51 protein-coding genes, 1 pseudogene and 1 riboswitch (1 of these 53 only partly in view) are annotated in these 57,671 nt (G+C 42.2%); of the genes and pseudogenes, 18 read left to right on the top strand and 34 right to left on the bottom strand.

The genetic code is table 11. The annotated features are described in order from the left end of the window. Positions 1 to 123: 123 nt before the first annotated feature. The gene (pdhR, locus tag PROVALCAL_RS17995) at positions 124 to 900 is read right to left on the bottom strand and encodes a pyruvate dehydrogenase complex transcriptional repressor PdhR (protein WP_006660777.1); all 777 of its coding nucleotides are present in this window, start codon (positions 898 to 900) and stop codon (positions 124 to 126) included. A gap of 595 nt (positions 901 to 1,495) precedes the next feature. After that, complete coding sequence (gene nadC, locus PROVALCAL_RS17990) at positions 1,496 to 2,401, bottom strand: carboxylating nicotinate-nucleotide diphosphorylase (RefSeq protein ID WP_006660776.1); 906 nt, start codon at positions 2,399 to 2,401, stop codon at positions 1,496 to 1,498. 101 nt (positions 2,402 to 2,502) lie between these two features. Here nadC and ampD point away from each other — a divergent pair, with 101 nt between their 5' ends. The 7 genes from ampD to yacG all read left to right on the top strand — a co-directional run bounded on the left by ampD (position 2,503) and on the right by yacG (position 8,082). After that, positions 2,503 to 3,039, top strand: coding sequence for a 1,6-anhydro-N-acetylmuramyl-L-alanine amidase AmpD (ampD, locus tag PROVALCAL_RS17985; RefSeq protein ID WP_036964207.1), 537 nt, complete (start codon positions 2,503 to 2,505; stop codon positions 3,037 to 3,039). Between the two features lie 281 nt (positions 3,040 to 3,320). Beyond that, on the top strand, positions 3,321 to 3,746 hold the full coding sequence (gene ppdD / locus PROVALCAL_RS17980) for a prepilin peptidase-dependent pilin (RefSeq protein ID WP_039862388.1): 426 nt from the start codon (positions 3,321 to 3,323) through the stop codon (positions 3,744 to 3,746). Between the two features lie 12 nt (positions 3,747 to 3,758). Continuing rightward, positions 3,759 to 5,153, top strand: coding sequence for a GspE/PulE family protein (locus PROVALCAL_RS17975; RefSeq protein ID WP_006660773.1), 1,395 nt, complete (start codon positions 3,759 to 3,761; stop codon positions 5,151 to 5,153). Positions 5,154 to 5,158: 5 nt separating this feature from the next. Next, entirely contained in the window at positions 5,159 to 6,343 is a 1,185-nt protein-coding gene (locus tag PROVALCAL_RS17970; protein WP_006660772.1) for a type II secretion system F family protein, read from the top strand. Between the two features lie 153 nt (positions 6,344 to 6,496). Beyond that, a complete protein-coding gene (coaE, locus tag PROVALCAL_RS17965; RefSeq protein WP_006660771.1) occupies positions 6,497 to 7,102 on the top strand; it encodes a dephospho-CoA kinase in 606 nt (201 codons plus the stop codon). 8 nt (positions 7,103 to 7,110) lie between these two features. Beyond that, a complete protein-coding gene (gene zapD / locus PROVALCAL_RS17960; RefSeq protein WP_006661164.1) occupies positions 7,111 to 7,869 on the top strand; it encodes a cell division protein ZapD in 759 nt (252 codons plus the stop codon). A gap of 15 nt (positions 7,870 to 7,884) precedes the next feature. Further along, positions 7,885 to 8,082, top strand: coding sequence for a DNA gyrase inhibitor YacG (yacG, locus tag PROVALCAL_RS17955; protein ID WP_006660769.1), 198 nt, complete (start codon positions 7,885 to 7,887; stop codon positions 8,080 to 8,082). 96 nt (positions 8,083 to 8,178) lie between these two features. Here yacG and mutT read toward each other — a convergent pair whose 3' ends face one another. The 3 genes from mutT to secM form a co-directional block, all read right to left on the bottom strand. Then, on the bottom strand, positions 8,179 to 8,577 hold the full coding sequence (gene mutT, locus PROVALCAL_RS17950) for an 8-oxo-dGTP diphosphatase MutT (protein ID WP_006660768.1): 399 nt from the start codon (positions 8,575 to 8,577) through the stop codon (positions 8,179 to 8,181). Between the two features lie 60 nt (positions 8,578 to 8,637). After that, positions 8,638 to 11,349 (bottom strand): preprotein translocase subunit SecA, encoded by a 2,712-nt coding sequence (secA, locus tag PROVALCAL_RS17945; RefSeq protein WP_006660767.1) that lies wholly within the window; start codon positions 11,347 to 11,349, stop codon positions 8,638 to 8,640. 94 nt (positions 11,350 to 11,443) lie between these two features. Further along, positions 11,444 to 11,971: a secA translation cis-regulator SecM gene (secM, locus tag PROVALCAL_RS17940; protein WP_006660766.1), complete on the bottom strand. Its 528-nt coding sequence runs from the start codon at positions 11,969 to 11,971 to the stop codon at positions 11,444 to 11,446. Between the two features lie 86 nt (positions 11,972 to 12,057). On the opposite strand from secM, the gene PROVALCAL_RS17935 reads away from it, so the two are divergent. Beyond that, positions 12,058 to 12,579 carry a DUF721 domain-containing protein gene (locus PROVALCAL_RS17935; protein WP_006660765.1) on the top strand — a complete coding sequence of 174 codons (522 nt, stop codon included), beginning with the start codon at positions 12,058 to 12,060 and terminating at the stop codon, positions 12,577 to 12,579. A gap of 36 nt (positions 12,580 to 12,615) precedes the next feature. Here the strand turns inward: PROVALCAL_RS17935 and lpxC are convergent, their stop codons facing one another. The 21 genes and pseudogenes from lpxC to leuO all read right to left on the bottom strand — a co-directional run bounded on the left by lpxC (position 12,616) and on the right by leuO (position 37,814). Beyond that, entirely contained in the window at positions 12,616 to 13,533 is a 918-nt protein-coding gene (gene lpxC / locus PROVALCAL_RS17930; RefSeq protein WP_006660764.1) for a UDP-3-O-acyl-N-acetylglucosamine deacetylase, read from the bottom strand. A 99-nt stretch (positions 13,534 to 13,632) separates the two neighbouring features. Beyond that, positions 13,633 to 14,790, bottom strand: coding sequence for a cell division protein FtsZ (gene ftsZ / locus PROVALCAL_RS17925; protein ID WP_006660763.1), 1,158 nt, complete (start codon positions 14,788 to 14,790; stop codon positions 13,633 to 13,635). Positions 14,791 to 14,847: 57 nt separating this feature from the next. Then, positions 14,848 to 16,104 (bottom strand): cell division protein FtsA, encoded by a 1,257-nt coding sequence (gene ftsA / locus PROVALCAL_RS17920; protein ID WP_006660762.1) that lies wholly within the window; start codon positions 16,102 to 16,104, stop codon positions 14,848 to 14,850. Positions 16,105 to 16,148: 44 nt separating this feature from the next. Next, positions 16,149 to 16,964: a cell division protein FtsQ gene (ftsQ, locus tag PROVALCAL_RS17915; RefSeq protein ID WP_006660761.1), complete on the bottom strand. Its 816-nt coding sequence runs from the start codon at positions 16,962 to 16,964 to the stop codon at positions 16,149 to 16,151. Between the two features lies 1 nt (position 16,965). After that, positions 16,966 to 17,886 carry a D-alanine--D-alanine ligase gene (locus tag PROVALCAL_RS17910; protein ID WP_006660760.1) on the bottom strand — a complete coding sequence of 307 codons (921 nt, stop codon included), beginning with the start codon at positions 17,884 to 17,886 and terminating at the stop codon, positions 16,966 to 16,968. A gap of 2 nt (positions 17,887 to 17,888) precedes the next feature. Next, a complete protein-coding gene (murC, locus tag PROVALCAL_RS17905; RefSeq protein ID WP_006661159.1) occupies positions 17,889 to 19,352 on the bottom strand; it encodes a UDP-N-acetylmuramate--L-alanine ligase in 1,464 nt (487 codons plus the stop codon). A 73-nt stretch (positions 19,353 to 19,425) separates the two neighbouring features. Next, the gene (gene murG / locus PROVALCAL_RS17900; protein WP_006660758.1) at positions 19,426 to 20,502 is read right to left on the bottom strand and encodes an undecaprenyldiphospho-muramoylpentapeptide beta-N-acetylglucosaminyltransferase; all 1,077 of its coding nucleotides are present in this window, start codon (positions 20,500 to 20,502) and stop codon (positions 19,426 to 19,428) included. Continuing rightward, on the bottom strand, positions 20,499 to 21,692 hold the full coding sequence (ftsW, locus tag PROVALCAL_RS17895) for a cell division protein FtsW (protein WP_006660757.1): 1,194 nt from the start codon (positions 21,690 to 21,692) through the stop codon (positions 20,499 to 20,501). The genes murG and ftsW overlap by 4 nt, the downstream gene beginning before the upstream one ends. After that, positions 21,692 to 23,017 (bottom strand): UDP-N-acetylmuramoyl-L-alanine--D-glutamate ligase, encoded by a 1,326-nt coding sequence (murD, locus tag PROVALCAL_RS17890; protein ID WP_006660756.1) that lies wholly within the window; start codon positions 23,015 to 23,017, stop codon positions 21,692 to 21,694. Before murD ends, ftsW begins: the two co-directional genes overlap by 1 nt. 1 nt (position 23,018) lies before the next feature. Then, entirely contained in the window at positions 23,019 to 24,101 is a 1,083-nt protein-coding gene (gene mraY / locus PROVALCAL_RS17885; protein ID WP_006660755.1) for a phospho-N-acetylmuramoyl-pentapeptide-transferase, read from the bottom strand. Beyond that, positions 24,095 to 25,453 carry a UDP-N-acetylmuramoyl-tripeptide--D-alanyl-D-alanine ligase gene (gene murF, locus PROVALCAL_RS17880; RefSeq protein ID WP_006660754.1) on the bottom strand — a complete coding sequence of 453 codons (1,359 nt, stop codon included), beginning with the start codon at positions 25,451 to 25,453 and terminating at the stop codon, positions 24,095 to 24,097. Before murF ends, mraY begins: the two co-directional genes overlap by 7 nt. After that, on the bottom strand, positions 25,450 to 26,937 hold the full coding sequence (murE, locus tag PROVALCAL_RS17875; protein WP_006660753.1) for a UDP-N-acetylmuramoyl-L-alanyl-D-glutamate--2,6-diaminopimelate ligase: 1,488 nt from the start codon (positions 26,935 to 26,937) through the stop codon (positions 25,450 to 25,452). Before murE ends, murF begins: the two co-directional genes overlap by 4 nt. Beyond that, positions 26,924 to 28,690 (bottom strand): peptidoglycan glycosyltransferase FtsI, encoded by a 1,767-nt coding sequence (gene ftsI, locus PROVALCAL_RS17870; protein ID WP_006660752.1) that lies wholly within the window; start codon positions 28,688 to 28,690, stop codon positions 26,924 to 26,926. The genes murE and ftsI overlap by 14 nt, the downstream gene beginning before the upstream one ends. Positions 28,691 to 28,702: 12 nt before the next feature. Continuing rightward, positions 28,703 to 29,023 carry a cell division protein FtsL gene (ftsL, locus tag PROVALCAL_RS17865; protein ID WP_006660751.1) on the bottom strand — a complete coding sequence of 107 codons (321 nt, stop codon included), beginning with the start codon at positions 29,021 to 29,023 and terminating at the stop codon, positions 28,703 to 28,705. Then, positions 29,024 to 29,977, bottom strand: coding sequence for a 16S rRNA (cytosine(1402)-N(4))-methyltransferase RsmH (gene rsmH, locus PROVALCAL_RS17860; RefSeq protein ID WP_006660750.1), 954 nt, complete (start codon positions 29,975 to 29,977; stop codon positions 29,024 to 29,026). A gap of 2 nt (positions 29,978 to 29,979) precedes the next feature. Then, positions 29,980 to 30,438, bottom strand: coding sequence for a division/cell wall cluster transcriptional repressor MraZ (gene mraZ / locus PROVALCAL_RS17855; protein ID WP_006660749.1), 459 nt, complete (start codon positions 30,436 to 30,438; stop codon positions 29,980 to 29,982). 722 nt (positions 30,439 to 31,160) lie between these two features. Beyond that, the gene (gene cra / locus PROVALCAL_RS17850) at positions 31,161 to 32,171 is read right to left on the bottom strand and encodes a catabolite repressor/activator (protein WP_006661152.1); all 1,011 of its coding nucleotides are present in this window, start codon (positions 32,169 to 32,171) and stop codon (positions 31,161 to 31,163) included. Positions 32,172 to 32,255: 84 nt separating this feature from the next. After that, the gene (ilvN, locus tag PROVALCAL_RS17845; protein ID WP_006660747.1) at positions 32,256 to 32,747 is read right to left on the bottom strand and encodes an acetolactate synthase small subunit; all 492 of its coding nucleotides are present in this window, start codon (positions 32,745 to 32,747) and stop codon (positions 32,256 to 32,258) included. Between the two features lie 2 nt (positions 32,748 to 32,749). Continuing rightward, entirely contained in the window at positions 32,750 to 34,477 is a 1,728-nt protein-coding gene (gene ilvI / locus PROVALCAL_RS17840; RefSeq protein WP_006660746.1) for an acetolactate synthase 3 large subunit, read from the bottom strand. Positions 34,478 to 34,806: 329 nt separating this feature from the next. Beyond that, positions 34,807 to 36,564, bottom strand: coding sequence for an AMP-dependent synthetase/ligase (locus PROVALCAL_RS17835; RefSeq protein WP_006660745.1), 1,758 nt, complete (start codon positions 36,562 to 36,564; stop codon positions 34,807 to 34,809). 301 nt (positions 36,565 to 36,865) lie between these two features. Next, positions 36,866 to 37,814 (bottom strand): annotated as a pseudogene (leuO, locus tag PROVALCAL_RS17830) (transcriptional regulator LeuO). A 905-nt stretch (positions 37,815 to 38,719) separates the two neighbouring features. On the opposite strand from leuO, the gene leuA reads away from it, so the two are divergent. The 7 genes from leuA (at position 38,720) to PROVALCAL_RS17795 (ending at position 47,584) form a co-directional block, all read left to right on the top strand. Then, positions 38,720 to 40,300, top strand: coding sequence for a 2-isopropylmalate synthase (leuA, locus tag PROVALCAL_RS17825; RefSeq protein WP_006660743.1), 1,581 nt, complete (start codon positions 38,720 to 38,722; stop codon positions 40,298 to 40,300). A 2-nt stretch (positions 40,301 to 40,302) separates the two neighbouring features. Next, positions 40,303 to 41,394 carry a 3-isopropylmalate dehydrogenase gene (gene leuB / locus PROVALCAL_RS17820; protein WP_006660742.1) on the top strand — a complete coding sequence of 364 codons (1,092 nt, stop codon included), beginning with the start codon at positions 40,303 to 40,305 and terminating at the stop codon, positions 41,392 to 41,394. 1 nt (position 41,395) lies between these two features. Further along, positions 41,396 to 42,799 carry a 3-isopropylmalate dehydratase large subunit gene (leuC, locus tag PROVALCAL_RS17815; protein WP_006661148.1) on the top strand — a complete coding sequence of 468 codons (1,404 nt, stop codon included), beginning with the start codon at positions 41,396 to 41,398 and terminating at the stop codon, positions 42,797 to 42,799. An 11-nt stretch (positions 42,800 to 42,810) separates the two neighbouring features. Then, on the top strand, positions 42,811 to 43,413 hold the full coding sequence (gene leuD / locus PROVALCAL_RS17810) for a 3-isopropylmalate dehydratase small subunit (RefSeq protein WP_006660740.1): 603 nt from the start codon (positions 42,811 to 42,813) through the stop codon (positions 43,411 to 43,413). A gap of 451 nt (positions 43,414 to 43,864) precedes the next feature. Further along, positions 43,865 to 45,541, top strand: a complete 1,677-nt coding sequence (gene sgrR, locus PROVALCAL_RS17805; protein ID WP_006660738.1) for an HTH-type transcriptional regulator SgrR — start codon at positions 43,865 to 43,867, stop codon at positions 45,539 to 45,541. 568 nt (positions 45,542 to 46,109) lie between these two features. Next, entirely contained in the window at positions 46,110 to 46,793 is a 684-nt protein-coding gene (mutH, locus tag PROVALCAL_RS17800) for a DNA mismatch repair endonuclease MutH (RefSeq protein WP_006660737.1), read from the top strand. Between the two features lie 62 nt (positions 46,794 to 46,855). Then, positions 46,856 to 47,584 (top strand): TerC family protein, encoded by a 729-nt coding sequence (locus tag PROVALCAL_RS17795; RefSeq protein ID WP_006660736.1) that lies wholly within the window; start codon positions 46,856 to 46,858, stop codon positions 47,582 to 47,584. A gap of 8 nt (positions 47,585 to 47,592) precedes the next feature. Here PROVALCAL_RS17795 and PROVALCAL_RS17790 read toward each other — a convergent pair whose 3' ends face one another. Then, the gene (locus tag PROVALCAL_RS17790) at positions 47,593 to 47,832 is read right to left on the bottom strand and encodes a hypothetical protein (RefSeq protein WP_006660735.1); all 240 of its coding nucleotides are present in this window, start codon (positions 47,830 to 47,832) and stop codon (positions 47,593 to 47,595) included. Between the two features lie 218 nt (positions 47,833 to 48,050). On the opposite strand from PROVALCAL_RS17790, the gene PROVALCAL_RS17785 reads away from it, so the two are divergent. Continuing rightward, positions 48,051 to 48,926 (top strand): alpha/beta hydrolase, encoded by an 876-nt coding sequence (locus tag PROVALCAL_RS17785; protein ID WP_036961757.1) that lies wholly within the window; start codon positions 48,051 to 48,053, stop codon positions 48,924 to 48,926. Positions 48,927 to 48,984: 58 nt separating this feature from the next. Here PROVALCAL_RS17785 and speB read toward each other — a convergent pair whose 3' ends face one another. Further along, positions 48,985 to 49,905, bottom strand: a complete 921-nt coding sequence (speB, locus tag PROVALCAL_RS17780) for an agmatinase (protein ID WP_006660733.1) — start codon at positions 49,903 to 49,905, stop codon at positions 48,985 to 48,987. A 13-nt stretch (positions 49,906 to 49,918) separates the two neighbouring features. Beyond that, positions 49,919 to 51,823, bottom strand: coding sequence for a biosynthetic arginine decarboxylase (speA, locus tag PROVALCAL_RS17775; protein WP_006660732.1), 1,905 nt, complete (start codon positions 51,821 to 51,823; stop codon positions 49,919 to 49,921). Positions 51,824 to 52,498: 675 nt separating this feature from the next. Between speA and metK the strand changes: the two genes are divergently transcribed. Then, positions 52,499 to 53,650, top strand: a complete 1,152-nt coding sequence (gene metK, locus PROVALCAL_RS17770) for a methionine adenosyltransferase (protein ID WP_006660731.1) — start codon at positions 52,499 to 52,501, stop codon at positions 53,648 to 53,650. Between the two features lie 155 nt (positions 53,651 to 53,805). Here the strand turns inward: metK and PROVALCAL_RS17765 are convergent, their stop codons facing one another. The 3 genes from PROVALCAL_RS17765 to PROVALCAL_RS17755 are packed head-to-tail and all read right to left on the bottom strand — an operon-like array spanning position 53,806 to position 55,001. Further along, complete coding sequence (locus PROVALCAL_RS17765; protein WP_006660730.1) at positions 53,806 to 54,222, bottom strand: DUF6691 family protein; 417 nt, start codon at positions 54,220 to 54,222, stop codon at positions 53,806 to 53,808. Positions 54,223 to 54,226: 4 nt separating this feature from the next. Beyond that, on the bottom strand, positions 54,227 to 54,664 hold the full coding sequence (locus tag PROVALCAL_RS17760; RefSeq protein WP_006660729.1) for a YeeE/YedE family protein: 438 nt from the start codon (positions 54,662 to 54,664) through the stop codon (positions 54,227 to 54,229). 1 nt (position 54,665) lies between these two features. Next, on the bottom strand, positions 54,666 to 55,001 hold the full coding sequence (locus tag PROVALCAL_RS17755) for an ArsR/SmtB family transcription factor (RefSeq protein ID WP_006660728.1): 336 nt from the start codon (positions 54,999 to 55,001) through the stop codon (positions 54,666 to 54,668). Positions 55,002 to 55,121: 120 nt separating this feature from the next. Between PROVALCAL_RS17755 and PROVALCAL_RS17750 the strand changes: the two genes are divergently transcribed. Continuing rightward, a complete protein-coding gene (locus PROVALCAL_RS17750; protein WP_138223803.1) occupies positions 55,122 to 55,649 on the top strand; it encodes a SprT family zinc-dependent metalloprotease in 528 nt (175 codons plus the stop codon). A 31-nt stretch (positions 55,650 to 55,680) separates the two neighbouring features. On the opposite strand, the gene PROVALCAL_RS17745 is transcribed toward PROVALCAL_RS17750, so the two are convergent. Then, positions 55,681 to 56,751, bottom strand: a complete 1,071-nt coding sequence (locus PROVALCAL_RS17745; RefSeq protein ID WP_006660726.1) for a magnesium transporter — start codon at positions 56,749 to 56,751, stop codon at positions 55,681 to 55,683. A 73-nt stretch (positions 56,752 to 56,824) separates the two neighbouring features. Then, a riboswitch (M-box (ykoK) riboswitch) is annotated at positions 56,825 to 56,997 on the bottom strand. 327 nt (positions 56,998 to 57,324) lie between these two features. Further along, positions 57,325 to 57,671, bottom strand: the 3' portion of a protein-coding gene (gene hcr / locus PROVALCAL_RS17740; protein WP_039862374.1) for an NADH oxidoreductase. It continues 658 nt past the right edge of the window; 347 of the gene's 1,005 nt are visible here — the last part of the coding sequence; its start codon lies beyond the right edge, outside the window — the gene reads right to left on this strand; the stop codon is at positions 57,325 to 57,327.

Genomic DNA, 57,671 nt, shown 5'->3' with positions numbered 1-57,671 from the left:
CGATTGTCTTCATGACAGTGAAAACAACAGGAAGATAGGCCCTAATGTAGTTGCCGCTTTACTTCTAATTAAGAGTGCTCACAGTAATGCAGACGCAGCAGTCAGGATCCGCATTACTAATTTTTAAATCTGATCTAAGCCAGGATGTTGCTGTAATCGGCGTAGCGAACGTTCTCTGCGAGTTTGTTCACGACCAATATCCAGCAGCAAGTCCTCAATGAAAGCGAGGTGCCGATGTGATGCCTCTCGCGCTTTTTCTGGTTCTCTTGCAACAATAGCGGAGAAAATCTGTTCTCTATGTTCACTTACCGCGTTATACATCTCTTTGCGGGTATACAAGAACTCAAAATTCTGTCGAATATTTTGCTCTAGCATTGGGATCATGCAGCGTAGTAAATGAAGGAGCACTACATTATGCGCTGCTTCCGTTACAATCAGTTGATACTGTAATACCGCATCTGATTCTGCATTAAGATCACCACTTTCTTGAGCCGATTTAATCAATTCATAGCTTTGACGGATACGCTCAAGATCTTCATCTGTACCACGTAATGCAGCGTAATAGGCAGCAATGCCTTCTAATGCATGACGAGTTTCTAAAAGATCTAATTGAGATTCTGGGTTACCAGCGAGTAATTCGGTCAATGGGTCACTAAAACTTTGCCACATCTGCTTTTGTACAAATGTGCCACCACCTTGACGACGAGATAGAAGACCTTTTGCTTCTAAGGTTTGAATAGCTTCACGCACTGATGGTCTTGAGACATCAAATTGCTTCGCAAGTTCACGTTCAGGAGGCAGCTTTTCGCCGGGGCGTAAAGTCCCCTCGAATATAAGATGCTCAAGCCGCTGCTCGATTACATCAGATAACTTTGGTTGGCGAATTTTACCGTAAGTCATAATCTGCCATTTTCATAGTGAGTAATTATTGATTATCTAGTACCCAGTGTTAATTGGTCATACCAATTATTTTATGGCTTAATAAAGTAACAAAGTATTCACTATCTGTCCATAAAGACCTTGAGCTAAATCATAAAATCCTGCAAGTTTTAACGATTTTTTTTAAAAAAAGCATTAATTAATAACCAACCCTTGACTAAACAACACACAATATTAACAAAAATAATGATTTTTTATGCCGTAAAAACCAAAACTGAAGCGTTACAGCTTACCAATTAGTGAATACTTATATGTATATAGTGAATTTTAAATCAAATTGTGAGTTATATGTTTATTCCTACTTATAAGTACAATTTTATTAGTTAAAAATTTGTTAAATCAATAGCGATTAAGAATGATATTAAATCATTCATTACATAATAACTTACCATCAATGGTAAACATTTATGTCCTAAATATGCGTTGCAATTCGATAAACACAAAATATATCTAAAAGAATAATTACTATGAGCATAACGATTAATCTAGGGCAAATCATTCAAACAATCGACTGCCCTTATCTCATTCAATACAGTCTATGCCCTTAGCTTTGTGCTTATTCACTTTTAACATTCGTAAAGCGCATTGAAAGATCTAACGCTTGAATGTGTTTCGTTAATGCGCCGACTGAAATAAAATCAATGCCCGTTTCTGCAAATTCTCTGATCGTTTTATCTGTGACATTCCCTGACACTTCTAAGGCAGCTTTGCCATTCGTAATAACCACTGCATCTTTCATCATGTCAGTCGTAAAATTATCAAGCATGATAATGTCTGCGCGAGCTTTGATTGCCTGTAACAGCTCTTCTAAATTTTCAACTTCAACTTCAATAGGAACATCTGGGTGAGCTTGACGAGCAAGAGAAACCGCTTGAGAAACTGATCCCGCAGAAATAATATGGTTTTCTTTGATGAGATAGGCATCTGACAAACCTAGTCGATGGTTATAACCGCCCCCCATGAGTACTGCATATTTTAATGCACTACGTAGACCGGGAATTGTTTTACGGGTATCTAATAATTTAGCCCGTGTACCTTCAAGAAAAGCCACATACTTTGCAGTTACTGTGGATACAGACGATAACGTTTGAATGAAATTCAATGCAGTTCTTTCGCCCGTAAGCAAGATTTGAGAAGGTCCCTGCATTTTGCATAGCACTTGATTAGGCGAAACTTTATCGCCATCTTGTACTTTCCAATCTACTTTAACTTTGTTACCTAGCTGGTAAAAAACCTCTTCTAGCCATTTTTGCCCACAAAAAACACCTTCTTCACGAGTAATAATCTGAGCATGTGCTTGTGTTTCTTTACTTAATAACTGCCCAGTGATATCCCTTTTATAATCAATAATCTGACCAAGATCTTCTTTTAAAGCCACGCTGACCATGAAAGGAATATCAGCGACTAATCTTGCCATGAGCATTTTGCGTCTTTCTTGTTCATCATAACGTCGTGTAGTCATCGTTCACTCCAAAATATGCACCCGCAGAGATCTCAATTATGCTAATCTTTTCTAATTACGGGCACTTACAAAAAAGAAAAGAGCATACTATGGATACTGATATGAAAATACATGATGGATGGCTAAATAATGTGACTCATATCCCTTCTCCACATCAGGATGACCGCCCAGAAGGAGAAACCCCTTCACTTTTGGTTATTCATAATATCAGCTTGCCTCCGGGGCAATTTGGTGGTCCTTATATTAACCAGCTATTTACTGGCACTTTAAACCCTGAAGAACATCCTTTTTTTGAGGAAATTAAACATCTGCGTGTTTCGGCTCACTGCCTTATTCGCCGTGATGGTGAAATTATTCAATATGTCCCCTTTAATAAACGAGCATGGCATGCTGGTCAATCCAACTACCAAGGAAGAGAAAAGTGTAATGACTTTTCTATTGGCATTGAGTTAGAAGGTACTGACTATGAAGCATTCACTGAAGCTCAATACTTAGCGTTAGCCAAGCTAAGCCAATTACTGATAATCGAGTACCCAAAAATTAAACAGAATATTACAGGTCATAGCGATATAGCCCCTACTCGAAAAACCGATCCTGGCCCTCACTTTGATTGGCTATATTATAAAAATTTACTCTAATGTTTATTCATTTTCTGCTCTCTCCTTTTTAGCTAATGTGGATAAAACTCCCCATTAGCTCATTTCTATCTCTGTATCTATTTATATCAGCTCAGAACATTCGTTTTTATTACAAAAATTGCCCTTAATACATTTTTGCGAGAACGCTCGAAATAAAATGAGACAGACCACTATTTGCAGTATCTATTTACAAAGCCACTCGTAATCTGCGTTTTCATCCTGTGTTTTCGCTAAAAATAGTCTCTAAAATGGAATCTCAAACTACCAAGGAGATTTTATTTATGGATCAAAAAGGATTTTCACTCGTTGAAATCATGGTTGTTATCGCAATTATTTCAATACTGAGTGCCGTTGCTATACCTGGCTACCAAAGCTATATGCAAAAAGCAGCTATGACCGACGTTCTACGGACCATATTGCCTTATAAAAACAGTGTCGAACTATGTAATTTTAACCAAGGTATTTTGGCTAAATGTAATTCTGGAAAAGAGGATATTCCGAGCAATATCAAAGGAAAGTATCTGAAACAGATCGATGCGAAAGTCGGCGTTATTACTTTTGTCGGTGATAAGACATTAACGGGCTTGTCAGGGGTTTTGACGCCAATCAATTCAACAGCTAATACCCCATTTTCTTGGGGCGTTAGTTGCCTAGCTGATAATGATGCTGAACTAAAAAAACTGTGTGAAAAAACACTGAACTTTTAATAAGGGATTAATATGCGCTCATCTAGGGAAAGCCACTATATTTTCAAAGAGCTAAAAGTGCTTTGTGATAAAAACTACATTGTCATTATTGATTACAATGAAAAAAGACTATCCATCGCTACAATAGAAAAACCAAATGATAATTTACTGTCTACTTTACGTTTCATTGCCAGCGTACCCGTCTGTTATGAAATCTGGGCAAAAGAAAAAATTGACCATTATTTCAATCGCCATATTTTAGAAATTAATGAAGATGAAAATGCATATCAGACCAATTCCACTGAATCTGTCAATGTGGTATCGCCTGCGGTTGATTTTGTCGAAGATTTATTAAAAATGGCGGTGAGAAAACGCGCTTCCGATATTCATCTTGAACCGACAAAACATAATTTAAAAATCCGCCTTAGGGTTGATGGTAAGCTCTATATCTTTCCTTCCCCACCTCATGAAATAAACAATGAAGTTATTGCTAGAATAAAAATTTTATCAAAAATGAATATTGCGGAAAAAAGAATTCCACAGGATGGTCAAATGAATTGGAATTTTGAACGGAAAAACTTTAGTATTCGCCTCTCTAGTATGCCAACTATCCACGGTGAAAAATTAGTTCTTAGATTACTCAACACTCAATTGAAATACTCTATTGAACAGATTGGAATGTGTTCATCCTTATTATCTGACCTCAAAAACACACTACAGAAACCGCAGGGGTTAATTTTAGTCACCGGTCCCACAGGTAGTGGCAAAACTGTCACACTCTACAGCGCGCTTGAGTATCTAAATAAAACGTCAAGAAATATATCAACGATTGAAGATCCTATTGAGATCCCTCTTGGGGGAATAAACCAAACACAAGTAAACGAAAAATATTCACTTACTTTTGCGTTTATCCTGCGAGCACTACTACGACAAGATCCTGATGTTATTATGATTGGGGAAATTCGTGATGAAGAAACCGCTCAGATAGCAACTCGAGCGGCGCAAACTGGTCACCTTGTACTATCAACACTTCACACCAACTGCACCATGAGTGCCATTACTCGTATGGCACAGCTCGGTGTCGACAAGAATCAGCTCCAATCTTGTTTAAAAATGGTTATCGCTCAACGCCTAGTAAGGAAACTTTGCACCTATTGCAAACAAGAAACACCGACAACCGCTCAAATAAATCAGTCCAAGAGTATTAATGAATATCACTCAACTGGTTGTGAACACTGCTTTTCTGGGTTCATGGGACGTACTGCAATCTATGAATATCTCGAGCAAACACAGCTCGATTTCATCTTTAAAGAAGGCAATAAAGTTCCAGATAATTTCAAAAGCTTATTTCAAACAAGCCTTGAGCGCGTTGATTTAGGGGAAACAACATTACAAGAAATCTACTCTACTATCGGGCAAGGGAGATAAATTCAATGTTCATTTATAGTTACACCTCATTAAACAATAATTATTATGTAGCTGACAGCTTAATTGCAAAAAGTAAAAAACAAGCATTTTTAGAAATCATTAATCGAGGGCAAACACCCATATCAATAAAATTAAAGTCTATTTTTATTTTTGATGCGGAAAATTTGAATTATAGAATTCACTTTTTTCATCAACTTAACATTCTATCCTCATCAGGAATTAGTTTACTAAAGTGCTTTCAATTGCTTCAACTCAATTGCCACCTACCTTTTTGGCGAGATATTATTAATCATACGATTAGCGACCTAGAAAAAGGAAATAATTTTATTATAAATTTTAAAAAATACCCTCATATTTTCAATCCAACCATTATTAGCTTAATTAGGATTGCTGAAAAAACCGGAAAATATGATGAAAGCTTTTTAATCATTAAAAATATGCTTGAAAATAATCAAAAAACATCAATTTTAATCAAAAAAGCCTTACGTTATCCAATTACCTTGATAGGTTTTTCCAGCTTGTTACTGATTATTATGTTGGTTTTTGTCATTCCTCAATTTGCTGAGATTTATGAGAACTTTCAACAAGAACTGCCTGCTATAACAAAAGCCGTTCTCTTAATATCCAACTCTATTATTGATAATACGAGAGAAATCTTAGCAATTCTATTTCCTACTATATTCATAGGTATAAGATATAAATCTTCTATATCGAATAGGTTGGGGTTTTTAATGGATTTTTTACCCTATATTAAGAACATCATCCGAATGAAGAGCTTGAACCTGTATTTTCTGACTCTTTCCTCAACCTTAAAATCAGGATTGTCCCTATCTGAATGTCTTGATTGCTCAGCAAGAATTATTAAACATAGTCAGTATAATAAAGAATGTAATGAAATATGTTACTCTGTTCTTAAAGGTAGCTCATTATCAGATGCAATGAAAAATACACATTTATTCCCTGACTTAGCCATTCAACTCATTTCTCTTGCTGAAGAGTCAGGAAAACTAGAATACTTTACATTATATTTATTTAAGTATTACACTCAGCAATATGAAACTATTACAGAACAGCAACTCAAAAACCTTGAGCCTATTTTACTTTTATTTATAGCAATAGTTGTCTGCTTAATTATGTTTGCAATGTACTTACCCATATTTAATTTAGGCTCGGTAATTTCGGGTGCTTAACTATGCATCCAAAGAAAACAGTTAAATTTAGATAGTAAAAACTGTTTGAAGTCACAGTTATATCCATAACATCATAGCTTGCTTAAATTGTATAAAGACAAATTAAAACTTTCAGTGTAATCTGACTTATTTCCAGTGAATTAAAGAATTTTTATGTCTTATATTGTTGCCCTCACAGGGGGAATAGGAAGTGGTAAAACAACGGTTGCCAACGAGTTTGCTAAGCTAGGAGTTCCACTAGTTGATGCTGATGTTATTGCCCGCCAAGTTGTTGAACCGAATACCCCTGCGATCATGAGTATTGCACAGCATTTTGGTCAAAATGTAATAAATCATGATGGCTCTTTAAATAGGGGTTATTTGCGAACCGTCGTGTTTTCAAAGCCAGAAGAAAAAATGTGGTTAAATGCTCTTCTTCACCCTTTGATACAACAAGAAACGCAAAAACAACTTCAGCAGGCTAACTATCCTTATGTTTTATGGGTTGTTCCCTTACTTGTTGAAAATAAGATTACGCATTTAGCGGATCGTGTTCTTGTCGTTGACGTCACTCGAGAAGAGCAGATAGAAAGAACAATTCAACGCGATAACGCAGACCGTGAGCATGTTATTCACATATTAGATGCACAGGCATCTAGAGAAGAAAGACTCTCATATGCTGATGATATTATCACCAATCATACTAATGATGCCGATATACCAAATAAAGTTGTTGAACTACACAAACAATACCTAGCACTTGCAGCACAAAAAGAATAGGAATGAGTATGAGCGAACACATCGAGACAACTTTGGTTACTTATGAATATCCAATGAATGAAAAAATTCGTTCTTGGTTGCGCCTTGAAACGTTATTAATGCAAATCTATGAGCAGAGCAACATTACCTCATACTCTTCAGGAATTGCTTTTTTTCGCTCAGTATCTGAATTAATTGAAATTCTAGATAGAGGTGAGGTTCGCTCTGACCTTATCAAAGAGCTAGAAAAACAAAAAAATCGACTACTTAACTGGATAGACTCACCAAATGTTGATAAAACATTAATCACTTCATTTCTGAATGAATTAACTCCGAAAATAAGTAGTTTGATGTCTGCTCCTAGATTTGGTCATCAACTGCGTAATGATAAAATCATTAGTATGGTTCGTCAGCGCCTCAGTATTCCTGGTGGTTGCTGTAGCTTTGATTTACCTACCCTACAACTATGGCTCAATATGCCTCAAGCAGATAGAGATAACGAAATCAAAAGCTGGCTAAATAGTTTAGACCCTTTACAAGAGGCCTTAGAAACTGTCCTACTGCTTATTCGCCAAAACGGAAGCTTTGAAGCCGCTGAATCTCATAATGGCTTTTACCAAGGTAGTGTTGAAGGAAAAGAACTTTTACGTATTCGGCTAGCTCCAGATAATTTGATATATCCACAAATTTCAGGGCATAAAACTCGTTTTGCCTTACGTTTTCTTCATATCGATAGCGAGAATGGTATACTGCCAGACGTCATTCGTTTTCAGTTAGCCTGTTGTTAGTTTGAGAGTCGATGTATGAGTGAAATTATTGAAGTCAATTGCCCTACCTGCCAAAAAATTGTTGTGTGGAATGAATCGAGTCCCTTCCGTCCATTTTGCAGTAAACGCTGCCAACTTATTGATTTAGGTGAATGGGCAACCGAAGATAAACGCATTGAAAGCCAAGGTGATATTTCAGACAGTGAAAGCTGGAGCGAACCGCCAGAGTACTAACTTTATTTTCTAGATTAACAGTGAAAATAGCCATCATTAGGCTATTTTCATCTCTATTCTTAGTACTCCCTTAACAGAATAGCATTAAAGATTGTGTTAAACCTTTTTTGTCAGCATATCTACAATCACGCGGTTAGCGAGTGGAAAATCTTCCGCTATTAAGTCGTGTTGTTTAATCCAACGTGATTTTTGCCCCTCTTTTCCATACGGTTCATTTTCCCAGTCTGAAACCATAAAAAAGTAAAGGGTGATAAATCTATCTTCAAATTCATGATCAACTTGATGGAATAAATTACAGTCAGTGACTGCAATACCAACTTCTTCCTCTAGTTCACGAATTAATGCATCCTTTGGATGCTCTCCTTTTTCTAGCTTTCCGCCAGGGAATTCCCAGAACCCCGCCATATGAGTACCCTCAGGGCGCTGAGTAATAAAAATATGTTGCTGAGAATTACGAATGATCCCAGCGGCAATATGCAGATGTTTTTTTTCCATAATTTCGTCATTAAAAAGGCGGGTTTCCCCGCCTTTATTTATTAGTTATCAAACTTTACATTAATTCAAACGGCCATGGCACTGTTTGTATTTTTTACCAGAACCACAAGGGCATGGATCATTACGACCAATTTTATGACCTTGAGTTGCAATTTTCGCTTCTGTTTCAGTCATTAACGATTCAGCTTCCGCTTCATGGCTTAAATGCTGCTTCTTAGCCAAGCGCTCTGCTTCTTCACGACGTTGTTGTTCTAATGCTTCAACTTCTTCAGGTAAGCGCACCTGAACTTTTGACAGAGTACTGATCACTTCATATTTCAGTGCTTCCAACATGTTTGCAAACATACTGAAAGATTCACGCTTGTATTCTTGTTTTGGATCTTTTTGCGCATATCCACGTAAGTGAATACCTTGACGTAAATAATCCATAGAAGCTAAGTGCTCTTTCCACAGTGTATCCAGCGTCTGTAACATAACGCCTTTTTCAAAATTACGCATCGCCTCAGCACCAACAATCTCTTCTTTACGTTGGTAAATTTCCACTGCTTTTTCCATGATACGTTCACGTAACGTTTCCTCATGAAGTTCAGGTTCTTTATCCAACCACTCTTGAATTGGTAAGTCGAGGTCAAAGTCATTAACTAAACGTTTCTGTAAACCGTCAATATCCCACATCTCTTCCAGAGATTGAGGTGGAATATATGCATCGATAATGGTGGTAAACACATCTTCACGAATGCTATCTACGGTTTCTTTGATATCGCCACCATCCAGCAGCTCATTACGCTGAGCATAAATAGCGCGGCGTTGGTCACTTGCTACATCATCATACTCAAGTAACTGTTTACGAATATCAAAGTTACGGCTTTCAACTTTACGTTGTGCATTCGCAATCGCTTTAGTAACCCATGGATGTTCAATGGCTTCACCAGGTTTCATACCCAGTTTTTTCATCATGCCCGTTACACGGTCTGATGCGAAGATACGCATTAAAGCATCTTCCATTGACAGATAGAAACGTGATGAACCAGCATCACCTTGGCGTCCCGCACGACCACGTAACTGGTTATCGATACGGCGAGATTCATGACGCTCAGTACCGATGATATGTAAACCGCCAGCCGCTAAAACTTCATCGTGACGAATTTTCCAGTTCGCTTTGATTTCATCAATTTGTTCTTGCGTTGGGTTCTCTAACGCAGCCACTTCTGACTGCCAGCTTCCCCCTAACATAATATCGGTACCACGCCCCGCCATGTTAGTTGCGATGGTTACGGCGCTTTTTTGCCCCGCATTAGCGATAATATCAGCTTCCATTGCGTGGAATTTCGCATTCAATACGTTATGAGCAATTTTCGCTTTATTCAGAGCATGTGAAATTAATTCAGATTTTTCAATCGAAATGGTACCGACCAGAACTGGCTGACCTTTGGACGTTTTATCACGAATATCTTCAATAATTGCTTCAAATTTGTCTGCTTCAGTCATATAGACTAAATCAGGCATATCCTTACGAACCATTGGACGGTTAGTTGGGATAACAATCGTATCCAGTTTATAGATAGAACTAAATTCGAATGCTTCGGTATCTGCTGTACCTGTCATACCCGCTAATTTTTCGTATAAGCGGAAATAGTTCTGGAAAGTGATAGATGCCAATGTTTGGTTTTCATTATGAATTTCAACACCTTCTTTTGCTTCAACAGCTTGGTGCAGACCATCAGACCAACGGCGCCCTTCCATTGTACGACCTGTATGTTCGTCGACAATAATGACTTGGTTATCTTTAACAATATAGTCAACATCACGAGTAAACAGTGCGTGTGCACGTAAACCTGCCATGACGTGGTGCATCAGCATAATGTTTGATGGTGAATAAAGCGACTCGCCTTCATCCATTAAACCAGCTTTTGCCAGTAATTCTTCAACCAGAACCAGACCGCGCTCTGTAATTGTTACCTGACGAGATTTTTCATCAACCGAGAAGTGACCTTCACCTTGGAAAGTGTCTGAGTCTTCTTTTTCTTGGCGAACGAGTTTCGGGATCAGCTTGTCCACTTTGATGTACAGATCAGAGCTATCTTCCGCTGGGCCTGAAATGATCAGTGGCGTACGCGCTTCATCGATAAGGATAGAGTCCACCTCATCCACTAATGCGTAATGCAGTTTACGTTGAACGCGATCTTCTGGGCTAAATGCCATGTTGTCACGTAAATAGTCAAAACCAAATTCGTTGTTAGTACCGTAAGTAATGTCTTCCGCATAAGCTTGACGCTTTGCAGGTGGAGCCATACCCGATAAGTTAATACCAACCGTTAAACCTAAAAATTCGAATAATGGACGGTTATTTTCCGCATCACGTTTTGCTAAGTAGTCGTTCACGGTAACAACGTGAACCCCTTTGCCTGATAATGCGTTAATGTATGCTGGCAGCGTTGCAGTCAGTGTTTTACCTTCACCTGTACGCATTTCTGCGATGCAACGTTCGTTCAGAACCATACCACCGATTAACTGAACGTCGAAATGACGCATACCGAATACACGTTTACTTGCTTCACGCACTGTCGCAAACGCTTCAGGAATCATATTTTCAATGCTTTCGCCTTGCTTTAAACGCTCACGAAATTCTGCGGTTTTGGCTTTCAGCTCGTCATCCGATAATTTCTCAAACTCAGGCTCTAGCTGGTTAATTTTTTCCACCTCTTTACGCAGACGGCGCAGAGTACGGTCATTACGGCTACCAAATACTTTGGTTAATAGTTTAGTTAACATATTTTTTCTCAGGTAAATCAATTAATTATTAAAATCAGTGATTTTTGGCACGATAAAACTCGCTCCGTAGTGGAGTAAGTATCGTTAAATAGATTTAGGCAAAAAATGGTCCTGCCCGAATGCCATGCACCTGAGCAACCCAAATTGCAGGCTGATAAACGGAAAAGAGGGGGTAGATGTATTCACTCGCTTGAGTGGTTGCCACATCCCATTGAAGTGACCGTTGAGCCAGCATGGCATACAACGTATCCAGCATTAACTGAGGGGCAAATAAAGGTTCTTTTTGTAACTTGCTTTTATCGGTACCTTCATCTTCAGTTGCAGAAAAAGCAAAAGTCAGCTGGCGGATAACATTACGTACCGCATGCTGCTGCCAGTAATTGACAGAATAAGAGGATGAGGATGAAGAACGCTGAGAATTCTGCTGAGCGAATAAATTATCGAATGCATTGACAGCTTGGCTTTGTCGATTTGCTGGCGCAGAATTGATTAAAGTTTGCTGGGATTCCGATAAGGCATTTAAAATTGTAGGCAAGCCTACACCCGTAGCCACAACACCTAATAAAAGGTGGGACCAAAAGTATCGTCTACCTAAATGTCGCCAAAAATTTAAAATACCCATCAAACTCTTATATAATTTATAGATTAAAGTATTATTCCCAATTATGTCCTAACATCGTTGGCGAAAGCGCAAAATGAGAGTTCACAATGAGAGATAGTCATCCACAAGCACTTTTCGATGTTCTCGAAGAGTCTCTGGCTAAAACATCAAACACTTTACAAACCATTCAGCGAAATGCAAAAGCTATTCTAAAATTGAATCGAGTTGTAAAAAGCTTGCTGCCAGCGGAAATTAAACCGATGTGTCGAGTAGCAAACTATCGAAATAACATTATGGTTATCGAAGTAGCTAATGCCAGCTGGATGACCCGCCTTAATTATGAAAGAACAAATCTTCTTTCTGCGTTAAGGTCATCTATTCTACCATCTTTATCTTCCATCGACATCAGAATCAATCCTGATCTTATACGAAAATCTAAGCAAAATAGCTCATTGAATAAGCAATCAGTGAATCAAAGGGAAAATCGTAATCAAAGACAGATTAGTACACAAACTGCTGAGCAGTTATTAAGATTAGCAGAAAAGAGTCCAAAAGGATTAAAAGAGAGGTTTGAGCGGCTGGCTGCATTAGCCGGAGAGAGTACTAATGCAACCAACAGAAAAGGCTAGCTCTGACTAGCAGAGATAGCCGCATAATAGAAACTATTATGCGAATACAGTCGAAGGCGCTTTGAATGCCAGAGGTAATTCAGCTTCGTCTTCAAAGGTTACTAAATCCCAAGCAGACTCTTTAGCAAGAACCGCTTGCAATAGTTTATTATTCAATGCGTGACCCGATTTAAATGCAGTGAATGCACCAATAATGTTATGTCCACACATGAATAAGTCACCAATTGCATCAAGCATTTTGTGACGAACGAATTCATCTTCAAAGCGTAAACCATCTTCGTTGAGAACTTTGTAGTCATCAACGACGATAGCACAGTCAAAACTACCGCCTAAGCATAGGCCTTTCGATTGCAGATATTCAATGTCACGCATGAAACCGAATGTACGCGCGCGGCTAATTTGGTTTACAAAAGATTCCGCTGAGAAATCCATTGCATAGCGTTGCGTGCTGCTATCAATTGCAGGGTGTTGAAAATCAATAGTGAAATCAAGGCTAAAGCCATTGTATGGGGACATTTCCGCCCACTTATCACCATCTTCAACACGTACAGTTTCTTTAATGCGTAAGAATTTCTTCGCACAATTTAATTCTTCAATACCGCCATCGAGCAGTAAGAAAACAAACGGTGCAGCACTGCCATCCATAATCGGGATTTCAGGCGCATTGACTTCAATAACAATGTTATCGATACCTAACCCTGCTAAAGCAGCATTCAAATGCTCAACAGTTGAAATACGTACGTTATCTTCGTTGACTAAGCAAGTACATAACATAGTATCGCGAACTGATTTCGCATCTGCCGGAAAATCTACCGGTGGATTAAGGTCAGTACGACGGTAGATGACCCCGGTATTGGCCGGTGCCGGACGTAAAGTAAGCGTAACTTTCTTGCCGGTATGTAAACCAACACCAGTCGCTTTAATAATACGTTTAAGTGTCCGTTGTTTGATCATCGTATTTTCTCGCAATGTTATAAGTCCTACTGGCTATCTTAATTGATAACCAGTAGAAAATTTTAGCACAAAAAGCGGAAAAACCAATATAATTAAAAATTAATCGGCCTGTTTACGCAAGAAAGCTGGGATATCTAAATAATCCGGCTCTTTATTTGCTTGCGTATTTTGGTCGTTAACGGCTTTTGCAGCTGGTTTTTCATCATTTAATGAAGACATGCTATTTTGCATTTGCTGATAGCGCTGCTCCATAGAAGTTTGCTGAGACATTTTATTGCTCACTAAAGTAATTTCTGGACGTTTGTCCATGCCAATACCTGTAGCAACAACAGTCACACGCAATTCTTCGTGCATTTCTGGGTCTAAAGAAGTACCGATTACGACAGTCGCATTATCAGATGCGAATGCACGAATGGTGTTACCCACTGTTTCAAACTCATCCAAGCGCAGGTCGAAACCAGCAGTAATGTTGACCAGAACACCACGCGCACCTGACAGGTCGATGTCTTCCAGAAGAGGACTAGAAATAGCCATTTCAGCTGCTTCTTCCGCTCTATCTTCGCCACGAGCCACACCTGAACCCATCATCGCATAACCCATTTCTGACATTACTGTACGCACGTCAGCAAAGTCCACGTTCATTAAACCTGGACGAGTGATCAGTTCAGCGATACCTTGAACTGCACCTTTTAATACGTCATTTGCCGCACCAAAAGCATCCAGCAAAGAGATACCACGACCAAGTACTTTCAGTAGTTTGTCGTTAGGGATAGTGATCAGCGAGTCAACATGTTTAGACAGCTCAGTGATACCCGCTTCCGCGAATGCCATGCGCTTTTTGCCTTCAAAGTTGAATGGCTTAGTCACAACAGCAACAGTCAGGATACCTAATTCTTTAGCAACTTCAGCAACAACTGGAGCCGCACCAGTACCGGTACCACCGCCCATACCCGCTGCGATAAACACCATATCTGCGCCATCAAGAGCATTGCGCAGTGCTTCACGGTCTTCTTCCGCCGCGTTACGACCAACTTCAGGGTTTGCCCCCGCACCCAGACCTTTCGTAATACCTGTACCGATCTGAATGGTTTGTCCGACTGCGGTTTTACGCAAAGCTTGTGCATCAGTGTTGACAGCAAAGAACTCAACACCTTCGATGCGCTCGCGTACCATGTGTTCAACGGCATTTCCGCCGCCGCCGCCAACGCCGATGACTTTAATCACCGCATCGTTGGTTAGCTCCATTGGTTCAAACATAATGTCTCTCCGTTTTGTGCTTACTATTGAAGCTAATAATATGCTTCTAAATAAAAATTAAAATTCTTTTCTCAACCAGCTGGTGAGCTTACTAAACCACCCGCTAACTGAAGCACGTTTTTCCGTTTCGGTATCATCGCCAAGATGGCTTTCTTTACCGTAATGCAGAAGCCCTACCGCTGTGGAATAGTATGGCTCCTGAGCATAATCCGTTAATCCTGTTATATTAAGTGGGGTTCCAATTCTGACTTGCGTATGAAACACTTTTTGAGCGCATTCAACTAGCCCATCAATTTGTGCTGCACCACCCGTCAAAACTATCCCAGCCGCTAAGTGGTGTTTGACACCTTGCAGGCGTAACTGTTCCTGTAAATTTAAAATTTCTTCATTGACTAAATTTAACAGCTCAGTATACCGTGGCTCAATCACTTCTGCTAAGGTTTGACGCTGTAAACTTCTTGGAGGACGACCGCCTACACTCGGCACTTCCACCGTTTCATCTTTACTCACAATCGAACCGACTGCACAGCCGTGACGTACTTTAATCGCTTCTGCATCCGTTGGAGGTGTTCCAAAAGCGTAAGCGATATCACTTGTAACCACATTTCCTGCGTATGGGATCACTTTGGTATGACGCAAAGCACCACCCGTATAAACCGCCATGTCCATTGTGCCACCGCCGACATCAACAACACAGACACCTAATTCGCGTTCATCTTCTGTGAGGACACTGTAGCTTGCTGCTAGACCGGCAAAAATAAGCTGGTCAACTTTTAATCCGCAACGCTCAACCGCTTTCACGATATTCTTCGCCATATCGTTATGGCAAGTGATTAGATGAACTTTAGCTTGCATACGAACACCCGAAAGACCGACTGGGTTTTTAATACCTTCTTGGTAGTCAATTGCAAATTCTTGCGGGATAACATGCAGAATTCGGTGTTCGTCTTTAACTCGGACAGATTTTGCCGTATGAACCACACTATCAACATCTTCTTGGGTCACTTCTTCTTCTGAAATTGGCACCATACCAATTTCATTTTGGCAACTCACATGTTTACCTGATAATGCAAGGTAAACAGAAGAGATTTGGCAATCTGCCATTAATTCAGCTTGGTCAATCGCTCTTTGGACGCATTTAACAACCGACTCAAGGTCGTTAACGCCACCTTTGTCCATTCCGCGAGATGGACAGCTTCCCACCCCAATAATATTAACCATACCATCGGGCAGAATTTCACCTACAAGGGCCGACACCTTGGAAGTTCCAATTTCAAGGCCTACCACTAATTTTCTGTCCGTTGCTTTAATCATTTGCTTCTGCCTATTTGCCTAATTTGAGTTTTTAGCAATTTGTCTTATTGGAAGCCTTGCGGTGCGTCAACTAATAGAGGCGCCCACCCCACCGCTGCTCCACTGGTATAACGCAAGTCGACATAATCGACGCGCTTATCAGTCGTTTGCTGTAAAAGCGGATAAAGCTCGAGAAAACGGTTTAACCGCTCTAACACATCTTTTTTCCCAAGTTCGACTCTTACATCATTATCTAAAATAATTTGCCATGCATGGCGCGCTGTCATAGAAACGGATTTTAGTTTCAAGTTATTTTTAGCCAAAATACCACTTAACACAGCAAATTCTTTCAAAACTTCTGTTTGGCTACCTTGCGGACCATACAGCATCACATAATCACCTTTACCATTTTGGCTAGGTGGAAGGGTAAAAACGCGCCCTTCTTGATCGACCATATTTTGGTCATTCCATCTTGCGTAAGGCTTATATTCCGCAATATGGATTTTTAATTCATCTGGCCACTGTTTGCGCACAGTAACTTGTCGGATCCAAGGCATCATGCTGATTTGATTCTGAATTGCATTAACATCCACCGTCATAAATGTTCCTGGCTGACCTAATGATAAAATCGCCTTTCGAACATCGTCGTTTGTGGTGTAATTGCGTTCTCCAGTCAATATCAGTTTGGACATAGGCAGCCTATCGGCATCCTTCATCCAGTTCATCACAGTCCAGCCGCTCCATACAATGGTGCCGACAACCATGAGGAAGAAAATCAATCCGCTCAAAAACGCCCCATTGCTGGGTCTTGAGCGCGGGTCTTCATCTTGCTGACCGCTATTATGATTATGGTGCCTTACGTTTAACGCTGCCTGTGACATATTAACTAGCCAATTCCAAAATTCGTACCACTAACTGCGAAAAATCCATACCCGCTTGACGCGCAGCCATTGGGACTAAACTGTGACTGGTCATTCCCGGTGAAGTATTAACTTCAAGTAAATAGAATTCGCCATCACTATCTTGCATCACATCAACGCGCCCCCAGCCACGGCAACCCACTGCCTGATAAGCTTTCATCGCCATATCCGCAAGTTTTGCCTCGAGGTCATTCGTTAATCCACTTGGGCAGAAATATTGAGTCTCATCGGACAGATATTTTGCTTCATAATCATAAAAAATACCCGGTGGTTGAATACGGATAGAAGGTAGAACTTCATCACCTAATACTGCCACCGTATACTCTGGACCACTTAACCACTTTTCAATCAATAACGTATCGTCAAATTGGAAGGCTAACTCAATGGCTTCTGGTAATTCATCCAGAGAATCCACTTTACTCATTCCAACACTGGAACCTTCCAAACTCGGCTTAACGATTAACGGCAATCCTAAGTGCTTAACTTGCTGAGCTAGTTGCTCTTTTTTAATATTAGTATATTTCTGTCTGTTAAGTGAAATATATGGAGAAACACTTAGACCCGCACCTTGCCAGAGTTGTTTGGTGCGCAGCTTATCCATACTCAGCGCAGATGCCATAACGCCACTACCTGTGTATGGAAGCCCCATAAACTCAAGCATGCCTTGTATCGTGCCGTCTTCTCCGCCACGACCATGCAAGGCGATAAACGCTTTATCAAAACCAGCTTCTTTTAATGTCACAACAGGAAAATCTTGGGTGTCAATTGGATGGGCATCAATGCCTGCTTGACGTAATCCCGCCAAGACCGCATTACCTGACTGAAGTGAAACTTCACGTTCAGCGGATGTGCCTCCAAATAGAACCGCAATTTTTTCTGTCATGCTTATTCCTCAACCATTGGTGGTTGTAACTTCGTTTCTGCTAGGTTTTTGGCTATTTTACCAATATTTCCTGCGCCTTGAACTAAAATTAAGTCGTTATCATCAAGAACTTGAGCCAGCATATGTGAAACTTGTTCTGGTTCTGCAACAAAAATTGGGTCAACCTGCCCACGACTGCGAATTGTACGGCACAATGAACGGCTATCAGCTCCCGGTACAGGCTTCTCACCCGCAGAATAAACTTCCAGCATCAGTAGGACATCAACCTGTCCCAAGACATTCGCAAAGTCATCATATAGGTCACGAGTTCGTGTATAACGGTGTGGCTGGAATACCATGACGATACGCTTATCTGGCCAGCCAGCTCGCGCTGCTTTAATGGTGGCATCGACTTCAGTTGGGTGATGACCATAGTCATCAACTAGCATCACGTCGCCTTCTTTCCCATTCACATTACGCAACGCATAATTACCTAAGAAATCAAAGCGGCGACCTGTGCCTTGGAATTCAACCAGTGCAGACAGAATGTGTAGATCATCGATACCCTCTTCGGTTGCCACCGCAACCGCGGCAGTAGCATTGAGCGCATTGTGACGTCCCGGTGCATTCAGAACAACAGTCAGCTCAGGCATTCCTTCACGCGCAATGGTGAAGAAACCTTGATTCCCTTTTTGCTCGTATTTAGTGATTCGTACATCAGCGTCTTCACTAAAGCCATAAGTCGTAATGTAACGACCAATTTTAGGTAATAATGAGCGAATAACGGGGTCATCGATACACATGACTGCACGGCCATAAAATGGCAAGTTATGCAGGAAGTTAATGAATGTATCTGTCAGGTTTTCAAAATTACCCTGATAGGTATCCATATGATCAGCTTCAATATTTGTCACAACAGCGACTAATGGCTGTAAATGCAAGAAAGAAGCATCACTTTCATCCGCTTCCGCAATTAAGTAGCGACTGCTACCTAAACGTGCATGAGTCCCCGCTGATTTAACGAGTCCACCATTAACAAATGTTGGGTCTAAACCAGCTTGTGCATAGATTCCAGAAATCATCGCCGTTGTGGTAGTTTTACCGTGAGTGCCTGCGACTGCAATACCGTGACGGTAACGCATTAATTCAGCGAGCATCTCTGCACGACGGATGACCGGAATACGTAATTCTTTAGCAGCTTGAATTTCTGGGTTCTCAGCAGAAATCGCCGTGGAAACCACAACCACACTCGCATTTTCAACATTTTCAGGGCGATGATTAAAATAAATCGTTGCACCCAATTCAGTTAATTGCTGAGTGACTGCGTTCGGAGCAAGATCTGAACCACTAATTTCATAACCTTCGTTAGCCAACACTTCAGCGATACCACCCATGCCAGCACCGCCGATGCCGACAAAATGAATGTGCCGTACTCTACGCATTTCTGGCACTGATGTTCTTAATTTCGCTAACTGTTGTGTATTCACTATATTTCCGCTTCTCTGTAAATTCTGTCTACATTCTATTTTGTAAGATGCACGCTATTTTGCGAGGCTTATGCTATTTCTTCGCTACATCGCAAATAACCGCAGCAACACGCTCGGTTGCATCAGTGATGGCACAGCTATAGGCTTTCTCTGCCATCGATAATAATTCGGTTCTATCCCACTTATTGAGTAACTCAGCAACGGCTTCCGCCGTAAATTGTGGCTGTTCAATAATTTTAGCTGCACCTGCTTGTTCCAGAGGCAGCGCATTCCAATACTGTTGACGGTCTTTGTGCTGGAAAGGAACAAAAATCGCAGGTAAACCTGCCGCCGCAATTTCGCTGACAGTTAATGCACCTGAACGACACACCACAATATCAGCCCATGCGTAAGCTTGTGCCATATCATCAATAAATTCAGTCACTTTAAACTCAGAATCGCCTGAATTTTGCAAAAAATCATTATACAATGCTTCTGTCGATTCCTTACTGCCTTTTCCAGCCTGATGCCAGATATTTAACTGTTTGCTTGCTTTTCCAGCAACTAATGGCATGACTTGATTTAAAATTCGAGCTCCTTGACTTCCACCCACAACTAATACACGTACCGCGCCATCGCGCCCTGTTAAACGCTCTTGTGGTGCTGGTAATGCCAATACATCCTCACGTACAGGGTTACCCACAACAGGCGCATTAGGAAAGGCACCAGGGAAGGCTTGCAAAACACGTTTAGCGATTTTTGATAACCATTTATTGGTTAATCCAGCAATGCCATTTTGCTCATGCAAGACAACAGGGACACCACATTGCCAAGCAGCAATACCACCAGGACCAGAGACATATCCGCCCATCCCCAAAACCGCATCGGGTTGGTAGCGCTGAATAATGCTTTTCGCTTGACGAATCGCTTTGTAAATCCGCCAAGGTGCTCCCAGTAACGCACCAATGCCTTTGCCTCTTAAACCTGAAATTTGGATAAACTCAATATCAATACCATGTTTAGGCACCAAGGTTGCTTCCATACGATCAGCAGTACCTAACCAGCGGATTTCCCAACCTTGAGCCTGCAAATAATGCGCCACAGCTAAGCCGGGAAAAACGTGCCCCCCAGTTCCGCCTGCCATAACGAGTAATTTTTTTGCCTGACTCATTTGGAACTCCTTACAAACGCCTGAGCTTTCTCAAGTCGTGTTTCATAATCAATTCTAAGTAACACAGAGATCGCCGCTGACATCACTAATAAACTCGATCCCCCGTAACTAATCAGTGGGAGAGTTAGACCTTTTGTTGGCAACATACCCGCAGCAGCACCAACGTTAACTAATGCTTGGAAGGTAAACCAAATACCGATAGCACATGCGAGATAACCACCAAATAATTGTTTGGTCAGTAGCGCTCTACGCCCCACCATCATCGCTCTAAATGCCAACATAAAGACCATCAGTAAAACCAGCACGACGCCCACATAACCAAGCTCTTCGGCGAGTACGGAGAAAATAAAGTCGGTATGCGCTTCAGGTAAGTATTCTAGTTTTTGTACTGAGTTACCCAAACCTTGTCCTAAGAGCTCCCCTCGACCAAATGCCATCAGTGACTGTGTTAGCTGATATCCACTACCAAACGGGTCATCCCATGGATTTAAGAATGACGTTACGCGGCGCAAACGATAAGGCTCGAAAACAATTAAAGCCAGTACCCCTACGCCACAAGCTGCGATACCAATAATAAATGGTGCTAAACGAGCCCCCGCTAGAAACAGTAACCCCAGCGTTGTCACAACCAGTACAACCACCGTTCCTAAATCCGGCTGTAACAGTAGCAGCAACGCCATCATGATCAAAATACACATCGGTTTTACAAAACCAAAAAACTTGGTGCGTACCTCGTCTGACTTACGGACTAAATAACTGGATACATAGCAAAACAAGGCAAATTTTGAAATTTCGGCGGGCTGAATTTTCACAATACCAATGTCAATCCAGCGCGATGCCCCGTTAACCGAGCTTCCCGCAACTAATACCACCGCCAACATGGCTAACGCGCCCATCAGCAAGATAAAACTGTATTTTTCCCATGTTGCCATTGAGACACGCATCACTCCTAAAGCCAGGAGGAATGCGACAACTAAATACACCACATCACGTTTTGCAAAATAAAATGGGTCATCGGTTAATCGCTGCCCGACTGGCATTGATGCGGATGTCACCATAATGAAACCAACTGCTGCCAAACCGAATGCTAACCAAACCAATGTACGATCGTAGAGTGTCGAGCCTGAAATCACGCCATTCTTTTCACCGATGATCCAGTTTTTTAAACGTAAAGCACCCGGTATGGTCATTAACCTAACTCCTTAGCGAGCTGAGCAAACACATCACCACGTTGCTCAAAGCTTTTAAACTGATCTAAGCTGGCACATGCAGGGGATAACAGCACCATATCGCCCGATTTCAAGAGCGGCGCAATTTGGCGCATACTCTGTTCCATCGTCTCAGTCAGCACTGATTTTTCAGGCACTAACTGCGCGAGTTGCTGACCATCACGACCGAAGCAGTACAAGCGGTAGTTATCCGCCGCAATATACTTTTTCAATGATGAAAAATCGGCTGATTTACCATCACCACCTAGCAATAGATAGACAGTCCCATCCACGTGCAACCCATTGAGTGCGGCTTCGGTACTGCCCACATTGGTCGCTTTTGAGTCATTAATCCAACGTACACCACGATTGAATAAGACCAACTGGAAACGGTGCACTAAACCAGCATACTCTTTTAAAACTTGAATGCTCGCTTCACGAGGAATTGCAACGGTATCTGCTAATGCTAATGCCGCCAACGCATTCATATAGTTATGCTGCCCCGTCAAATGCATTTTTGTTACATCCAGTACCACTTCACCTTGAGCCACTAAAACACGTTTTTGAGTATCAAAATAATAATCGCCACTGTTTAAGCCAAAACTTGTGCATTGACTTAACTCTTGGTGATGAGGAAGCGTTAACGGATCCTGCGCATTCACAATGCAATGCTTTGCATTATCATAAATACGTAGTTTTGCCGCACGATATTGCTCAAGCCCCAATGGGTAGCGATCCATATGATCTTCAGTCACATTCAACACGGTCGCAGCCGCTGCTCGTAGGCTAGATGTAGTTTCTAATTGGAAGCTAGACAGTTCCAACACAAACAGGCTATGCCCTTGATTGAGCAAAGAAACTGCAGGAATACCGATATTTCCGCCCACACCAACGGAAATTCCAGCTGATTTCGCCATTTCTCCCACAAGAGAAGTTACCGTGCTTTTACCATTAGAACCTGTGATTGCGACGATTGGTGCATCCGCTTCACGACAAAACAGCTCAATATCACCAACAATTTCAATACCATTTTTTGCAGCTTCTTGTAGCTGTGGTGTTGCTAGCGCAATACCTGGGCTCGCTACAATCAAATCAGCATGTTGCAACCATTCATTGTTCAGGCTGCCACGATGGCAGGTAACCTGTTCAGGGAGTTTATCAACACCAGGTGGCACAGCACGGGTATCCATCACGCGAGGTACAACCCCACGAGCAAGGAAAAAGTCAACGCAGGAAAGCCCAGTTAATCCTAAGCCAATTATCACGACGTTTTTACCCTGATACTGCTGAGCCTGTGAATGTACCATCTTAACGCACCTTCAATGTTGCCAGTCCAATCAGAACTAACATAAGAGAGATAATCCAGAAGCGCACAATAACGCGTGGTTCTGGCCAACCTTTCAATTCATAGTGATGGTGAATTGGTGCCATACGGAAAATGCGTTGCCCACGTAATTTGAATGAGCCCACTTGTAAAATCACCGACAATGTTTCAACGACAAACACACCGCCCATGATCACTAATAAGAATTCTTGGCGTAGCAGAACAGCAATAGTTCCTAGCGCACCACCTAAAGCTAATGAGCCAACATCACCCATGAAAACTTGTGCTGGGTAGGTGTTAAACCACAAGAACCCTAAACCTGCCCCAACAATCGCGGTACACACAATCACTAACTCACCCGCATGTGGTAAGAATGGAATGTGCAGATAGTTAGCAAAGTTAACGTTACCTGTTGCCCATGCTACTAAGGCAAAACCCGCAGCAACAAACACGGTTGGCATGATCGCTAAACCATCTAAGCCGTCTGTTAAGTTAACGGCGTTACTGGTTCCAACGATAACGAAGTAAGCCAGTAAAATGTACAACACACCTAATTGCGGCATCACATCTTTAAAGAACGGAACAACCAGCTGAGTCGCTGGCGTGTCTTTACCAATGGCATACATAGAAAAGGCAACAACTAATGCAAGAACGGATTGCCAGAAATATTTCCAACGAGCAATCAAACCACGGGTGTCTTTTCTCACCACTTTGCGATAATCATCAACAAAGCCGACAATACCGTAACCCACTAACACCAGCAGCACACACCAAACATAAGGATTGTCTAAACGCGCCCATAACAGCACAGACATACAAATAGAAAACAGGATCAAAATCCCGCCCATGGTTGGCGTACCACGTTTACTGAAGTGAGACTCAGGACCTTCATTACGGACAACTTGACCAATCTGCATTTTTTGCAGGTAAGCAATGAGATGTGGTCCCATCCACAAAGCAATAATTAATGCTGTCAGCAAACCGACAATGGCTCTGAACGTCAAATAGGAAAAGACGTTAAAAGCAGAAAATTTATGGACTAATAATTCGGCTAACCAGACTAACATTCGAAGCACTCCTTCAATGCATTCACAACATCTTCCATCGCGGAGCTGCGTGAACCTTTAACTAAAATAGAAACAACATCATTCTGCTGTGCTAGCGGAATTAGTCGGGTTAATAAATCTTGTTTCACTGTGAAGTGCTCACCGCGCTCGCTAGATTGGCTAATGATTTCGCTTAGCTGTCCAACACTCAGCACTTTATCTAAACCTGCTTGTTTCGCTGCTAAACCAACGCGCTCATGACACTCATGGGCGTAATCACCAAGCTCCCCCATATCGCCAGCGACTAAAATGCGATAACCGGGCATTTTTGCCAGTACATTAATCGCTGCAATCATTGAACCGTCATTTGCGTTATAGGTATCATCCAGCACCACTTTGGTATCGCTCAAGCGTACTGGGAATAAGCGCCCCGGTACTGCCTTTGTCGTCGCTATACCTTGCTTGATATCTTCTAAGGTTGCCCCTACAGAGATAGCTAATGCACTCGCGGCTAAAACATTCGCGATATTATGTACACCGGGTAATGGCAACGTAATTTCAACCTGCCCTACTGGAGTATGTAGTGTGAAATCCGTTGTGAGCTGTTTAATTTGAATATTGGACGGGTAAAAATCCGCTGTCTCAGTCAGTGAGTAATACCAAACTGTTTGGCGTGAACCAAACTGCCACTTATCTGAATAACTGTCTAAGTTCACAATCGCCGTGCCTTCTTCAGGCAAACCTTGGTAAATTTCACCTTTGGCTTTTGCGACACCTTCTGGAGAGCCAAAGCCAGCAAGATGAGCACCAAATAAATTATTGACGAGTGCAGTTTCTGGCTTAACGATATTGGTTGTGTATTCAATTTCATGTGGGTGATTCGCCCCCATTTCGATGACCGCAAATTGATACTCATCGGTTAAACGAAATAGCGTTAGCGGAACACCAATATCATTATTCAGATTACCTGCGGTATATAACGTGTTACCACGTTGCCCCAAAATTGAGGCTGTCATTTCTTTGACTGACGTTTTACCGGAAGAGCCTGTCAGCCCTACCACTCTGGCTTTAGATTGTTGGCGAACCCATCCTGCAACTTGCCCCATGGCAATACGGGTATCTTCCACAATCACTTGCGGGCAATTAACGTCCAATTGGTGGTCAACTAACAGTGCTGTCGCGCCTGCCTCAACCACTTGACCGGCGAACTCATGAGCATCAAAACGCTCACCTTTTAAAGCAATAAACAGGCAGCTAGCTTCAATTTTACGGCTATCAGTGCTGACATTTAACAGAGTCAGGTCATGATTAGTCGCATTAACAATGCGCCCTTGAGTCACTTGTGCCAGTTGGTTTAAGGTGATTGGGATCATGCCATCACCCCCAATAATCTCGCGACGGTTAAGCGGTCTGAATAATCTAAACGACGTGAACCAATGATTTGATAATCTTCATGACCTTTACCTGCCACTAAAATCACATCATCAGGATGTGCTTGTAAAATCGTGTTAGTCACTGCTTCTGGGCGACCAGGGATGGCTAGAACTCGGCTAGAATCTAAAATACCTGCCATGATGTCATTAATAATATCCAACGGATCTTCGCTACGTGGATTATCGTCAGTGATCACAACTTTATCCGCATACTGCTCAGCAGAAGCCCCCATTAAAGGACGTTTCCCTTTATCTCTGTCCCCACCGCAACCGAATACACACCACAGTTTACCTTTACAGTGTAAACGGGCTGCTGCTAGCGCTTTTTCTAAGGCATCCGGTGTATGAGCATAATCAACAACTACCGTCGGTTTACCTGTTACACTGAACACTTCCATACGCCCACAAACTGGCATTAACGCATTGGTCGTGGCGAGGAGTTTTTCTAATGGGTAATCCATCATCAGTAGGGTTGCCATCGCCAGCAATAAGTTGCTTACGTTAAACGCGCCCATTAATGGGCTTTCAAATGAACCATTACCCCAAGTCGACGCAAAATGAATCGTTGCACCTTTATCGTGGTAATCGACATCCGTTGTTTTTAACCATGGACCTTGCCAGTTGGCAGGGATGCTATCTTCCATGGTCACTGCACAAGCTTGCGGTAAACGCTGTAACCATTTCAGTCCTACTTCATCATCGGCATTAATAATTTGAGTTTTTGTGTGATGAGTAGAGAACAGCAGCCATTTTGCGGCTTCGTAGTTTGCCATATCGCCATGGTAATCAAGGTGATCACGACTTAAATTAGTGAAAACAGCCGCATCGAATTGTAATGCAGCAACGCGCCCTTGAACTAAGCCATGGGAAGACACTTCCATCGCGGTCAACGTGGCTTTTTTATTTAGTAATTGGGTCAGTTCCAGTTGAATATCAACCGCTGAGCCTGTGGTATTCTCGCTTGGAGAAACATGCCCCAGAATCCCATTCCCCACAGTCCCCATGACCGCAGAGGTTTCGCCTAACCCTTTTGCCCATTGAGCAATTAATTGCGTCGTCGTTGTTTTACCGTTAGTCCCTGTCACACCCACTAGTTTCATTTGGGAGGAAGGTTGATGGTAGAACTCACCCGCTAATGCAGATAAACGATTATTTAGGTCGTTAAGATAAATGACAGGCACACCATGAACAAAGCGAATTTCGCCTTCTTCAGCTTCGCCGTGTGCTTCTGCGATCACCGCAGAAACCCCTTGAGCGATAGCTTGAGGAATATAGTGTCTACCATCTGACTGATGGCCTTTTACTGCAATAAACAGATCACCCGCGGCAGCCTTACGACTGTCTAGCGTCATCTCTCGTAAAGAGATATTTGTTGTACTCACACCAAATGGGGCGAGGAGTTCACAAAGATTACGATCTGCCACTTTTAACCTCTTTTTGACTGTTCACGATTTCACTTTTATCGTCTGTTTGCAATGCATCTGGCTCCACATTCATGAGACGTAAAACCCCACCCATGATAGAACCAAAGATAGGTGCGGATACCGCACCTCCGTAGTACTTACCGGCTTTTGGATCGTTGATTAACACAACGAGCGCATAGCGCGGATTGCTGGCTGGTGCAACCCCGGCGGTATAAGCGATATATTCATTGATATAACGCCCTTCAGGTCCGACTTTCTTCGCGGTACCTGTTTTAATTGCAATACGATAGCCTTTAATTGCGGCACGCGTTCCCCCGCCACCAGGCAGAGCAACGCTTTCCATCATGTGCACGACAGTGCGCATTATTGGCTCTGGAAATACTCGGGTCCCCGGAACAGGCGGGTCGACTTTCGTAATCGATAATGGGCGATATACCCCAAAGCTACCGATCGTTGCATAGGCACGCGCAAGTTGTAATGGTGTTACCATTTGCCCGTACCCGAAAGAAAAGGTGGCCCTTTCTAAATCAGACCACCGTGTTTTTTTACTTGGAAAGATGCCACTACTTTCCCCGACTAACCCCAGATTAGTCGGCTTACCAAACCCAAAGCGGCTATACACGTCCACCAGCTCTGTGGCAGGCATCGCTAACGCTAATTTTGAAACACCAACGTTACTCGACTTCTGTAAAATACCGGTAATTGATAACTCTGCGTAACGCGCAACGTCTTTAATTTCATGTCCATTAACGCGGTACGGATAGGTATTCAAGACCGTATTTTCTTTAATAATTTTATTGTTCAACGCACTCATCACAACGAGTGGCTTCACAGTAGAACCTGGTTCAAAAATATCGGTGATAGCCCGGTTACGCATGGAGTCCATCGGCGTACCCGCAAGGTTATTTGGGTTATAGGATGGACTGTTTGCCATCGCTAAAATTTCCCCTGTATTCACGTCCACAAGGATAGCAACACCCGATTCTGCTTTGTTCTCTTGAACCCCTTTTGTTAGCTCACGATACACAATAGATTGAATGCGCTCATCAATACTGAGCATCAAGTTATGCGCCGCTTGGCTATCAACGGAGGAAACTGTTTCAATAACACGTCCATTACGGTCTTTACGTACCGTACGCTCTCCTGGAGAGCCTTTTAACCAACGATTAAAGCTTTTTTCTACACCCTCAATACCTTCACCATCAATATTGGTAACCCCTAATAAGTGGGCAGTGACTGGACCTGATGGATAATATCGGCGAGATTCTTTACGTAAATAGATCCCCGGAACTTTTAATTTGCGGACGTATTCACCAATGGAGGGGTTAACTTGACGAGCGAGGTAAACAAAGCGCCCTTTCGGGTTAGCTGAAATTTTAGTGGTAATTTGTTCAAGTGGGATTTCTAGTGCATCTGCGAGGGCTTTCCAATGTTCATCATTCGTGATCCCGCCTTTTTCAAAGACTTCTTTAGGATCTGCCCAGATAGCATTCACAGGAACACTCACCGCTAACTGACGCCCTTCTCGGTCACTGATCATACCGCGAGCTATCGAAACTTCTTGAACTCGAAGGGAGCGCATGTCCCCTTCTTTTACCAGTTTTTCTGGTGCAATAATTTGTAGGTACGCAACACGAGTCAGTAATCCTGCTAATGCCAACCCAATACATCCACACAACAAAACAAAACGCCAGCGAACAAAGCTGGTGACTTCTTCTGTTTTCTTGTTCTTAGCGGGTTTGGTTGCTTTCATTCTTAACCTTCGTTATTGCTTGGAAACAATAATGTTTTCTTGGGATGGCTCCACATGAACCATACGTAATTTTTCAACAGATAAACGCTCAACACGACTGTGGCTCGCCAACGCATTCTCTTCGAGGATCAAGTTGCGCCATTCAATATCAAGAAAGTCTTTCTCTTCATAAAGCTTATCTTTCGCGGCTGTCAGCAGTCGTGTTTCATGAGCGGTGGTGACCACAAACACAGCGCTAATGATTATCGCGGCTAACAAGATCATTGGAATAATCCCGTAGCGAAATAAATCGCGCCCAATAACCCTTGCTAAACTGTGTCTTTCTGGTGTCATTTACTCTACCGCTCTCTCTGCAAAACGTAACACCGAGCTACGTGCTCGTGGGTTTTCATCAATTTCTAACTCAGACGGTTTCATCTTGCCTAATGCACGTAATTTCGCCGCACCCAGCTCTTTGATTTGTGCCTCTGTTAACGGAATCCCCGCAGGAACAGAAGGTCCGGTACTATTTTGACGAATAAAGCGTTTTACTAATCTGTCTTCCAATGAATGGAAGCTAATCACCGATAAACGCCCTTCTGGTGCTAATACAGACATCGCGCCATTTAATGCTTTCTCAATCTCTTCCAACTCGCTATTAATATAGATTCGAATAGCTTGGAAGCTTCGAGTTGCTGGGTGCTTATGTCGGTCTTTAATCGGACTGACTTTTGCAATCAATTCAGCCAAATGGCGTGTGCGCGTTAAGGGCTCTTCTTCTGGATTATGATTACGCTCTACAATCGCTCTTGCGATGCGCTTTGAAAAACGCTCTTCACCAAATGTTTTCAATACCCATGCGATGTCATCCGCTTCAGCTGTCATCAGCCATTGCTGCGCTGATTGACCGCGGGTTGGGTCCATTCGCATATCCAGAGGTCCGTCACGCATGAATGAGAATCCACGCTCTGGATCATCTAACTGCGGTGAAGACACACCAAGATCCAGTAACACACCATCAATCTTACCGACTAAGCCTTCTTCCTCTACATAGTCCGCAATCGCTGAAAACGGACCATGCTTAATCATGAAACGCGGGTCATTAATCTCTTGAGCGGCTTTAATCGCTTCTGGGTCACGGTCAATCGCAATTAAGCGGCCTTGTTCTCCCAGTTGGCTTAAAATCAGGCGAGAGTGCCCACCGCGACCAAATGTGCCATCAATGTAGATACCATTTGGTTTGATATTTAAGCCATTTACTGCTTCATCAAGCAGTACTGTTACATGTTTAAATTGCTGCTGTGTCATTGTTATAGTGACAAATCCTGTAGACGGGCGGACAGTGGTTCGTCGGCTTGACGTTCAGCAGCGATGTCATTTTCCACTTGCTGATACCACATTTGTTCATCCCAAATTTCAAATTTATTTATTTGGCCTACCAACATGACCTCTTTTGTTAGCCCTGCGTGTTGACGCAGCGTGCTAGCTAGCAAAAGACGTCCTGCATTGTCTATCTGACACTCACTGGCATGACCAAGTAAAAGGCGCTGTACTCGACGTTCTACGGGATTCATGGTGGATAGCTTAGAAAGCTTTTCCTCAATGATTTCCCATTCAGGTAAGGTATAAAGCAATAGGCATGGCTGGTGAAGATCAATGGTACATACCATTTGCCCTTTCGATTCCTCGCTCAGCATTCCTCGATAACGAGTAGGCACGGTTAGTCGCCCTTTGCTGTCGAGATTAACCAGTGTTGCCCCACGAAACATACCTGATTTATCCCCTTTATTTCCAACTGCCCCACTTTACCCCACAATTCTCCACTTATAAAGTTTACGAATGGTATGAAAACGTTGTCAAGCCAGCCGCACGTAGCTTTAGCTTTATTTACAGAACGTTTTAGAAAAGAAAAAGTTGGAAAAATTCTTACTTGGAAAGAAAAAGAGAAATAACGAGTTGATATAATTCACTTATTTTATAAAACGCAGGTAAAACATATTTAAATCCATTTCATTGCTGCAAAATCATACAAATTTGAGTAAATGATATATACGTCTCATTTTTAATCAGTTTATTTCGTGTCTATTCTTTACCTTTTGATCATCATTTATTGATGATTATTTAATCAAAACTACCAAATAATACGTATTTGCATATAAAACCATTGTATTTCAACAAATTAAACAACTGTTTTAATTCACAGTGTTATTTTATTTACAATAATTCCTTCAACATATGCATCGGTTTTTTTATGGGTTAAAAAAATTTAATTCATCAAAAACCCGCTTAATGCAAAATAACCAAAAAAAGTATTAAGAAAATTCCTAAAGTGAAATATTTACAGGGTATCTTAATAAATAAATCGTAATTGCCCCTAAATCTTCACCAAAAAAAAGCCCCTAATAGATAGGGGCGGATATATTACTAAGAATTGTGGTTAACATCACTAACTATTAAACTGGTTTTTGCATCAGTGGATAAGGTTTATTCACTACTGTTTGCGACCTAAACTACCACGGCGACATAAGTCCCTGCGAATTCGACGAATTCCAGTTTCTGGCTTCTGTTTTTCATCTAGGCTAGCTAATACCAATTCTAAGATACGTTCTGCTATGTCACGGTGGCGCTGCGCAAGTGATAGCACTGGGCAACCCAGAAAATCCAGTAATTCATTATCACCAAAGGTGCTAATAACCATATTTTCAGGTAAGCGCCCATTACGCTTCAGCGCTACGTCCAACACACCTTGCAGTAAAGAGAATGACGTAGTGAATAGCGCATCTGGCATCGAGTTGCCGCTATCTAGCCAATTCGAAAAAACATCAGCGGCAGCATCGCGCTCGTAGCTGTTTGCGTATAAATAATTGACTTCGCGAGTATCGCCTTCCCACGCTTTACGAAAACCTTGTTCACGTAAATAGCTGACAGAGAGTTCAGGTAATGCCCCAAGATACAGAACCGATTCCGCAGGAAATTTTCGTAATTCTTTGGAGATCATCAGCGCATCTTCTTGGTCATCACCCACGACACTAATGAAATGCTCTTTTTCTAATGCTCTATCCAGTGCAATGATAGGTAACGAGCGATTCGCCCATCGTTGATAGAATGGGTGCTCTGGGGGTAATGCAGTAGAAACGATAATCGCATCGACTTGACGCTGAAGTAAGTGCTCCACACAACGAATTTCGTTATCAGGCTGGTCTTCTGAGCAAGCAATTAAAAGCTGGTATCCGCGCTGACGAGCCTGTCTCTCAAGATAATTGGCTATACGGGTATAGCTGGTATTCTCAAGATCAGGGATCACAAGCCCGATTGACCGAGTACGGCCAGCACGTAAGCCTGCTGCTACTGCGTTTGGATGGTAATTGTGCTCTCTGACGACTGCCATCACTTTTTCTACAGTTTTATCGCTGACTCGATACTGCTTGGCCTTGCCGTTGATCACATAACTAGCCGTTGTGCGGGAAACACCCGCTAGACGGGCTATTTCATCCAGTTTCACATTAACCTCTTTGCTATTTGGGAAACAGCCCCGAGTCATTCGGGGCTTTAATTCGCTCTATTCTACCTGTGGCTGACAAATTTTTCATCGCATAATTTTATCGCCACGAGAAACTCCGACGATCCCAGAACGGGCAACTTCAACAATTTCAGCAACGCTACGTACCGCCTCAAGAAATGCATCTAGTTTATCGCTTGTTCCTGCTAGCTGAACGGTGTACAGCGTTGGCGTCACGTCGACGATTTGTCCGCGGAAAATATCGGCACTTCGCTTAATTTCATCACGTCCATAACCGGAGGCTTGTAGCTTCACTAACATGATTTCACGCTCGATATGAGCTGATGCGGTGAGTTCACTCACTCTCAGTACATCCACTAACTTATGAAGCTGTTTTTCTATCTGCTCAAGTACTTTCGCATCCCCTTTCGTCTGGATAGTCATCCGCGATAATGTCGGATCGTCAGTCGGAGCGACAGTTAAACTTTCAATGTTATAACCGCGCTGGGAAAAAAGCCCAATAACGCGAGATAAAGCACCTGATTCATTCTCTAATAATACCGATAAAATACGACGCATGATCAGGTCCTCTCCGTTTTACTTAGCCACATTTCATCCATTGCTCCACCACGGATCTGCATTGGGTAGACATGTTCGGTTTCATCAATATTAATATCCACAAACACTAATCGTTGATTCTCATTCACTTCGACTAACGCTTGTTTGAGTTTATCTTCTAGCTCATCAGGAGAAGCGATTGAAATACCCACATGCCCATACGCCTCAGCAAGTTTGGTAAAATTTGGCAATGACTGCATATAGGATTGCGAATGGCGACCTTGGTAAATCATATCCTGCCACTGTTTTACCATGCCTAAGAAACCATTATTCAAGTTCAGAACTAGCACCGGTAAACCATATTGCAGCGCGGTTGAAAGTTCTTGGATATTCATTTGAATACTGCCATCCCCCGTCACACAGACAACTGTGGATTTAGGATGCGCTAGCTTCACGCCCAATGCCGCTGGTAGACCAAAGCCCATGGTGCCCAAGCCACCTGAGTTGATCCAATGGCGAGGTTTATCAAAGGGATAATAAAGGGCGGCGAACATTTGGTGTTGTCCAACATCTGAAGTTACGTAAGCTTCACCATTAGTTAAACGGTAGATCGTTTCAATGGCCTGTTGAGGCTTCACTTTATTCGGATTTAAGGTGTATTTGAGGCACTGTTTTTCCCGCCAAACGCTAATTTCTTTCCACCAAGTTTGCAACGCCGTCGCATCCTGATCAGCAGCCACATGATCCAACTGTGCAATCATCTGCTCCAACGTTAATTTGGCGTCGCCAACGATAGGAATATCCGCTTTTACTGTCTTAGATATCGAGGTTGGGTCCACATCAATTTGAATCACTGTCGCATTAGGGCAATATTTTTCTAAATTGTTCGTTGTTCTGTCGTCAAAACGCACCCCAACCGCAAAAATAACATCCGAATGATGCATCACTTTATTGGCTTCATACGTGCCATGCATCCCAAGCATACCGACTGATTGCACATGCGTTTCAGGGAATGCACCAAGTCCCATCAATGTTGATACGACTGGCAGTTGGAGCTTTTCCGCTAACGCCATTAATTCTGCGGAACAATTCGCATTAATCGCCCCACCACCGACATACAGCACCGGTTTTTTGGCTGCAACTAATTTGCTCAATGCTTTCTTAATCTGCCCTTTATGACCTTGTAACGTTGGGTTATATGAACGCAATGAAACCGATTCCGGGTAGCGATACGGGTATTTTGCAGCGGGATTTACAGTATCTTTCGGAAAATCGATCACTACGGGACCTGGACGTCCACTTGCGGCAATATAAAAAGCTTTCTTGATGGTTTCGGGGATCTCTTTGGCGTGTTTAATTAAAAAACTGTGTTTCACAATCGGGCGCGAAATACCCACCATATCGCATTCTTGGAATGCATCGTTCCCGATCAAAGAACTCGCTACCTGCCCCGATAAAACAACCATTGGCACAGAGTCCATATATGCTGTTGCGATCCCTGTAATCGCATTCGTGGCACCCGGACCCGAAGTCACTAAAACAACGCCGACATCCCCCGTTGAGCGGGCATAACCATCAGCCATGTGCACCGCAGCTTGTTCATGACGAACGAGAATATGTTCAACACCCCCAACCGTATGCAGTGCATCGTAAATATCCAGGACAGCACCGCCTGGATATCCAAATACATGTTTAACGCCTTGGTCAATCAATGATTTGACGACCATTTCTGCTCCCGACAACATCTCCATGAGTTTGCCCTCAGACTATTTGCAAGTTAACAGAGAGCCTAACGACCCTCTTTAATTTTTATTAAGTTAGTCATAAATTCAGCTATTAACATATCCCTCCCACATAAGGGACGCAAATTTGATTTCACACAGAAATTAAAGAAGATTTCGTTTTGTCTTGAACATGAAATTTCAGCAGATGCATTGACTAGTTTTCAATCTAAATAGAGCTGAAATAACTAAAAGGTCAGCAAAAATAGTCGCAACACGGATTTCACGAAATTGTGGATAAAACAAAGCCCCCCAGGAATAACCACTGAAGGGCTTAGAAATAACAATGAACGACTGAATTACTCTTGATACATAGACTCAATTTCGAGTCGATAACGTTCAGAAATAATTTTCCGGCGTAATTTAAGCGTTGGGGTTAACTCACCTTTCTCCATAGAAAAATTCGTCGGCAACAATGTAAAACGCTTCACTTGATGGAAATGCTCTAGATTCTTTTGCAAATCCTTTAAGCGACTTTCAAACAGCGCTACAATTTTTGAATCTTTGAGTAATTCCAAACGGTCACGGTATTTTAAGTTAATCGAGTTTGCGTACTCTTCAAGGCTATCATAACAAGGCACAATTAATGCGGAGACGAATTTGCGCGCATCCGCAATCACCGCAATATGCTCAATAAAGCGATCTTGACCAAGAACCCCCTCAATCACTTGCGGCGCAATATATTTACCATTAGACGTTTTCATTAAATCTTTTAGTCTATCCGTAATATATAAATTTCCTTGGGCATCAATTTTACCTGCATCGCCTGTACGCAACCAACCATCCGCAGTAAACGTATCAATCGTTTCTTGTGGGCGATTGTAGTAGCCCTTCATGACCACAGGACCTTTGACTTGAATTTCGTCATTTTCTCCAATACGCACAGAAATAGCAGAAAGTGGCGTACCAATAGAGCCTAATGGATATTTATTGTCTTCCCAACATGAAACCGTTGCACAGGTTTCACTCATTCCATAACCATATTTAATATCCACACCCGCAGAGAGGAAAAAGGCAATCACATCATCATCGAGACGCGCACCTGCGGCTGGCATAAAGCGAATACGCCCACCAAGTCCTTGACGAATTTTGCTCAAAACCAGTTTGTCCGCTAATGCGTACAATGGCTTATTCAGGAATGACAGCGACTGACCTTTCGCCATCCTCTTGACTTTCTGTTTCCCAATCGCAATCGCCCATTTAAAAATCATGCGGCGCATTAATGGTGCTTGGGATACCTTGCTTTGTATTGCGCTATAGACTTTTTCATAGAAGCGCGGCACGGCACACATGACGGTCGGTTTAACCTCAGCAAGCGCCTCTTTCACCATGTTGGTGTCAGTTAAATAGACATTACGTGCACCACTGTGCATCACATAAAAACTCCATGCGCGTTCAAAAACATGAGAAAGTGGCAGGAAGCATAAAGAAACATCCTCTTCTGACAACTCTAAGCGGTTGTCATGAAGGTAAAGCTGGGATGCCATATTGTAATAATCCAGCATCACCCCTTTCGGCTCGCCCGTCGTGCCCGAAGTATAGATAATCGTAAATAGATCGCTTAAGTTTTGTGCTGCAATACGTGCATCCAACTCTGCTTGATAATCCGGTTGAGCTAGGGACATGAATGTGGACAAGTGCATGCTGTTTGCCACTTGGCTGTCGAGCTCAACACTTTCATCTAATGCAATAATAGCGGTTAACTGAGGGCAATGAGTTAATAACTGGCAAGCAACGTGATATTGCTCTTGAGAACCAACAAAGAGGATTCTAATGTTGGCATCATTAATGATATAGGCGGCTTGGTCAACACTGCTCGTTGCATATAGAGGAACAGTCACAGCTTTAATGTGCAGTACTGCAATATCAACCAAAGACCAATTCATACTGTTTTGAGCAAAAAGCCCAATATTCTCTTGTGGAGCAACATTCATTGCCAAGAGCTGGCGAGCAATATCGGTGGTTTTTGTATCCACTTCTGCCCAAGTTAGCTCAGACTGGTGTCCGTTGTCCCATTGACTGAAAGCTATCCGATCCGCTGACTCGCTCGCGTTCATTCTGGAACGTATGCGGTTAACTATATGATATGGATATAGATTCTCAGTTATCAATGTGTATTCCCTATAGGTCATTTAAATTTTAAGTCATTCGGTACACTCACAAATAACTTAATCTAATACTTTTTATTATTTTCAGCTTACAACTGTTAGCTGAATGACTGGAGTGTATAGCGGAAAGATTAGTGAGGAAAGGAATAAAATGTAAATTTTTCGCAAATGCTACAGACGCTACAAAACTCGCCATTGTTTTCACTCTGGCGAGTTAAAATTACCGCTAAATGAATAAGACTGAGTTAGCTTACAGCTGTTCGATCATTTGACAAAATTGCGCTTTCATCCATTGATGACCTTTATCACGCGCGGTAGATTCATGCCACGTTAAATAGCATGGGCGTGTCTTCTCTTCCCACGGCAATGACAGCATACGCAACTGTAGTTGATTCGCATGGTGTTCAACTAACCATTTCGGGGCAATCGCCACCAAATCTGTTTGCGCGACAATATTCAAAACGCTGCTTAAGTCAGTTCCTTGATAACTGACCGTATGTGAGAGATCGGTATTATGGTAATAAAGCTTACTGAATGACCCAATATTATCCATCGCCATGATAGCGTGTCTTTCATTACTCAGCATCTCTTGATTTATAATATTTTCGATTCTTGGATGGTGATTTGCAACGACTAACACTAATTCATCATTAAATAAAACCTGATGTTGATATTCGGGTTTTTCGAATTGATTATATCCCAAGAAAAAATCTATCTCTTGATATTTTAATTGGTGAGCTATGTTATTACCTAAAAATGAATGAATGAAAACTTGAATATTTGGCGACGTAGTTTTAAATTTATCAACAATCATTGCAGCTAAGCGAATATCTAATGGTGAGCAAATCGATAAGTTGAATTCTCTTTCACTCTGTCTTGGATCAAATCCGGCACCTGGTAATTCATTATGAACCAATTGAAGCGCTTGTCTTACTGGACCAAATAATTGTTTAGCGCGAGAGGTTGGTTGAATACCACGCCCATAACGCACAAATAACTCATCATTAAACATCGATTTTAATCGAGATACTGCGTTACTCACAGCTGGCTGAGACATACCTAGCACTTGTGCTGCACGAGTGACATTTTGCATTTGCATCACAACATCAAAAACGGTCAATAAGTTCAGATCAACATTACGTAGATGAATATCGCTACTTTCTTTTTTTTGCTGTTGAGATCGTATCAAAATCAGTCATTTTTAACTCCACTAAATATATTTATCATTTTTAATTAATGAACATGATCCATCAAAGCAATATTGACGAAAAATATAAAATCATTAAATATTATTTTTAAAACAACTTATACATGATAAGTTATTTCGCTTTCCCTGCATTTATTAAAACGACGTTTCTATTCTTTTTAACCATAAATTAGAATCGAGATATAGATATCATCATAAAATGCAAATATTCATCAGCGTAATGAGTGTGTGTAACTTATTAAAACCACCTTCATTCCAATAAAAATAATAAAACAATTTCAAGAATAAATCATAATAAATATCTTCAGGAAATGCGCTTGCATCTCATTATCAGATTAATTTTTTATTATTCATTTATTACATAATTAACCTTATTTTAAGTATATCCGCCATCAATGATAATGACGGTTTTCATCTAACCTCTGCATACCTCTAAGGTAGAAACATACTCAAAACAACTTTTGCATAAAAATACTCTCATGCCATGAATTTTTAGGCGGAATTTTAAACTAACAACCACCTGAAAATATAGGTAAAAACATCATAGAAATTATAAATATTAGACGTAACATCCAATTACGCCCTGCAACTCCCGATCGTAGAATATGCGCTTCAGAAAATTAAGTTTGACAACATTATTGAAATCACGTATCAATAAAAACAGATTAATTGAAATTATATGAGAGACAGTTATCCATGACATTTTCTATCCGCCTACTAAGCCTACTACTACTCGCAGACAAATTGCGCGGTATGCTTATGGATAGAAAATAACAAACACTGTCCACAAACATGAAAAAGCCCGCGCAACCAGCGGGTTTTTTTATGCCTGCGGCTAGATGGGAACCAAGCAAACAGAATCAATAACAACAAAATTTAGTCTATGAGGAACACATTATGAGCAACCAAGTTATCATCTTCGATACGACCTTACGTGACGGCGAACAAGCATTACAAGCCAGCTTATCCGTGAAGGAAAAGCTGCAAATTGCATTCGCTTTAGAGCGCTTAGGTGTCGATGTTATTGAAGCTGGGTTCCCTGTCTCATCGCCTGGTGATTTCGAATCTGTCCAAACTATTGCGCGTGAAATCAAAAATAGCCGCATCTGCGCATTAGCACGTTGTGTTGAAAATGATATTGATGTTGCTGCGGAATCCTTGAAAGTCGCCGAAGCATTCCGTATCCATGTGTTCTTAGCCACCTCCAACTTGCACATGCAAAAGAAATTAAATAAAACGTTCGATGGGGTGATGGATATGGCTATCAACTCAATTAAACGTGCTCGACGCTATACCGATGATGTCGAGTTTTCTTGCGAAGATGCTGGTCGTACTGATATCGACAACTTATGCCGTATTGTAGAAGCAGCGATCGGCGCAGGGGCGACCACCATTAATATTCCTGACACCGTGGGTTACACCACGCCATATCAGTTCGGCGGCATTATCTCTTCTTTATATGAACGCGTACCTAACATTGATAAAGCGATTATTTCGGTACACTGCCACGATGACTTAGGCATGTCAGTCGCGAATTCCATCAGCGCAGTTCAAGCAGGCGCTCGCCAAGTAGAGGGTACAATTAATGGATTAGGCGAACGTGCCGGTAATACTGCGTTAGAAGAAGTGATTATGGCGATTAAATTACGCGAACAGATGTTAGGTGTGCACACCAATATCAATCACAAAGAAATCTACCGCACCAGCCAATTAGTGAGCCAATTATGTAATACCCCAATTCCGGCTAATAAAGCCGTTGTGGGGAACAATGCTTTCGCACACTCATCAGGTATCCACCAAGATGGTGTATTAAAAAATCGCGAAACCTACGAGATTATGACGCCAGAATCCATTGGATTAAAAGCGCAGCAATTAAACTTAACTTCGCGTTCTGGTCGCGCTGCGGTGAAACATCGCATGGAAGAAATGGGGTATCACGAAGGTAAAGATTTTAATTTGGATGAACTGTACACCGCATTTTTGAGTTTAGCGGATAAAAAAGGTCAAGTGTTTGATTATGATTTAGAAGCATTAGCCTTCTTTGCTAAACAACAAGATGAAACTGACCACTTTGTGATGGATTACTTCAGTACACAATCCGGCTCTAGTATCGTGGCAACCGCCACGGTCAAAATGCAGTGCGGTGAAACAGAAAAATCGGAGGCTGCCACAGGGAATGGTCCTGTCGATGCCATCTACCAAGCCATTAGCAAAATCACAAATTACCCAATGAAATTGGTTTCTTACCAATTATCTGCTAAAGGTCAGGGAGAAAATGCATTAGGGCAAGTGGATATCGTCGCCGAATGCTTCGGTCGTCGTTTCCATGGAATGGGATTAGCAACGGATATCGTTGAATCATCAGCAAAAGCCATGGTTCATGTATTAAATAGTATCTGGCGTGCAGAACAAGTTGAAAAAGAAAAGCATAAAATTTCTCACCAAGCATCACAATTCAACACAAAGGAAGCGGTGTAAACATGTCTAAGAATTTTAATATTGCAGTATTGTCAGGAGATGGAATTGGTCCTGAAGTGATGGCTCAAGCTCATAAGGTATTGAATGCAATTGGTAAGCGTTTTGCTATTACGATTTCAACCAAAGAATACGATGTAGGCGGTGCTGCCATTGATAACCATGGTGAGCCATTGCCACAAGCCACTGTGAAAGGGTGTGAGGAAGCCGACGCCGTATTATTTGGCTCAGTGGGCGGTCCTAAATGGGAGCATTTGCCTCCAGATAGTCAACCTGAACGTGGTGCATTGTTACCATTACGCAAGCATTTTAAATTATTCAGCAATTTACGCCCTGCTCGCTTATATCAAGCATTGGAAGCATTCTGCCCATTACGCGCGGATATTGCTGCTCAAGGGTTTGATATTTTATGCGTCCGTGAATTAACGGGGGGAATTTATTTCGGTCAACCGAAAGGTCGTCAAGGTGAAGGCGCGGAAGAGTTTGCCTTCGATACCGAAGTTTATCACCGCTATGAAATTGAACGTATTGCACGTATTGCCTTTGAGTCTGCTCGCAAGCGTAGTCATAAAGTGACATCGATTGATAAGGCTAACGTTTTACAAAGCTCCGTATTATGGCGCGAAGTGGTTAACCAAATTGCCAAAGAGTACCCAGATGTTGAAGTGAACCATATGTATATCGATAACGCCGCGATGCAGATGATCAAAGCGCCTTCTCAGTTTGATGTGGTGCTGTGCTCGAATTTATTTGGTGACATCATCTCCGATGAGTGCGCAATGATCACTGGTTCCATGGGCATGTTACCTTCCGCTAGCTTAAACGCAGATGGCTTTGGTTTATATGAGCCGGCAGGCGGTTCAGCACCGGATATTGCTGGCAAAAATATCGCTAACCCGATCGCACAAATTTTGTCAGCATCGATGTTATTGCGTTTCAGTTTAAACCAAGCCGATGCGGCTGATGCCATCGAGAGATCTGTCAATAAGGCATTAGAAAATGGCTATCGCACTGCGGATTTAGCCGGTGATGGTCAATCAATCAGTACCAGTGAAATGGGTGACATCATCGCCCGTTATATTGAAGAAGGGGTTTAATATGTCGAAGACTTTATATCAAAAATTATATGATGCTCACGTCGTACGTGAAGTCGAAAATGAAATCCCTTTAATTTATATCGACCGTCATCTGGTACATGAAGTGACTTCACCACAAGCATTTGATGGTTTAAGGACCAAAAACCGCCCATTACATCAGCCAAGCAAAACATTTGCCACTATGGATCACAACGTATCAACCCAGACAAAAGACATTAATGCCTGTGGCGATATGGCGCGCATTCAAATGCAAGAGTTGATGAAAAACTGTGAAGAATTCGGCGTAACCTTATATGACTTAAACCATCCATACCAAGGAATTGTCCATGTGATGGGACCAGAGCAAGGTATTACATTGCCAGGCACCACCATTGTTTGTGGTGACTCTCACACCGCAACCCACGGCGCATTTGGTGCATTAGCCTTTGGAATCGGTACGTCCGAGGTTGAGCATGTAATGGCAACACAAACCTTAAAACAAGCCCGTGCCAAGACAATGAAAATTGAAGTGGTTGGTCAAGCACCTGCGGGGATCACCGCCAAAGATATCGTATTAGCGATTATTGGTACAACTGGCAGCGCAGGTGGAACGGGTTACATCGTTGAATTCTGTGGTGAAGCAATTGAAAACTTAAGTATGGAAGGTCGTATGACCGTCTGTAATATGGCGATTGAATTAGGGGCTAAAGCGGGCATCATTGCCCCTGATGAAACTACTTTTAATTATATGAAAGGACGCCAATTTGCACCGAAAGGTCAGGACTGGGATGATGCTGTCGCTTACTGGAAAACCTTGAAAACGGATGATGATGCAAAATTCGATAAGGTTATTACTATCCAAGCGAGTACCATTGCCCCTCAAGTTACTTGGGGAACCAACCCTGGGCAAGTAATAGCAATCAATCAGCCGATCCCTGCTCCAGCGTCCTTCTCCGATCCTGTTGAACGTGCTTCCGCAGAAAAAGCATTAGCCTATATGGGATTAGAGTCTGGTATTAAATTATCCGATGTGAAAATTGATAAAGTCTTTATCGGTTCTTGCACTAACTCACGTATTGAAGATTTACGTGCTGCGGCAGCCATTGCGAAAGGTAAAAAAGTGGCGTCTGGTGTGCAAGCTATTGTGGTTCCAGGTTCCGGCCCTGTTAAAGCTCAAGCAGAACAAGAAGGCTTGGATAAAATCTTTATTGAAGCAGGTTTTGAATGGCGCTTACCCGGCTGCTCCATGTGTTTAGCCATGAATAATGACCGTTTAAATCCGGGTGAACGTTGCGCATCCACCAGCAACCGTAACTTTGAAGGTCGCCAAGGTCGTGCGGGACGTACCCATTTAGTTAGCCCAGCAATGGCAGCCGCAGCAGCTATCAACGGTCATTTTGCTGATGTTCGTGATATTCAAATCTAAAGGAGAAAACCATGGATAAGTTTATTAAGCATGTTGGAATTGTCGCCCCTTTAGATGCCGCGAACGTGGACACTGATGCGATTATTCCCAAACAATTTTTGCAGAAAGTCACGCGTACCGGATTTGGTCAGCACTTATTTAATGACTGGCGTTTTTTAGATGATAAAGGGCAGCAACCTAACCCTGACTTTGTCTTGAACAAAGCGGTATTTAAAGGTGCCAGCATTCTGTTAGCTCGCGAGAATTTTGGGTGTGGTTCATCCCGTGAACACGCGCCGTGGGCATTAACTGATTTTGGTATCCAAGTCGTTATTGCACCAAGCTTCGCCGATATCTTTTACGGTAACTCATTTAACAACCAATTGTTGCCCATCAAATTAAGCGAGCAACAAGTTGATGAGATGTTTAACTATGTTAAAAACCACGAAGGTTGCCAATTTACGGTTGATTTAGAAGCACAAACCGTTACCGCAGGAGATAAAGTTTATACCTTTGAAATTGACAGCTTCCGCCGCCATTGCATGATGAATGGTTTAGATAGTATTGGTTTGACATTACAGCACGTCGACCAAATTAAAGATTATGAACAAAAACTCCCCGCCTTTATGAATTAATCTCCAGCCCACTTCGGTGGGCTTTTTCTTACCTATTTGTATTCATAAAAGTAGAACTCAACTCCAACAAACCGCGCCCACCAATAAATCCTTCCCCATTAATTCTGAATATGCCATGATTTCAAATAATCATGATTCTGGGTTTAATCAAACCGTTTTTGCAAAATAGTTCATGTTGTGGCAAGGCGGCAAAATGAGGATATCTCGGGGAGCATACATAAGTATATGACCTGAGTAGCCGAATGAAGCCAACACAGCCACAACGTGAAATATGAAGAAAAAAGAAAAAAGCCGATATGCATTCACATACCGGCTGGTAAATATACCATTACTCAATAAATGGGGGAGTAAACCTGCAACAGACAGGTCAATAGAGCTACTTACTGCCTCTTATTATCTACGGAATATAGGATATTAAAATTGATGCAATTTTTTCCGGAGTTCCTCTTTTATGTCTAGTTCTCGATTACAAACCCAATTTGTTCGCTTGTGGCAACATTTTCAGGGAAAAAACAGCGAAACCACTTTGCAAGATATTGCGGAGATCCTGTTTTGTTCTCGTCGCCATGTACGTACGCTACTCAATAATATGCAAGCTCATGGTTGGCTCAGTTGGCAAGCCGAAGCGGGACGAGGAAAGCGTTCCGCATTAATTTTTCATATCAATGGATTAGAGCTTCAGCAAGCACAAGCAGAACAGTTATTAAAAGAAGAAAGCATTGAAAAATTAGTCGCCCTCGTGGGTGATAAAGAAACGATTCGCCAGATGGTCTTATCAGAGCTGGAGCGCAGTTATCGGCAAGGGAAAAACCTGCTACGTATCATTTATTATCGCGATTTCCCGAATTTATTACCTGGCACACCAATGCGTCGCTCTGAAATCCATTTAATGAGCCAAATATTTAATGGATTAACCCACTTAAATGAGGAAAAAGGGGAAGTAGAAGATGGTATTGCCCATCACTGGCAAGCTATCAATGACCAACAGTGGCGTTTCTATTTACGCCCTGCTATCTACTTTCATCATGGGCGTGAAATGCAAGTGGATGATATCATTCATTCGTTACTCAGATTAAAACGCTGCTGGCCACTATTTTCCCATATTCAGACCGTCACCTCACCGCAACCGTATGTTATCGATGTCCATCTCAGTCATCCTGATACGCAATTTCCTTGGCTACTCGGAAGCCCTCACGCCGCGATACTTCCTAAAGAGTGGGAAACCATTGAGCACTTTAGCCAACGCCCCATTGGTACCGGTCCTTATGTAGTCGAAACCAATATTCCGCAGAAGCTAACTATCAGCGCATTTGATCGCTACTTTGGCTATCGAGCCTTACTGGATGAAGTCACAATTTGGGTGGTTCCTGAGCTTTCTGAGCAAATGGTCTGCACCACATTAAAAATGGATGGTGACAAACGTCACAATGACTCGCTAGAGAGCCGTATGGAAGAAGGATGCTACTTTCTGTTATTCGACCAGCGTTCCGCCATATCTCAACGTGAAGATGTCCGTAAATGGCTGTGCAGCTTTTTAACACCGGTTAATTTACTGGCACACTGTGAATCTTTTTATCAACGTCATTGGGCGCCCGCCTATGGATTATTGCTTCACTGGCACCACAGTAAGATGTTATCTCAGCGTACAAAACCTGAAGATTTAACAGAGCTAACCGTGACTTTTTATCGCCATCATCATGAATTCTATGCGATAAGCCAAATTATGAAGCGGGTATTGGAGACTCAATGTGTTGAGTTAAAAATTAATATTGTCGACTACGATGATTGGTTTAATGGTAACGCTGAAAGTGATATTTGGCTCTCTACAGCCAATTTTTACAAGCCGCTCGAATTTTCTATTTTTGCCACTTTGTATGAAATGCCGTTATTACGCCAATGTTTAGGAAAAAGCCTCGATGGAGAGTTACAACTGTGGCGTCAGCAAAAATTGGATGTTGAATCGTGGTGTGAAAGTTTAATTGACTCCCAAGTTTTCCATCCTATTTTTCACCATTGGTTAGAACTTCAAGGGCAAAGAACAATGCGAGGTGTACGCATGAATACCTTCGGTTGGTTTGACTTTAAATCGGCCTGGTTTAAGCCAACTGAGGATAATACACAGAATTGATGATAGTTATAAACAGTTAACGTGAGTAAAATGGATTTTATTCACTTTTTCTGTGGATATCTATGTTAACAACCAGATAGTAATCAGGGTATATCCTAATCGTTCATTTCTAACAAAAAACCATACAAAAAATAAAACATTATAAATCATGATGATAAATAAATTTCCCATGAGATATCCACTGTCTACTTTTTGATGTTTTTTTCTTAGGAGTCTAACTGAGCAAATATCAATCAATGCATGTTTTATCCACAAGGAATGTACTTAACTTACTCGCTTTTTGTGACGAGCTTCAATAAATGACATTAGTCAAGGCTGTAAATGCACACAGTAATCACTGTTTTTCACAGTTATCCAGAAATCCTGTGGATAACCTAGTGCATGATCCTGTGGTTATCTTGGGATGAAGTTGAATAACCCTAAATATTCATAATTTCGTCAGTAATTATTATTCAATATACATATATATATCATGCAGTTAAATACAGTGACTAAAAAGTGTTATACTCTTCCTATCTTGTGACCATTTTTCTGGTTATTTTTTAAACACAATTACATTCTACTGACTATGTCATTTACACCACCTTCTCCTCCTGAAAATGAAACAGTCTTACTCGCTCGTGCTCAAGCCCTTGCGGGCTATACACTTGGTGAGCTAGCCACCGCAGCGGGGATCCCCATTCCTCCCGATCTTAAACGAGATAAAGGTTGGGTCGGTACCTTGTTAGAGTATTTTTTAGGTGCAACCGCAGGCAGTAAAGCCGAACAAGATTTTGCGAACATAGGTATCGAGCTTAAAACGATTCCCATTGATCGCCATGGTGCCCCTTTAGAAACCACATTTGTTTCTATTGCCCCACTGACTGGCAATAGTGGACTCACATGGGAAAATAGCCACGTACGTCGCAAACTTTCACGTATCCTATGGTTTCCCATTGAGGGAGAACGTCAAATTCCGCTTGCTGAACGACGTGTTGCAAATCCACTGATTTGGAGCCCTTCCCCTCTTGAGGAGCAACTTTTACGTCAGGATTGGGAAGAGTTGATGGACTTAATCGTGCTTGGAAAAGTCGAAACGATTACAGCTCGTCATGGGCAAGTCCTACAGATTCGCCCCAAAGCCGCAAACAATAGAGCGCTAACCGAAGGTATTGGTGAGTTGGGTCAGCCCATTATGACGTTGCCGAGAGGTTTCTATTTAAAAAAAGATTTTACAGGTCCATTATTAGCACGGCACTTTAATCTCGGTTAATTGTTCAAGGCATCGCCTGTGCCAAAACAGACGATTCGTTATTCCATTTTTAAGGCAATAAGATGTTTGAGTGGTTCTTAGATCCCCATGCTTGGATGGCATTGGCAACATTAACAATTTTGGAAGTCGTATTGGGTATCGATAATATTATTTTCTTAAGTATTGTCGTCAGTAAATTGCCCGCTCATCAACAAAACAGCGCCAGACGCATTGGGTTAATCGCCGCAATGGGAATGCGCTTAGCGTTACTGGCTTCTATTGCGTGGCTTGCACGGCTTACCACGCCGCTATTTACATTGGCTGAACATACCGTTTCTGCTCGTGACCTTATCTTGTGTGCGGGAGGACTATTCCTGATTTGGAAATCCAGTCAGGAGATTTTCGATACCATCGAAGGGGAAGATGATGATGGGATCGCTCAGAAAAAAGTGACCTCTTTTTGGGGGGCAATTGTACAGATAGCCATCTTGGATATTATCTTTAGCTTAGATTCCGTGATCACCGCAGTCGGGTTATCTGACCATCTTTTTATTATGATGGCAGCCGTGATTATGGCCGTGATGATTATGATGTTCGCCGCGAAGCCGATTGGTGATTTTGTCGAACGATACCCTTCAATCAAAATTCTCGCCTTATCCTTTTTAATTCTGGTGGGCTTTACCTTATTACTTGAAAGCGTTCAAGTTCACGTCTCGAAAGGCTATATCTACTTTGCGATGTTTTTCTCTATGTCAGTTCAGATGCTCAATATTCTGCGCAGTAAAAAGTGGAAAATGAAAAACAAACAATAATAGAGACCTTAGCGTAAGGCGCCCTTAGCTGCGGCAATGGCGCCTTCCACCGCTTTTTTAGCCTGAGGACTATTTTTCCAACAACTCGACCCCGTTAATGCCGCACCAGAAATAAGAATCTCTTCATAAGAGGCTTCACTCAATTGCGCTAATGATGAAAACCCCATTTGTTCTAATCGGCTGATCACCATCGGTCCCACACCTTTTACTGATAATAAAATTTGCTTTTCTGAGTCTGAAAATGCCATAAATTGTCCTTTTGACTGTAAAATAGCCTTAATTGAGCGTATATTTTGTAATTAGCTTATTTCTTAATTTAAAATTCTAAGCTGATCTAAAGCAGGCCCCATTTATTTGCCCTACAAACCTGCTTTAGCAAATAGGAAATAACAATTGTAAAGTCATTGATGACTCGCGATAGAAATCAACATGTCGCACTAAAAATTCTATCTTGTAGGTATTTATTATGTATAGCAACAAAATATCCAATACGCGCCACATGTCGATGAAATTGTCCGATGGGCGCCTTCTGTGTTGGTATGAATCAGGACCTGAACAAGGTTTTCCCGTTATTTTTTGTACCGGTGCTGGCATGAGCGGTACGCTTGGCTTTGGGATTGATCGTCTTGATGAGCTCAATATTCGATTAATCACCCCTGAGCGTGCAGGATTAGGTCAATCCGCCTTTGATGAGCATAAATCCCTACAACGTTTTGCGCGAGATATTCAGCAACTCCTCGATGCTCAGGAAATCCCGTCTTTTTCCGTCGTCGGCTTCTCCCAAGGTGCTGTTTTTGCGATGGCACTAGCCTACTACTGTTCCCCTGTTTCCCTATCACTGGTTTCTGGGCAAGATCAATTCGAGTTTCCTGAAACGAGAAATCATTTAAAACAAGATGTCATTAATATGCAGGAACAAGCCATTCATACGCCAGAGGCACTATCTGAATGGCTAATGAGAAATGTGACATCACAATGGCTACTGGCATTTATTCTGAATTGCAGTGCGGAAATTGATCAACAAATTTACAGTGAAGAGAGTTTTTTAGCTGCTTACAGTGATTGTATGGAACGCGCATTTATGCAGGGAAATCAAGGTTATGTGCAGGATTTATTACTAGCATTACAACCGTGGCAATTTAATCCTGAAGATATTCACTGCCCAGTTGCACTCTGGTATGGCGAGCAAGATGTCAGCGCTGTTCATTCACCGGATTTTGGTAAAACACTCGCTCAGCGTTTTCCCCACAATGAACATTTTCTATTTTCTCATGAAGCAGGGTCCGTGCTATGGACACAAGCATATTCAATCCTTGCCCAACTGAAAGAGCACAGCCTTTAAAAAATAAAAAAGGTGCCCCAATGAACACATTGAGGCACCTTATATTATCAATGGCGTTTTACTTCTTAGACGCTTGGATGTACAACATTTCTAACGCGATAGTCGCGGCAGCTAATGCAGTAATTTCAGATTGGTCATACGCCGGAGCAACTTCGACCACATCCATCCCAACAATATTCAGGGATTGAATACCACGTAACAGTTTTAACGCTTTATCTGATGTTAACCCACCAATGACTGGGGTTCCGGTTCCTGGCGCAAAAGCCGGATCCAGACAGTCAATATCAAATGTCAGATACACCGGCATATCACCGACGATCTGTTTGATCTGAGCAACCATATCCTCGACACCACGATCGTTGGCTTGAGCGGCATCTAACACTGTAAAGCCGTTGTCCGAATCATGTTCAGTACGAATACCAATCTGGACTGAATGATTAGGGTCAATCAAACCTTCTTTCGGCGCATGATAGAACATCGTGCCATGGTCATATAAGCTACCATTACCGTACGTATCGGTATGTGCGTCAAAATGCACTAATGCCATTTTACCGAAGTGTTTTGCATGGGCGCGCAGTAACGGCAGAGTCACAAAGTGGTCACCACCAAATGTTAAACAGCGCTTACCTGATTCCAGTAGTTTTTCGGTGTGTGCTTGCAGCTTATCGCACATATCTTGTGCATCACCGAATGCAAAAACCACATCACCACAGTCAACCACATTGAGCTTATTTTTTAATTTAAAATCCCATGGCCAGCGGTGGCTTTCCCACGCGAGGTTAGTTGAGACTTGGCGAATAGCAGCAGGTCCATGACGGCTACCCGCCCGTCCTGAGGTTGCCATATCAAACGGCACTCCCGTGATCACCCAATCCGCATCAGAGCTATAAGGTTGGAAATTCAACGGAAAACGTAAAAAACCAAATGCGTTTGAAACCAGTGAGTTATCAACCTGATTTCCTAATGTGCTATTAATCATCACTGTTCCTTAATCATTCATCTTCTAAGTAAGTGTAGCCGTACAACCCACTTTCAAATTCGTTTACAAAATCTTTTTGTAGCTCATCGCTAAGTCCGGTGCCTTTAACTTGCTCAATAAAGCTTTCTAGCAACACTTCAGGGACCAACTTCACGTATTGCAGCATATCAGCCACAGAGTCGCCTTCTTCGCTTTGCAAGTAACGCATACTACCTTGGCTATCGACCCATACATCAATGGCAGCGGTATCGCCAAACAAGTTGTGCATGTTGCCTAAAATCTCTTGGTACGCCCCAATCATGAAAAAGCCAATCATCGGTGGATTTTCGGGATCATATGCTGGCATTGGCATGGTGGTTTCGACCCCGTCGCCGTCAACATAATGATCAATAATCCCGTCGGAGTCACAGGTAATATCCAGTAATACAGCGCGTCTATCTAGTGGCTTGTCTAAGCCTTCAATCGGCAAAACAGGGAAAACTTGGTCAATTCCCCAAGCATCAGGAAGCGATTGGAATAGCGAGAAGTTCACATAGAATTTATCCGCCATACGCTCTTGCAGCTCATCGATAATTGGACGGTGAGCGCGATTACTTGGGTCTAAATCTTGCTGAATACGGCGACAGATATTCAAGTATAGCTCTTCTGCCCATGCGCGCTGTGTTAAGTCCAATACACCATGTGCATACTGGGTATGTGCTTCTTGCAGGTCAAACTGGCTATCATGCAGCCATTCACGTAAAGAGCGGCTGTTACCTTGATGCTGCATGGATTCCCACGTTTCCCATAACGAGACCAGTGAACGCGGAGCATCCTCACTAGGTGGTGTGGTTTTCGTAAATTCGTTACGCTCAACACCAATGACGTTAGAGACTAGAACCGTATGGTGAGCCGTTAACGCACGACCAGATTCGGTGATTACGGTTGGATGAGGCAAGTTAAACTCTTCACACGCATCACCAATCGCCCAAATGACATTATTCGCGTATTCGTTCAGACCATAGTTAACCGAGCAATCAGACTGGGAGCGAGTTCCTTCATAATCAACGCCTAAGCCACCACCCACGTCAAAACATTGAATGTTGACACCCAATTGGTGCAACTCGACGTAAAAACGTGCTGACTCACGAACACCTGTTGCGATATCACGAATATTCGCCATCTGTGAACCTAAATGGAAGTGCAGTAATTGCAGGCTATCCAAACGGTTCGCATTACGTAAAATCTCCACTAGTTGCAAAACTTGGGTCGCTGCCAATCCAAATTTGGATTTCTCACCACCACTGGCTTGCCACTTGCCTGAGCCTTGGGACGCCAAACGGGCACGCACGCCTAAACGAGGCGTCACTTCCAGCTTTTTCGCTTCCTCTAGCACCATCTCGATCTCAGACATTTTTTCGATAACCAGATACACTTTGTGACCCAGTTTTTCGCCAATTAAGGCGAGACGAATATATTCGCGATCTTTATAGCCATTACATACAATCACGGTGCGAGTACGACCCGCGTTGGCTAACACGGCCATTAACTCTGCTTTTGAACCTGCTTCTAACCCTAAAGGCTCACCCGAATTCACTAATGATTCAATGACTCGGCGCTGTTGGTTAACTTTAATGGGGTAGACTAAGAAATAGTCACCTTTATAACCATAAGATTCCCGCGCACGTTTAAATGCTGCGTTAATAGAGCGCAAACGGTGCTGCAAAATTTGAGGGAAACAGAACAGCGCAGGTAAGCGTAAGTGCTCCTGCTCTTCTTTAACTTGGTAAACTAATTCAGCTAAATCAACAAAAGTGTCAGGGTTTTCAGGATTTGGGCAAACACAGACATTTCCGCGCTCATTCACCTGATAGTAACCACCGCCCCAATACGCAACATTATAAGTTTGGCGCATCTTGCGAGCGATATTATCATTCATAATAAACTCCTAGTATGGAGGGGTGAGTGATGCGTTCTCCTTCCAGACAAGCTCCCACCAAAGGCATGGTGCGACTGGGCAGTAATGTCAGGGAAACAGCGATACTCAGATTGTAATTAAAAGTGCTTAGAACGTCTAAACGGTGACAATATACATCCATAAACCTAGCAGATTACTGACTAAGTATTAAGGATCTATGATAGGTATGACGGTAACTTCGTGACGAAGTAAACAAAGACAGGAAAGTAAAAGCCAATGTCACACGGCGATCCGCGTACGACGGTTGGATACTGTTATTCAGTAGATTATGGATCATCGCCCATTAACCCCCAATATAACTGTTTTCCCCTTGGGAATTTTAATCATCTATTAAAATTCAATCGGTTATAAACATTCCTGATAGAAAGCAGACTCATGGCTGACCTGCTGGTATATAGCGAGAAATAACAACTATCCGCTACGGTCGCAGTTTATACCTCGAATAGCCCTAAAATGCAAAAGCAAATTATCTAAAATTTCACATTTGCAATAAAACTAACTGAATTAACCATTTATGCGCTTATCATTTTAAGCTTAAAAATAGGTAGAAATTATCCATTGAAAAGTCTAGAATAGCCGTCTAGATGTTAAAACATCCAACTATAATGTTCTCCGAATTCTTAAGGTATTAATCTCATGTCTACACACCTCTTTACTTCTGAGTCAGTATCAGAAGGGCATCCTGATAAAATTGCAGACCAAATTTCTGATGCGGTCCTTGATGCTATTCTTGAACAAGACCCAAAAGCGCGCGTAGCTTGCGAAACGTATGTCAAAACTGGCATGGTCATGGTTGGTGGCGAAATCACCACCAGCGCATGGGTCGATATTGAAGAAATTACGCGTAAAACCGTTCGTGAGATCGGTTATACCAGTTCAGACATGGGCTTTGATGCCAACTCTTGCGCAGTATTAAGTGCCATTGGTAAACAATCACCCGATATCAACCAAGGTGTTGACCGTGCAGATCCTTTAGAACAAGGTGCTGGTGACCAAGGCCTTATGTTTGGTTATGCCACTAACGAAACTGACGTGTTAATGCCAGCACCAGTCACTTATGCGCACCGTCTAGTTCAACGTCAAGCGGAAGTGCGTAAAAATGGGACTCTTCCATGGTTACGTCCAGATGCAAAAAGCCAAGTTACCTTCCAATACGATAACAATAAAATTGTTGGTATTGATGCCGTGGTTCTGTCGACTCAGCACTCAGAAGACGTTAACCAAAAAGTTTTACACGAAGCGGTAATGGAAGAAATCATCAAGCCGGTTCTGCCAGCGGAATGGTTATCCCCAGCAACGAAATACTTCATCAACCCAACAGGTCGTTTCGTTATCGGTGGACCAATGGGTGACTGCGGTTTAACCGGTCGTAAAATTATTGTTGATACCTACGGCGGTATGGCTCGTCACGGTGGTGGGGCATTCTCTGGTAAAGATCCATCAAAAGTTGACCGTTCTGCTGCGTATGCGGCGCGTTATGTAGCAAAAAACATCGTGGCAGCTGGCTTAGCTGACCGTTGTGAGATTCAAGTTTCTTACGCTATCGGTGTTGCAGAGCCAACGTCTATCATGGTTGAAACATTCGGCACCGGTAAAGTTGACGAAGCACTGTTAGTAAAATTAGTCCGTGAATTCTTTGACTTACGTCCTTACGGTCTAATTCAAATGCTGGATCTGTTACACCCAATGTACCAACAAACGGCTTCTTACGGTCACTTTGGTCGTCCACAATTCCCATGGGAAAAAACCGACAAAGCAGCTCAACTGCGTGAAGCTGCGGGTCTGTAATCTCCACTAACGTCTCTGACGATTAGCAAAAAACCCATCATTATGATGGGTTTTTTTATGTCTGTAATGTATAACCACCTCGATGAATCAAATAACCTTTCCACTTGCTTCATATTTTGTGTTGGATAAACAGGTTAGTTGCCCCAGAGCCATGATTATTTTTCAGTACGCTGAAATAGTTGGAAAATTGCCATTCCCGCAATCATCGCTAAAGTAAACAGAATACCTTGAATCAGTCCCATACCGGTTAATAAAATCGCAGGTCCCGGACAAATACCGCCAAGCCCCCAACCTAAGCCAAACAACGCACTACCAATAAGTAACTTCTTATCAATAAGCTTGCTGGTTGGGATCTGCAATGGACAATTTAACACACTGGATTTGCGCTTTTTCACGAACTGATACCCAATAGCACTGATGACCATGGCGACGACCATCGTCACTAATAGCGATGGGTCCCAATTTCCAGTGATATCCAAGAAAGCCAAAATCTTAGCGGGGTTACCCATACCTGCCAGTAGCAACCCCAATCCAAATAAAATTCCAGAGACTAACGCAACGATGATTGGCATTGAATTACCCTCTTAAACCAAAATGATTAATGACGGCAACCGTGATAAATGCCACCAGCATGAAAATAACGACCGCAATAATGGAGCGGCGGGAAAACCTCGCCATACCGCAAATACCGTGACCGCTAGTACATCCACCGCCGAGTCGAGTACCAAATCCCACTAACAGCCCAGCGACAATGAGTAACGGCGTGCTGGTGGTAATCGTAACTTCAGGTGCATACACAAAGGCAGTAAACAGTAGCGGTGCCACTAAGATGCCGACAATAAAAGCGAGCTTCCAAGCCGTATCCCCTTTCACGGGCTTAAGAACCCCCGCTAATATCCCGCTGATCCCTGCAATCCTACCATTTAAAATCAGTAATATTGCTGCCGCTAAACCAATTAAAATACCGCCAATCGCCGCTGACCATGGCGTGAAATTGACCCAATCAATCGTCATATTAATTCCCCTTCACAGGACAATAAAGTTGGTACAAAGTATTGAGTAAGATAAACAATTTCTCATCTGCAATAGAATAATAAATGCGTTTACCTTCGCGACGAGTCGCTACCAATTCCTCGTTTCTTAACACGGTTAACTGCTGTGACAATGTGGGCTGTTGAATACCGAGTGACGCTTCTAAATCACTCACACACGCTTCACCTTGGGTTAATTGGCATAGCAATAACAGTCTATCTGGATTCCCCAGTGTTTTTAATAATGACGCCGTTTGCGTTGCCGCTTGAGTCATTGCTAAAAGCAGCTGTTCTGAGTTGGGTTGTTCACTCTTTTGCATCTTCGTGTCCTAGCTACTTACTTACAGATATCATTATACTTAATAATAATATATTAACTTATATATTTATTGTCAATTATCACTTGTAAGAACTATATGGCTTCACGTATTCTTGACCACATGAAAACGATCAGAGTCCCCATCATGCTCCAGCAGCGAGTGATGAAAACCTTGCGTGAAAAACTCGCGTTAGCAGAGCAAAAACTGGAGCAAACATTTCCAGAGCCCGTCATCAACTATAAGCAACGTGGCACCACTGCTGGCAGTGCCTATCTCAAAGATTGGGAAATTCGCGTTAATCCAACGCTGTTAATTGAAAATCCAGATAATTTCGTGGATGAAGTCATCCCCCATGAACTCGCTCACTTACTGGTTTACCGGGTTTTTGGTCGCAAAGGGGTAGCTCCCCATGGCAATGAATGGAAATGGATGATGCAAAATGTTTTAGGCGTAGTCCCGAAGCGGACTCATAACTTTGCAGTCACTAGCGTCAAAAGCCGAACATTCCGTTATCTTTGTGGCTGCGACACCCTTCACGAGTTGACCATCAGAAGGCATAACAAAGTTGAGCGAGGGGAAAATCAATATTTATGTCGAAAGTGCGGGGAAATTCTTAGGCGAGAGATTGCGTCAGCGGCAGAGAGCTAATTCTCTGCCGCATCAAGAGGTTGGTCCGAACTTAGGCGAACTCCGTCATCACCAATTTAGCGATTTCAAAGTAAATAATTAAGCCAGTCCCATCAATAAATGTTGCAATAAACGGCGCAGAAACTACCGCCGGGTCAACTTTTAATTTTTTCAGAACCATTGGAATAATGGAAGAAACAATCGCACTCCACACGGTGATTGCCACAATCGTTAAACTGACCACGATAGTCACTTCATGACCCACACCTAAAATCCAAGCACGAATTAACGCAGCTGCACCTATAGTAATGGCTACTAAGAACGACGTTGAAACTTCTTTTTTCAGTACCGCGCCGAGGTTACGTAAACTCACTTCGCCCAATGCCATCGCTCTGACAAGGGTCGAGGTGATCTGTGTTCCACTGTTACCACCGGTTCCAATCAATAATGGAATAAAGAATGCCAATGAAATAGCCGCCTCAAGCTGCTCTTCAAATGCTTTAAGTACCGTTCCAGTGTACGCTTCCGCGACAAATAGCATCAGTAACCACACAACACGCTTACGCCATAGAGTGACTGGGCTAGTGGTTAAGTAAGGCTCTTCTAATGGTGTAGTCGCACCCTGCAATTGTGCATCGAGGGTATTTTCATCTTCGATTAATTCAGCGATATCTTGAGGACGTAATACCCCCATCAACTTACCAAACTGAACAACGGGGATCATATCCAAACCACTATGATTAATTAAATCATAAACGTCGTGACGTGATTGTTCAGGAGAAACAGAAAAATAATTGTGGCGCATAATGTCCGACACTAATAAATCTTCTGATGCGGCAAGTAATGATTTAACGGACAAAATTCCATTTAAATAGTTTTCACTATCTACGACAAATAAATACGTTGGAATTTGTTCGCCATCGAGGTGTTCAATAAGGCTTTTCTTCACACATGCCACAGAGTCTGCAACCGAAACAGGCAAATAAGATTGGCTCATATATGCGTGAACAGTTGAATCATCAATTTTAGTGGGTTGTGTTTGATTAGACTTTTGACGTGCGTCTTTCATTGCGGACTGTGCAATTGCTACTGCACCCGCTTTGTTCTGGGTAGAGAATGTCATTTTTTTGGTCCCTATTACTGTTGTTTACTCAAACAGTACTCACATAGGGGCGAAACCAGATGAGAGAATGCGTTTGCTATCTCTTCGTCTCGGTTTTAGCACTATACAACGTATCCTGCATAAAGCAGGAAGTTACATGGGGATATACCTTCGGTCGATATATCCTGTCCTAATCTTGGGCGTCTCTCGACGTCGTCAGATCAGTAACCTATGTTTGTATAGGAGCCTCGCCTAACGAGATACTGCACTTTGGATGCGGCGCGAATTATACCCACTGAATGCTTAATTTCCACCCTTTTACTGTGCTCTTTTTTTAATAGCCTCCCCTTGTTTAAGTTTTGTTTAAGTTAATGTGTATCAAGAATTCAGCGTGTAACCATTTGTAACTTTAATGGGAAATTATATTATTCATAATATATAAAGTGATAATAACGTAATGAATTATCAGCTTATTTTTAATTATATTTCGAAACGCAAACAAGCCGATTAATAAACAAAAAAGCCACCTTATTTATATTTAAAATAAGGTGGCAATGAATGAGGCATTCTCAAAATGATATTATCGAAAACTCATTAAGCGATTTCTGTGTCGCCCTGTAATTGACAACTGCACGCTAAAACATATCCATTAGCAATTTCGTCTGCCGTTAATGTCATCGTACTGCTGGTTGTATAATTACCTGAGAGTACTTTGGTTTTACAGCTACCGCATACACCGGCACGGCATGCTGCGATCACCGGCTGTTTGTTTTGCTCTAGTGCCGACAATAATGACGTTCCGACTGGGACGCTAAAATTGACTAAACGATGACGAATTTTTAAGTTAAGCACCTCTTCACTTACTGCTTCATCACCGCCAGTGGTAAAACGTTCCATAAAGAAATGTTCCACTGGCACACCTAATGCTTTGGAAAACTGCT

Source organism: Providencia alcalifaciens DSM 30120 (genome assembly GCF_000173415.1).
In the GTDB taxonomy this organism is placed as follows: Bacteria; Pseudomonadota; Gammaproteobacteria; order Enterobacterales; family Enterobacteriaceae; genus Providencia; species Providencia alcalifaciens.
The sequence above is the reverse complement of the archived record's forward strand: the minus strand, read 5'-3'. Positions and strand labels throughout refer to the sequence as shown.

Bases quoted from the DNA above. Each gene is read 5' to 3' on its own strand.
- leuD (WP_006660740.1), top strand. From the start codon at position 42,811: ATGGATAAGTTTATTAAGCATGTTGGAATTGTCGCCCCTTTAGATGCC.
- yacG (WP_006660769.1), top strand. From the start codon at position 7,885: ATGAGTGAAATTATTGAAGTCAATTGCCCTACCTGCCAAAAAATTGTT.
- leuB (WP_006660742.1), top strand. From the start codon at position 40,303: ATGTCTAAGAATTTTAATATTGCAGTATTGTCAGGAGATGGAATTGGT.
- PROVALCAL_RS17835 (WP_006660745.1), bottom strand. From the start codon at position 36,564: ATGAACGCGAGCGAGTCAGCGGATCGGATAGCTTTCAGTCAATGGGAC.
- PROVALCAL_RS17750 (WP_138223803.1), top strand. From the start codon at position 55,122: ATGAAAACGATCAGAGTCCCCATCATGCTCCAGCAGCGAGTGATGAAA.
- metK (WP_006660731.1), top strand. From the start codon at position 52,499: ATGTCTACACACCTCTTTACTTCTGAGTCAGTATCAGAAGGGCATCCT.
- secM (WP_006660766.1), bottom strand. From the start codon at position 11,971: ATGGGTATTTTAAATTTTTGGCGACATTTAGGTAGACGATACTTTTGG.
- ftsQ (WP_006660761.1), bottom strand. From the start codon at position 16,964: ATGTCACAGGCAGCGTTAAACGTAAGGCACCATAATCATAATAGCGGT.
- ftsI (WP_006660752.1), bottom strand. From the start codon at position 28,690: ATGAAAGCAACCAAACCCGCTAAGAACAAGAAAACAGAAGAAGTCACC.
- zapD (WP_006661164.1), top strand. From the start codon at position 7,111: ATGAGCGAACACATCGAGACAACTTTGGTTACTTATGAATATCCAATG.
- speA (WP_006660732.1), bottom strand. From the start codon at position 51,823: ATGAATGATAATATCGCTCGCAAGATGCGCCAAACTTATAATGTTGCG.
- lpxC (WP_006660764.1), bottom strand. From the start codon at position 13,533: ATGATCAAACAACGGACACTTAAACGTATTATTAAAGCGACTGGTGTT.
- PROVALCAL_RS17765 (WP_006660730.1), bottom strand. From the start codon at position 54,222: ATGCCAATCATCGTTGCGTTAGTCTCTGGAATTTTATTTGGATTGGGG.
- PROVALCAL_RS17935 (WP_006660765.1), top strand. From the start codon at position 12,058: ATGAGAGATAGTCATCCACAAGCACTTTTCGATGTTCTCGAAGAGTCT.
- rsmH (WP_006660750.1), bottom strand. From the start codon at position 29,977: ATGACACAGCAGCAATTTAAACATGTAACAGTACTGCTTGATGAAGCA.
- nadC (WP_006660776.1), bottom strand. From the start codon at position 2,401: ATGACTACACGACGTTATGATGAACAAGAAAGACGCAAAATGCTCATG.
- ampD (WP_036964207.1), top strand. From the start codon at position 2,503: ATGAAAATACATGATGGATGGCTAAATAATGTGACTCATATCCCTTCT.
- sgrR (WP_006660738.1), top strand. From the start codon at position 43,865: ATGTCTAGTTCTCGATTACAAACCCAATTTGTTCGCTTGTGGCAACAT.
- PROVALCAL_RS17760 (WP_006660729.1), bottom strand. From the start codon at position 54,664: ATGACGATTGATTGGGTCAATTTCACGCCATGGTCAGCGGCGATTGGC.
- ftsL (WP_006660751.1), bottom strand. From the start codon at position 29,023: ATGACACCAGAAAGACACAGTTTAGCAAGGGTTATTGGGCGCGATTTA.
- murG (WP_006660758.1), bottom strand. From the start codon at position 20,502: ATGAGTCAGGCAAAAAAATTACTCGTTATGGCAGGCGGAACTGGGGGG.
- coaE (WP_006660771.1), top strand. From the start codon at position 6,497: ATGTCTTATATTGTTGCCCTCACAGGGGGAATAGGAAGTGGTAAAACA.
- ilvN (WP_006660747.1), bottom strand. From the start codon at position 32,747: ATGCGTCGTATTTTATCGGTATTATTAGAGAATGAATCAGGTGCTTTA.
- ftsW (WP_006660757.1), bottom strand. From the start codon at position 21,692: ATGACCATACCGGGTGCTTTACGTTTAAAAAACTGGATCATCGGTGAA.
- ilvI (WP_006660746.1), bottom strand. From the start codon at position 34,477: ATGGAGATGTTGTCGGGAGCAGAAATGGTCGTCAAATCATTGATTGAC.
- PROVALCAL_RS17790 (WP_006660735.1), bottom strand. From the start codon at position 47,832: ATGGCATTTTCAGACTCAGAAAAGCAAATTTTATTATCAGTAAAAGGT.
- murF (WP_006660754.1), bottom strand. From the start codon at position 25,453: ATGATCCCAATCACCTTAAACCAACTGGCACAAGTGACTCAAGGGCGC.
- PROVALCAL_RS17975 (WP_006660773.1), top strand. From the start codon at position 3,759: ATGCGCTCATCTAGGGAAAGCCACTATATTTTCAAAGAGCTAAAAGTG.
- mutH (WP_006660737.1), top strand. From the start codon at position 46,110: ATGTCATTTACACCACCTTCTCCTCCTGAAAATGAAACAGTCTTACTC.
- secA (WP_006660767.1), bottom strand. From the start codon at position 11,349: ATGTTAACTAAACTATTAACCAAAGTATTTGGTAGCCGTAATGACCGT.
- ppdD (WP_039862388.1), top strand. From the start codon at position 3,321: ATGGATCAAAAAGGATTTTCACTCGTTGAAATCATGGTTGTTATCGCA.
- ftsA (WP_006660762.1), bottom strand. From the start codon at position 16,104: ATGATTAAAGCAACGGACAGAAAATTAGTGGTAGGCCTTGAAATTGGA.
- speB (WP_006660733.1), bottom strand. From the start codon at position 49,905: ATGATTAATAGCACATTAGGAAATCAGGTTGATAACTCACTGGTTTCA.
- PROVALCAL_RS17910 (WP_006660760.1), bottom strand. From the start codon at position 17,886: ATGACAGAAAAAATTGCGGTTCTATTTGGAGGCACATCCGCTGAACGT.
- PROVALCAL_RS17755 (WP_006660728.1), bottom strand. From the start codon at position 55,001: ATGCAAAAGAGTGAACAACCCAACTCAGAACAGCTGCTTTTAGCAATG.
- mraY (WP_006660755.1), bottom strand. From the start codon at position 24,101: ATGTTAGTCTGGTTAGCCGAATTATTAGTCCATAAATTTTCTGCTTTT.
- PROVALCAL_RS17745 (WP_006660726.1), bottom strand. From the start codon at position 56,751: ATGACATTCTCTACCCAGAACAAAGCGGGTGCAGTAGCAATTGCACAG.
- pdhR (WP_006660777.1), bottom strand. From the start codon at position 900: ATGACTTACGGTAAAATTCGCCAACCAAAGTTATCTGATGTAATCGAG.
- PROVALCAL_RS17795 (WP_006660736.1), top strand. From the start codon at position 46,856: ATGTTTGAGTGGTTCTTAGATCCCCATGCTTGGATGGCATTGGCAACA.
- leuA (WP_006660743.1), top strand. From the start codon at position 38,720: ATGAGCAACCAAGTTATCATCTTCGATACGACCTTACGTGACGGCGAA.
- mraZ (WP_006660749.1), bottom strand. From the start codon at position 30,438: ATGTTTCGTGGGGCAACACTGGTTAATCTCGACAGCAAAGGGCGACTA.
- PROVALCAL_RS17785 (WP_036961757.1), top strand. From the start codon at position 48,051: ATGTATAGCAACAAAATATCCAATACGCGCCACATGTCGATGAAATTG.
- PROVALCAL_RS17970 (WP_006660772.1), top strand. From the start codon at position 5,159: ATGTTCATTTATAGTTACACCTCATTAAACAATAATTATTATGTAGCT.
- mutT (WP_006660768.1), bottom strand. From the start codon at position 8,577: ATGGAAAAAAAACATCTGCATATTGCCGCTGGGATCATTCGTAATTCT.
- murD (WP_006660756.1), bottom strand. From the start codon at position 23,017: ATGGTACATTCACAGGCTCAGCAGTATCAGGGTAAAAACGTCGTGATA.
- leuC (WP_006661148.1), top strand. From the start codon at position 41,396: ATGTCGAAGACTTTATATCAAAAATTATATGATGCTCACGTCGTACGT.
- ftsZ (WP_006660763.1), bottom strand. From the start codon at position 14,790: ATGTTTGAACCAATGGAGCTAACCAACGATGCGGTGATTAAAGTCATC.